Here is a 56,228-nt window from a genome sequence, read left to right on the forward strand (position 1 = left end):
ACCCTGATGAATTATTGTTGCCCATCCGCAGCCGCAAAATGGCGCGCCGCGTCTCCCGATTTACCCATAACATGGTAAACAAGCCGTTATGGCAAGGGGCAGTGGCCTTTTTTCGGCTCGCAAGTCGCTGGATTCCAAGAGATTTGCGGTCTTTCAGGCGAGCGAAATGCCTGAGCACCTCACTGGCGTATACTTGTAGGACCGTCGGCTGGCAGCGTCTCGCCCGCATTTGCAGAGGCGAGGCGCCGTAACCCTTGAAGATCAGGCGTCTGTCAGAATGCGGCTGACTTTTGGCTGCACTTCGGCGACCGGAAGCGTGATGACGGCCCGCCAGGCGTAACCCCGGGCAATCTCCTCGAATTCGAGATTACCGTCAAAACGGCCTGCCATGTTGGCCAGAACGTAACGGAGATTGGCGCGGGGCGTGACGTGGAAGCGGGTGAGCCATGCCTGCAAAAGTGCGCGGAACCACTTGGGCAATTGTTCCTGCTGGCCGAAATCGACGATGTGCAGCGAGCCGCCGGGCTTGAGAGCTGTCAGCGCCTGTTCGATCGCCTTTTCCCAGTCTGGTATCATCGAAAGCGCATAGGGGATCATGACTCGGTCGAAACCGTCCGGCTGACCGAATTCTGCGGCGCGGAAAGCGGTGGCGTCGGCCACGCGCAGAACGGGGCGTTCCGTCTTTCCGGTAAAATTCTCGGATGCGGTCAGCAGCATTTCGGCGGAGATATCGAGACCGAACAGTCTTGCTTCCGGAAACTTGCGGCTGGCCAGCAGCAGGTTGCGGCCGGTACCGCAGCCGACTTCAAGCAGCGTGCCACCCTTGGGCACGTCTAGGCCGGAAATGGTCCTGTCGCGGCCCAGAAGGTAATATTTGCGGGTAATATCGTAGATATGCCGCTGGTGGCGATACATGCGGTCCATCAGGCTCGCATGCGCCTCATCCGCAAGGCCGACATTCTCGCCGATGGTTTTCATGCCAGAGCCCTCTGATAGATATGGAAGCCGCCATAGATGGCCGAACGGTCCATGGCGTTGAGCTCATTGGAGCGTTCCTCTAGATAGTTCCACTGGTTGCGGATATCGGCGGAGAGACGGCCTTCGATCACGCTCTTTTCGGCAGCGGTGCGGAAGATGACGCGGGCGCCGGGAGCGGCGGTGCGGCTGATCTGCGACCACAATTCGTTGAGCTGCACATCCGTCATCCAGTCCTGTGCATCGAGCAGAATGTAGCGATCGACGCCGTTTGCCGGCTTTTTGGAAAGCAGCTCGGTATAGGTGGCGTGGTGCACGGCAACGCGGGCGGTGTTGTTGCGGATCGTCTCGTAATATTCCCGCTTGAGATAAGCGGGCAGGGCACCCTCATGCGGCTCGGGATAACGGCGCGCGAAGGCCTGCCAGGCGAAATAATTGTCGCTGAGCGGAAAGTTGCAGGCAAGCTTTTCAAGTCGCTCCTTGAGGACGGAGGCGACTGTGCCGTCGTTGGAAAGGCTTGCCAGCTCGTCATATTGGCGGGGCGGAATGCCAAGGCCGAACAGCGAACTTTTTCGCTTCGTCAGCCAGCGCACCACCGGCTTGTCGAACAGCGGTGCGACCTTGCTGTCGAAGAACCGACGCTGTTCATCCAGCGTGCGGCTATTGGCCATTTCGGTCAGCTTGACGCCGTGCAGGCGCGCCATAAGGTGGCCGGCGCCGATGAAACGGCCGAGCAGACCGGTGCGGTATATGTTCCTGTCGAATACCGAGATGCGGCGACGGCCGGACAGGGTGCGTTTCGACCAGTAGGCCTTGGTCGTGTCGTCGAGATGGTCGGCGATGAATCGGTCGTAGCCGTGACTATTGCTGCGCGTATTGGCGCGGCCGAACTGGCGAACCACATCCTGATGGGCCGGGAGATGGCGGAAGGCGGCAAGCTTCAGTTTGTTGAGGGCGATGTGATGCGGGTTAAGATCCACCACATCGATGCTGGCAGGGTTGCGGGAGAGGTAGGCCAGCATGTTGCAGCCACCCGAGCCGATGGTGACGATGCGGTGGCCTTCAGCAAGCTCCATCGCTTCCATATCGATTTCCGGGTCTTCCCAGATTTGCGGATAAACCAGACCGGAAAAGAGAACCCCGAAGAACCGTTCGGAAAAACCGCTTTTCGAGAGCGCCTTGTGCTGGAGCAATGCGGACTTCAGTTTCGTATTCTTGCTGAAGCCGGTCTTGGGTGCCGCACTCGTCATATGTTCACCTCTCAATAGATTGAGAGGCGTCTACAGTCACGACGCTACAGTTTGATGACAGGGGTTGTGGGCCGACGTAACGAATCGAAAAGGCGGTGTGAAACCAACTCAGGTCTCAAGCTTAGATTTGGATGTGACGTCATCCTCGGGCTTGTAACGAGGATCTAAGCACATATCGTAAAATCAAAAGCTTGCAGATCCCAGGGACAAGCCCGAGGATGACAAAAGTGACGTGCTCGACGTTTTTAAGAAAAGCCGCTTTGCCGCATTGCAGTCCCGGCTCTGCTCAAAGGCTTACTTGCGCAGAACGTGCAGCATGCCCTTGCGCTTGGCATCGTAATAATAACCGCGTGCATAAAGCCTGACAGCATTGTCCCGGTTGTTGTCGGCAACAAGCCAGGCGCCGCTCAGATATTTGACGGCATATTTGAGGTTGGTTTCGGCATCGAACAGGCCAGAGGCGGGGCCATCAAAGCCCATGGAGCGGGCCGTGGCGTGCTTGATCTGCATCAGGCCGAAGTGGCCGCCATTATAGGCGCCGGGATTGTATCTGCTTTCACGCTGCACCACGCGATGCACCAGATCTTCCGGCACATTATACATGACAGCGTATTTCGAAATAAGCCCGCTCAGCTTTTCACGTCCGGCCGGCGCGGATTTGTACGGCGCCGTCATCGTTTCGTTCTGCCGGATAGCGGCAAGGGCGGCGTTGGTCGGACCGGCCGCATAGGCCAGAACCGTGCTGTCCGGCTTCGGCAGTGGAATGACTTTGCGCTCCGCGGTCAGTTCGGTACCGATCGACGGTGTTCCGGGCGGCGGCGGTGCGGGCGGGAAGCTGCCCTTGACGGCAACCACCTGCGGCAGGTCGGCGGCAGAGTTGTGGGCCGCCGGTTTCGCGGCGGCACTTGCGGTTTCGATCGCTGCGGCTGCCGGCGTTGCGGCGTGCGGTGCAAGAGCCGCAGCCGTCGTCGGCGCGGCTGTCGTCACTGTTGCCTGCGCGACCTCTGTCTGTTGTTGCTGCGGCTGCATCTGGGTTGGGCTTGCCACTGCCGCTGCAATTTCTGCTGCCGGCGGCAGCGCCACGCGGCCACCCTTGACGGCGGCGACGGTTGGAAGCGATTCGGGCTGGGAAGAGGCTGCCACGTCAGTGGCATGTGCTGCCGGTGCGGCGGTACCAGCCGTTTCCGACTGTGCGGAGGCTTGTGCCGGTGTGGTCTGGTTGACTGCGGCTATTTTCGGGCCGTTCGGCCCTTCCTTTGCGGCATATTCGACGCTGGTGCATCCGGCCAAAGCCAGTGCAAGGCCCACCGTGGAAGACAGAAGAAGTGCGCTTCTTCCGCGGAATTTTGCCGAATTTCGCATGTTGCCGCCTTCGTTATGCCTGTCTGTCGATACCCCCGCGTCGAGCGAAGCAGGCAGTGTCCCATCGAGCCTTCATTAACCTATTGTAAGGATAGCGGCAAGCCGGGACGTGGCATCGCGGTTTTTCAGGCGGCGATGCGGCGGTATCCGGCGCTGACGGCACGGCCAGAAATGAAGTGAGTGCGGTATTTCGGCCGGATTTTTTTGTTGCGGGACATGCGGCGCACCAGTGCCAGCGTGGAGCCGGCAAAGAGTGCCTGCGCTGCCAGAATGCCAAGTGCCAGCAACAGGATTGCGGCCTGCGCTACGGCCAGCGTTTCGACCGCATTGCCGGAGGTGGAAACGAATTGCGGCAACAGTGCCAGGAAGAACATGAAATAGCGCGGACGCAACGCTGCAATGGCGTAGCAATCACGGAAAATGCCGCTGGATGATTTGCCGGGCAGATTGTCATTGTCTGCATTGGCTGCCTGGGCGGCGGGGGTGGCAAAGGTCCATAACAGGAAAAGAATCAGCCAGCCGATACCAGTCCACTGAACGATTTCCACAAAGGCATGCGGCAGATAGGCAAGGCCAGCCGCTGGAATCGCAGATATCGTCATAGCTGTAACGATGCCAAGCGCGCCGCCAGTGACAGAGGCAAACACCGTTTTTCTGCCGCGGATAGCGGCATAGGAGGCGACAGAGAATACAAGGGGAGAGGGAAGTGCGAACACAACGGCACATGCTGCACAAAAAACCAGCCACGCCTGTCCAGACATTCTCTTCCTCCTTGCCCTCCCTGTCGCCGCTTTCTCCAGCCTATCGTAAAATTAGGCCGCTGTGAACGGTTGACCGACGTGTTCCATCACTTCGGTAAACCATTTTGCAGACAGGTCGAAATGCTTTCCGCCCTTGATACGCGGAAACTCGATGGTCCGCAATTTACCCTTTTGGTCTTCGTCGTGGCCGGTGACGCCCGAGACCTTGTTCAGCGCGCTTTCGACGGCAAGATCGACCATGCCCTGGATGAGGCGCAGATCATCGCCATTGGCGGGAGCGGAGCGGGCGAAGTAACCGGATTTCTGGACCATGGAGCGTTCGGCGCCGATGAGGCCGGCGAATTGCTTCTGGAACCAGCCGCCGACATTGATGGTGTCGATCTTCACATGGCCGAAGGCATCGCGCTTGACGGCTTCACCGGCGGCTTCGCGTTCGGCAACGATGGAATCGAGCCCCGCTCCTTCGGAAACGAACAACGTGACGTAGCCGTGTTTGTCCATGATCGCCTTCAGCCGTTCGGCTTCCGCTTCGATGTCAAACGCCATTTCCGGCAGGTAGATGCCGTCTATGTTCTTCATCTGCGTGTTCATCATCAGTCCTTCGACATATTCATTGCCGTTGGTCTTCTGGATGTAGGCGCGGGCGGTCGCAGCCGTCAGCCAGCCGCAATGGCGGCCCATGACTTCGTGGATGACAAAGGTCTTCGGCGCAGCACTCTGCTCGTTGCTGACATTGTCGAAGAAGGAAGCGCCCACTTCGGCCGCGGTCCATGCGCCGAGCGACTGCCTGATCGGAACCACGTCGTTATCCACGGTCTTCGGCAGCCCGACGACGGTCAGATCGTAACCGTTGGCGCCGAGATATGCGGCAAGGTCGGCGGCCGTCGTGTTGGTGTCGTCGCCGCCGATGGTGTGGAGAATGGTGATGCCGTCGGCAGCCAGCCGTTCGGCGGCAACGCGCAGCGGATTTTCACCCTCTTTCACCAGCCCGCGCTTGGCGCAATCGGCAGCGTTGGTGAGCTTTACGCGGCTGTTGCCGATCGGCGATCCGCCATAACGGTGCAGCAGATGCGCCTTTTCGCGCATGTCCTTGTTGATCTCGATCCGGTCGCCCAGAAGCACGCCCTGATAGCCGGAACGATAGGCCACAATGTCAATATCAGGCGCGACGTCGCTATAACGCTCGATCAGGCCGCCAACGGCTGAAGAGAGACAGGGAGCAAGGCCACCCGCGGTCAGCATTGCGACTTTCTGTTTGGCCATTGTGGCTCTCCTTTGCTTGGATAGAAAGATATGTCTGGCAAATGGATGCGACAGCCACGTGTAGGTGTAAAGTGAATTTATCACGAAAAATGCCGATTTCTCGCGGTTTTTCAGCAGCTTGGGCAAAGAAGCCGAATATAATCGTTTCAATCGCCTCCAACCTTGCACCAGGCTTCGCCGTCTGTGGAAAACCGTTGCTCTCCCGTTTGCCGCCCCCTTGCTCCTGAAGAAAAACTGTCGCAAAAATGAATAAAAGTTAATGCCGCAGCGGCGCCGCGCATATTGCATTCACGGCGATATGCCGTCATGCTTGGCGTCATGATGTTCGATTTCGCCTGTTTGCATATTTCATCCCTGTGGGAACGGCTGCTCGGCGCGATCGGTGACGCGGCAGGCAGCACGCTCGGTCGCGTGGTAGAGGCGATCCGTACCCTTTTCGAGGGAGATCCGGAGACCCGCCGCAAGGTTTCTTTTTCCGTGGCCATTATCGCGCTGTCGGCAAAGATGGCCAAGGCAGACGGTGTCGTGAACGATGCCGAAGTGCGCGCCTTCCGGCAGATTTTCGATTTTCCTGAAGAAGAAGCCAGAAACGTTGCCCGCCTTTATAATCTCGCACGCCAGGACGTTGCGGGATACGAGGCCTATGCCGAGCGTCTTGCCGGTCTTTGCGGCTCCGGCCATGACAATTGCGAGATGCTGGAAAGCGTCATCGATGGCCTGTTCCACATCGCCAAGGCAGACGGCTTGATCCACGAGCGGGAACTGGCGTTCCTCGGCCGTATCGCGGAAATCTTCCATATTACCGAAGATCATTTCGAAACGATCATGGCACGCCACGTTCATATGGATGGGCGCGATCCCTATCGTGTGCTTGGCGTTTCGCCCTCGGACGACTTTCTGGATATCCGCAAGCGTTACCGTTCGCTGGTTGCCGAGCACCATCCGGACAAGCTCATCGCGCGCGGTGTGCCGATGGAATTGCACGCTGCCGCGAATGAGCGTATGGCGGCCCTCAATGCCGCCTATGAGGCCATCGAGAAAGAACGCCGCGTCGCATGAGTGAATTTCTGCCGGATTTCAACCCGGATTTCGGGGGCGCAACCGTTGCGCCTTCTCCCAACCATGGCGAAAGACAGGGTGTGGCAGGCCCGGATATCATTCTCCTGCACTATACCGGCATGACGACAGCCGATGGCGCCCTTTCGTGGCTCTGCAATCCCGAAAGCCAGGTCTCCAGCCACTATTTCGTTTTTGAAGACGGGCGTGTCATGCAGCTTGTTGCGGAAACTCGCCGCGCCTGGCATGCGGGCAAAAGCAGTTGGGCGGGGGAGGCGGACATCAATTCCCGCTCCATCGGGATTGAAATCGCCAATCAGGGCCATCCGGGCGGCCTGCCGGAATTTCCGGAAAAACAGGTGGCTGCCGTCATCGAATTGTGTCGCGATTGCGGCCAGCGGTGGTCTATCGCCCCTGAAAGGGTGCTTGCGCATTCCGATGTGGCGCCGATCCGCAAGGTTGATCCGGGTGAAAAATTCCCATGGGACATCCTGTCGCGGCACGGTGTCGGTCATTGGGTAGAGCCAGCGCCGATCCGCGGCGGACGTTTTTTTCAGCGCGGCGATCACGGCCAGCCGGTGGAAGCGCTCCAGTCCATGCTATCCATTTACGGATATGGCGTTGAAATAACAGGCGCATATTGCGAAAAAACAGAAGGTGCCGTGGCCGCCTTTCAGCGGCATTTCCGCCCGGCGCTGGTGGATGGTATCGCGGATTTTTCCACGATCGACACGCTGCATCGGCTGATTGCCAGCCTTCCGAAATTTTCGGCCGTTTGAACGCCGTTTCTGGAAAAGCCTTCCCCGTTTCCCGGTCGCGCAAGTCGATTTTTTTGTTGTGCCACAGTTAATCCGCATTGAGGAAGTCTAAGAGCCGCAGTGGACGCGGTGCTGTTCTTCAGGGGAGCTTGCCGTCAATATCAATCAAGGAGACTGGACGGTAGAAGGTCGTAATCGACTTTCCGCGCGCTGGACGTTTTTATCGTTTCATTGTTCCGGTTATCCGATCTGGAGACTATTTCAACAGATGAACAGAGTTTTTGTTGCTGTCGCAGCGGGCGTTGCTATGCTCGTTTCGCAGGCGGGGATTGCTTTTGCCAAAGACGAGGACGTCAAGACCAAAACCGTGACGCTGGGGACCTTCTTCCGTACGCCCGGTTATCCCGTTCCCGAAAAGAGCCTGCCTTCGTCGCTCAAGAACGACTATTCCGATCTGATCGTCAAATATGCCAAGCGTTACGGCGTCCCCACCAATCTGGCCCATGCCGTCGTTTCTGTAGAAAGCAAGTTCAACCCTAGGGCTCGCGGCAGCGCAGGCGAGGTCGGGCTGATGCAGATCAAGCCGGCAACGGCGCGCATGATGGGCTTTCGCGGCACGACCAAGGCTCTCTTCGACCCCGAGACCAATATTCGCTGGGGCATGCAATATCTGGCAACCGCCCACCAGCTTGGCGGCGGTGAGGTTTGCAGCACGATCCTGCGTTACAATGCCGGCCACGGCGCCACCCGCATGAACCCGGTGTCCAAGCGTTATTGCGGCAAGGTCCAGGCGCTTCTGGCCAGCTGAGGTCCTTTGCTCAAGCGTGTCGTGATGTTTCAGATTGGCGATAAGCTTTAAGTCCTTGTTTTAACGCATCTCGTTATTGCAGAACCGCTGCACGCTCTTGCGCGGCATGTTTCGGACGTCACGAAAATCGATTCCGGTTTATGCGTGCATGCTGTAGTCAGGAGCAAACCTGATGCGGAGCATGACATGCCGGATTTCAAATATATCGTTGTCGGTGCCGGAATGATGGGTGCGGCGGCAGCGAGGCACATTTCGGCGCAAACGGATGGCGTGGCTCTGATCGGGCCGGATGAACCCGCCGATCGCAAGACCCATAACGGTGTGTTTTCAAGTCACTATGACGAGGCGCGCATCACCCGTGGTTTCGATGGCGATCCCGTCTGGGCGGAGCTGGCGCAACGCTCCATCCGGCGCTATGCCGAGATCGAAGCAAAAAGCGGCATCCGTTTCTTCATCGAAGCGGGCTGTCTGTTTACCGGAAACGGCAAGGGGCTTGCCGGAGACTACGTTTCGCGAGCCTTGGTCTCGACCGACCGTCTCGGTCTTGGCGTGGAAACGATTGGCAGCGATGCGCTGGCTGGCCGGTTCCCGATGTTTTCCCTGCCGTCGGATCACGACGGTTACTTCGAGGCGCAGAATGCCGGCCACGTCAATCCGCGTGCGCTTGTGAGGGCGCAATCCACGATTGCTGCTGCGCAGGGCGCGCGACTGATCCGCGAGACGGCGGCGCATGTTCGCGATACCTCCCAAGGTGTGGAAGTTTCCACCAGGGAAGGGGCCGTACACACGGCCGAAAAGGTCATAGTGGCGGCTGGCGGTTTCACCAACATGGCTGATCTTCTGCCTTCCCCGGTCGATATGGCGGCAACGGGCCGCACCATCGTGTTTTTCGAACTCGACGAAGCAAGGCAGGCCCTCTTCGGCTCTATGCCCTCGACCATCGTGCTGGCGGAGACCGAGGACGATATCGTCTATATTCTGCCCCCTGTGCGTTACCCCGACGGCAAGGTCTATCTGAAGATCGGCGGTGAGAGCGAAAAGGGCAGGCTGGAAACGCTGGCCGAAGCAGTCGGCTGGTTTCATTCCGACGGCACGCCGGGCGAAGTGGAATTCCTGACGAAACGGGCGCTATCGCTCATGCCGGAACTTGCGGGCTGCCCCGTGACCTCTGGTTCCTGCGTCGCATCCATTACTCGTAGCGGTTATCCATATATCGGCTATACGCAATCTTCCAATATCGCGGTTCTGACCGGTGGCAATTTCGTTTCCGCCAAGTCTTCCGACGAAATCGGGCGGCTAGGCGCGGTGCTGCTTCTGGATGGCCAACTGACCGAGAGTGATTTTGCCGCCGAAATGTCGCCGGTTTTTATCTGACATTCAGCAGCGAAGCGGCTACAAAATCGCAGCTGTACTAGAGCGGGTTGAGGCGAAGACGGCGGCATGTCGGGACATTTCAAATATATCGTTGTCGGTCGTGGCATGATGGGTGCTTCCGCCGCCCGCCATCTGGCGGAAAACACCGAAGGTGTGGCCCTGATCGGCCCCGGTGAACCTGCCGACATCAAGTCACATCCGGGTGTTTTCGCCAGCCATTACGATGAGGCGCGCATTACCCGCACCATTGATGGCGATGCGGACTGGGCGCTACTCGCCAACCGCTCGATCGCGCGCTACACCGACATCGCGGCAAGGAGCGGCGTGGAATTTTACGCTCCCATCGGCTGCCTGATGGTTGGGCCTGAACGCGGTGGCGACAATCCCTTTGTCGACAACGTCTGTGAGGCAGCGGCGCGTCTGCGGGTTTCCACGGAAATGCTTGACGACGCAGGTCTGAAAAGCGCCTTTCCCTATTTCTCCTTCGAGCCGGGCTGCGAGGGCGTGTTCGAAAAGGACAATGCCGGTTACGTCAATCCGCGCGCGCTGGTGAAGGCGCAGAGCGTTCTGGCAGACAAAGCCGGCGTTACGCTCATCGACGATATAGTCGTCTCGACGCGGGAAGAGGCTGGCCGTGCACGCGTCGAGACGGCCTCGGGTGCGGTTTATACAGCAGACCGGGTGCTGGTCGCTGCGGGTGGCTTCTCGATCACGAAGGATTTGTTGCCGCAGCCCGTCGCTCTCAATGTCTATGCGCGCACCGTCGCCTTCTTCGAGGTAGAGGAGGCGGAGCTGGGACAATATGCGGGCATGCCGTCGTTGATTTACGAGCCGCGCGACACGACGAAACATGTCTATCTCCTGCCGCCCGTCCGTTATCCCGATGGCAGGTTCTATCTGAAAATCGGCGGCGATCCCGATGATAAGAAGCTCGATAGCGATCCCGAAATTCGCGCATGGTTCCGTTCCGGCGGGCGCGAAAGCGTTCGCGACCATCTCTCTGCCATCGTCGGGACCTTGGTGCCATCCATCGACCGGTCGCGCATTTCCACGGCCGCCTGCGTGGTGTCCAAAACGCCGGGCGGTTATCCGGCCATCGGCTTTACGACGTCACCGCGCATTGCGGTTCTGACTGGCGGCAACGGTACGGCGGCCAAGAGTTCCGACGAGATCGGGCGGTTAGGCGCCCTGTTGCTGCGGGATGGAAAAATTTGCAACGACGCCTATGCAACGGATTTCAAGCCTGCATTTCTTTGATCTTCCGTTACGCTTTTCGGTGGCTTTCGCCAAAGAACATGGGTATTGACGCCATGCCAGTTGGCTGGGCAGCCGCGCTTTACCAATGTCGAAAGACGGTAAGGTGAGGAAAGTCCGGGCTCCACGGAAATACGGTGCCGGATAACGTCCGGCGGGGGCGACCCCAGGGAAAGTGCCACAGAGAGCAAACCGCCATGCCTGGCATGGTAAGGGTGAAAGGGTGGGGTAAGAGCCCACCGCGCCGCTGGTGACAGTGGTGGCAAGGTAAACCCCACCGGGAGCAAGACCGAATAGGGATGACACGGGGCGCGGGCGAAAGCCTTCGTCTACAGCCGGTTTCCGGGCCCGTCATCCGGGTGGGTTGCGAGAGGCGGCATGCAAATGCCGTCCCAGATGAATGGCTGCCACGTTCCGGGTCAAACCGGGGCCATACAGAACCCGGCTTACAGGCCAACTGGCGATTTTCCTGCCGCTTTTTTCGGTGGCGATCAGCCCTCGATGATATGGGGCACGTAGCGGGAGAGATTTGCGGTGATAGGTGACGCGTCCTCGCGAATCCCGAGCCCGCAGGGCCGATCGGCGACGATCCAGCTTCCTAACACGGCGTATCCGAAATCGCTCTTGAACAATGGTGCGTATGCCTGAAAAACATACCCCTCTTGGCCATAATTGCCGGGGGCCGATAAAATTTCGCGTCGGTTTCGGTAAAGGCTGACATTTTCGCCTTCACGCGAGAGAAGCGGCTTCACCACGTAATCCCGTAATTCATATATTTCAGGATCATCTGGGAAGAAACTTGGGAGCAGATTCGGGTGATTGGGATGCCGCTGCCAGAGCAAAGGCAGCAGGCCTTTGTTCGACAGCACGGCTTTCCAGGCAGGCTCGATGAAAATATCGCCTTGTGCAGGCAGATGCGTGGCAAAGGATTCTCGTAACATGTATTCCCACGGATAAAGCTTGAAGCAGCGTTCGATGACGCGACTTTGAAGGTCAGCATAACGCCCGCACGCATCGATGCCGATGTCTCTGATATCGAGGAATTGGGCACGGTGGCCCGCCTGAATGGCGCAGTCCATGAGATAAATCGTCGTACCGCAATCCTCGGCGTTGTCGCTCACCGCCGCGAAATGGAAAATCCTGTCTCGCGAGAATTGCCCGAAGGCCTCAATCAACGCTTCCTGAACCGAGTTGAACTGGTCGGTTTGCGGCGGGAGCGTTCCAAGGGCGACCTGATCGGTCAGCCAGTTATATTGGAAATATCCCGTTTCGAATACGGAAGTGGGCGTGTCGGCGTTGTATTCCAGCAGCTTTGCAGGGCCATGCCCGTCATAGGCAAGATCGAAGCGGCCATACAGGTGGCGGTCGCACCGCCGCCAAGAATTTCGAATGACATCATGGTGATCGCGGGGGATGGCAAGACGGGTTAAAGCCTCCTCACTGTGTACGATGTCGGCGACGAGATCCATGCACATGTCGTGCAGGATCTGGCTCGGTTCTTCGATGTCGCGCTCGATTTCAGCCAGTCCAAAGCAATAGGCTGCATCGTCCACCCAGTAAGGCTCGCCATGCATTTCATGGAAGGAGAAACCGACAGCATTGGCCTTCTCGCGCCAATCCGGGCGCGGCGGGACTGTGATGCGGCGCATGTCAGCTTCCTGAAAAGGAGTGGCCGCCGAATCCACCACGGCCCTTGACGTTCGTTTTGGCGTTGGACGTCTTCACGTCATTCGCTAGCGCGCCTCCTCCTGACGTGATTCCCCCGCCGCCTTGGTCCTGTTCACTGGCCGTCACATCCGGTATGACGAGGTCGCCGTTGCGTTTTCGATAGGCCGACATCGCACCGTTGGAACCCGACTCGCTGTTTTTCTGCCTGCGGCGATAGTTGCTGTAGTCTGCAAAGTTTTCGATGGACCGAGGCATAACAAAACCGGCGGGTGAGGGTGTGAAGACACCTATGCCGGTGGGGTTAGTGGAATTGAGATTTTGTTTCAGCTCAAAGCAGTTTCCCGCGCCGTATTCCATTTCACATGCGACCATATTGAGAAATTTAGGTGCAGTGGCGAGGTGATGTTGGCCGGCGTCTTCGGATGCCGCTTGGCAAGCCTTGGGATAGACACCGGAGGCAACGCATTTTTCAACTGAGGTATAAAGAACCTCTTCCTCCGATGAAAAAGCCATAAAAAGGCCTATTGCGGCAATCGTACCGAGGGCGAGACGCGGATGTTCTGTCACGTCCAAATACATGTCTGTTCCTCAATAGGCCATGCAGGCTGCGTTTAAAATCCCGATGACCACAGCGATGCCGCCGCTCCAGAGCCCGGCCGCAACGTTATCCTCGGTGATTTTCAGGTGCAGGTCGGTCATGGAGAGTTTGGCGATGTAGAATGCGAGAACCTGTACCAGCAGGCCGATCACTGCCCAGACGATATAGTCGGGGAGGCTGACGGAATTAGCCGCCGCCGAGGCGAGCGGCAGGCTGAAGCCGATCAGTGCCCCCAAAAAAGCGACGACGGCGGCAAAGTTGCCGGCCTTGATCAACTCCCCCTCGCGGTGGGGAGTAAGGCGGGTGTAAATAGCGGAAAAGGTTGCCAGGCAGAGCAGGCCGATCAGAAAATAACTTAAGAAGGCAGGTAAGCCTGCCACGTAATTCGGCATTATTGTCTCACAATGAAAAACACAACTTCAGAAATCAAAATCAATTGAAAGTTTAAAAAGTCAAGCGTCGCGGCGTTGTTGTTTGTTGAGAGTGACGGTTCTGGCTGAGCGCAACATGCGCATTGCTTCTGCGTCAAATCGAACCTCTGCAACTGGTCTATCGCTAAATCACACAGATAGCCGTAACGCCAACCAAGCTGGCATTCCCACGGCAGCATCAGAGCGCCTTTTGCGATTTAAGTGGCGCGTGTTCGGCGAGGGTCGCCAAGTGTCTGTTTCGCAAACAAAAAAATGGCATATCGACCCAAGTTTTATTTGTTCCCGCTGGCACATGAGTTCGCGCAGTAAACCATTCGTTAAACTTAACGGCTTATGAATTTCCGATGCGGAGTCGGTATCGTGCCGGCTTCTCCCATTGACGCCCATAGTGTCCCATGGTATCCCAAATGCACACCACACTGGGTCGTGTTTTTGACCCGCAATCGCTGAAACGAGTGAGGAGCCTGCAACGGGCTGCTGCAGGGCATGTCGCCCTGACGCTTGGCGATGTGTCGTGCGTACCGGTGTTGTCTGTGGGGCGGATGATTCGCTTTGCGGAATGCGGTTTTGGCGAGTTGAGTAATGGACCGCTTTTTATCGAACGTAACGAACAGGATCGACGCCAAGGGGCGCGTTTCGGTTCCGTCTCCGTTTCGTTCGGTGCTGGCACAGCGTGGGATTCAGGAGCTTTATTGTCTTCAGGATTTCGCGTTTCCGGCAATCAGTGTCGGCGGTCCGGATTTGCTGGAGCGCTACGAGCGGCAGATCGCGTCCATGGATGCCTTCTCGCCGGAGGCGAACGCAATGTCGCTGCTGGTACACGGCGGCGGCGTTTTCATGAAGCTCGATCAGGAAGGTCGGTTGACGGTGACGGATTTCGTCCGGGAATTTACCGGCATATCCACGGATGTCACCTTCGTTGGACGAGCGGATCATTTTCAGCTTTGGCAACCGCAGGCGTTTTTGGCGGCGCAGGCGGCAGCAAGAGCGGGGCGCGGTTTTTCGGCTGCACGCCCCGCATAGGACGGGGACACGGAATGGCGGCGAATTCTAGCGGGCGATCTTCTGATGCCGGTGAGGGACCTCAGCGTCACATCCCGGTCCTGCTTCGCGAAGTGATCGCTGCGCTCGAACCCGCATCCGGCAAGGTCATCCTCGACGGCACTTTCGGCGCCGGCGGCTACACCCAGGCAATTCTCGATCAAGGTGCCAATGTCATCGCGCTTGACCGCGATCCGAACGCGATCGCCGGCGGCCAGGCCATGGTTGCTGCAAATGGCGGCAGGCTTACCCTCATTCAATCGCAATTTTCCGATCTGGCAAGGCACGCGCCGGAAGGCGGTCTTGACGGCGTGGTTCTCGATATCGGCGTTTCCTCCATGCAGATAGACGAGGCCGAGCGCGGTTTTTCCTTTCAGAAGAACGGTCCTCTCGACATGCGCATGTCCAGCTCCGGCGTTTCGGCGGCGGATGTCGTCAATCGCGCCAAGGTCGGCGATCTCATCCGCATCTTCGGTTTTCTCGGCGAGGAAAAGCAGCCGGGCCGCATCGCCCGCGCCATCGAGAAGAGGAGAGCGGAAGAGCCATTCCGCACCACGCGTGATCTGGCGGGCCTCATTGAAATCGTTACGCCGCGCAAGGCTAAAGACAAGATCCATCCCGCAACACGGGTGTTTCAGGCGCTGCGCGTTTTCGTCAATGACGAACTCGGCGAATTGGCGCAGGCCCTGTTTGCTGCCGAGCGGGCCTTGAAGCCCGGCGGCCGGCTGGTTGTCGTCACGTTCCATTCGCTCGAAGACCGCATCGTCAAGAAATTCTTCTCCGAACGTTCCGGAAAGGCGGCGGGTTCCCGCCATCTGCCGATGGTGGAGGACAAGCCCGCCATTTTCGAAAATATCGGCAAGCCGATGGTCGCTGCAAGCGACGAGGAGGCGGAGATCAATCCGCGGGCCCGTTCGGCCAAGCTGCGCGCCGGCCTGCGCACGGCGGCACCTGCCCGGGCGGCAGATTTTTCGATTTTCGAACTTCCCGATCTCGCCAGCCTTGAAAAGATGGGAGGCTGATATGCTGCGCACATTCGATGTCGTGTTGATGGGGGTCATGGTCGCTGCGGCGGTGGTGACCTATTCGATCAAGCACAAGACCGATCTCAAGCTGGAACAGGTCCGCAAGCTCGAGACCGAAATCAAGCTCGAAAAAGACACGATCGATCTTTTGCGGGCCGACTGGGCACTGCTGACGCAGCCGAACCGCCTCCATCGTCTCGTGAATGCCTATCAGGACGAGCTTGGCCTTTCGCCGACGCTGCCGACACAATTGGCGCAGCCGCGCGAATTGCCGATGCTGCGCTCGCAATTGCCGCAGCCGCCCGAGCCGGAAGGCATGAGCGTTGCGGATGTCATCGCCGCTGCCGTCAACGGCTCCAAGCCGGGCGCTACGCTTGGCGGAACTGCCAAGAAGAAATCACCGCCCGCCGGCCAGATTGCCGCCAATGGCGCTCCTGTTCCAACACCGCGGGCGCGTGTTTCCCGTCCCACGGCGGCTCCGGCTCCTGCCGTCGCCGCTGTCGCAGGCGATGAAGATGGCGAAATGGATGAAACCATAACTGGATCGGTGGACCGCTGATGTCTTTTCTCTCCCGCGTCATGGTTCTGAAGAGCAAGGCTCACTTTTCCGCCAGCACCACCGGCATTCATACTGACCACGCAGCTTTCGAGGGCGCTCGCAAGAAGAGGGCGGCCCAGGCGAAAAGCCGCGTCGGTCTCATCATTTTCGGCTTCATCGCCTTTTACGGCGTCGTGGGCGGCCGTCTGGTGCAATATGGCCTTGCCGAGCAGGAAACGGTTTCAAGCATTGCCCCTGCCGACCGGCTGATGGCGTCGCGTCCCGATCTTCTTGATCGTAACGGCGAGGTTCTGGCGACCGATATCCGCACTGTCTCGCTGTTTGCAGAGCCGCATCGCATCGTCGATATCGACGAAGCCATCGAGAAGCTGCGCACTGTATTGCCAGATCTCGACCAGCGCGGCACCTATCAGAAGCTTTCCTCCAATTCGCGCTTTCAGTGGCTGCGCCGTCAGTTGACGCCGAAGCAGCAGAGCCAGATCCTGGCGCTCGGCATTCCCGGTGTCGGTTTCCGCCCGGAAAAGCGCCGCTTCTACCCTGGCGGGCCAACAGCTGCCCATGTTGTCGGTCACGTCAATATCGACAATCGCGGTGTTGCCGGAATGGAACGTTACGTCGACAGCCAGGGACTGGCCGATCTGACGGCGCTTGGCATGACCAGCGATCAGCCGCTGGAGCCGGTAAAGCTTTCCATCGATCTTCGCGTCCAGTCCATCGTGCGTGAAGTCGTGACCTCGGCCATTACCAAGTTCCAGGCGATCGGCGCGGGGGCTGTGGTTCTGGATGTGCATACCGGCGAAGTGCTCGCTATGGCCTCCGTGCCGGATTATGATCCGAACAACCCGGCAGAAGGTGCCAAGGAGGGATGGCTCAACCGCATGTCGAACGGCACGTTCGAAATGGGCTCCACCTTTAAATCCTTCACCATTGCCATGGGTCTCGATTCGGGTCGCGTCCGCCTGGGCGATATGTTCGACGCGCGTTATCCGATCCGCATCGGTGGCTTCACTATCAAGGACTTCCACGGCAAGGGCCGCATGCTCTCGGTGCCGGAAATTTTCCAGTATTCGTCGAACATCGGTACGGCAAAAATCGCTGACACCGTGGGTACCGAAGGACACAAGGAATTCCTGACGCGGCTTGGCCTTCTAACGCGCATGCAGACCGAACTGCCTGAAGTGGCGCTGCCTTCGCAGCCCCGCGAATGGAAGAAGATCAACTCGATCACCATTTCATTCGGCCACGGCGTTTCAACAACGCCGTTGCAGACAGCAGTTGCCGGTGCCGCGCTCGTCAATGGTGGGAAGTTGATCGAGCCGACATTCCTGCCACGCACGCGCGAACAGGCGGATCAGGTGGCAAAACAGGTGCTGAAGCCCGGCGCCAGCAAGGATATGCGCTTCCTGTTCGAATGGAACGGTGTCAACGGTTCTGGCCGTAATGCGCGCGTCGACGGTTTCAATGTCGGCGGCAAGACCGGTACGGCTGACAAGGTCGTCAATGGCCGTTATGTGCATGACAAGAACTTCAATGCCTTCCTTTCGGCCTTCCCGATGGACGACCCGCAATATGTGGTGCTCTCCTTCATCGACGAACCGAAGACGGACAAGGGCAATGGCGCGGCACTTGCAGGCACCTCGGCTGCGCCGATGGTGCACGATATCATCAGCCGCACGGCGGCAGTGCTGGGCGTGAAGCCGAAGTTCGGCAAGGATGGCTCGGCCTTGCTCGTGTCTTATTGATTGTTAGAGCTTATGGTGTTCCGGCGAATCGCGCCGGGGGGACAAGACGGACACAGTCGATGAATTTGCGAGATATATCCGGGACGGCGTTTCCGGAATTGAATGAATTGCTCCTGTCTGAGATAGGGGCAATCGAAATCGGGGGAATTACCGCAGACAGCCGCAAGGCTGCGCCCGGTAGCCTGTTCGTGGCGGTTGCGGGAACCAAGGCGGATGGCGCGGCCTATGTGAAGGACGCGGTCGCCAAGGGTGCGGTCGCCGTCGTTTCCGGGCATGCGGTGGATGCCGATGTGCCGGTCCTCGCTGTCACTGACCCGCGCCTCTACCTTTCGCTCGCCGCTTCCCGTTTTTATGGAAAACAGCCGGAAACCATGGTCGCCGTTACCGGCACTGCGGGAAAGACCTCCGTTGCCTCCTTCGTGCGGCAAATCTGGGCTTTCGCTGGCCATGCCGCCGCCCAGATCGGCACGACGGGTGTCATCGCTCCCGGCCGCGAAGATTATGGCGCGCTTACCACACCGGATCCGGTGACGCTGCATGCGCTTCTCGCCGAGCTTGCTGCCGAAGGTGTGACCCATGCAGCCATGGAAGCTTCGAGCCACGGCCTCGACCAGCGTCGCCTTGATGGCGTGAAGCTCGCTGCGGCCGGTTTCACCAATCTCGGCCGTGATCACATGGATTATCACCCGACCATCGAGGACTACATGGCCGCGAAGATGCGGCTGTTCGACACGCTGATGGAAAAGGGCGCGCCAGCCGTCATTTTTGCCGACGACCCTTGGTCGGATAAGGCCATTCGCGCCGCCGCGGATGCAGGCCTCAATGTGCGCACCGTTGGCCGGAAGGGCGATTATCTGACGCTGAAGCGTGTAGAGCATTTCCGTCACAAGCAGCTGATCGAAGTGCACCATGACGGCGTGATCCACGAAGTCGACATTCCGCTGGCCGGCGATTTTCAGGTGGCCAATGCTCTCGTCGCCGCCGGTCTTGCCATGTCCACCGGCGTTTCCGCCGCAACGGCCATGAAGGCGCTTGAAAAGCTGATCGGTGCTGCCGGTCGCCTGGAACTTGTGGGCCAGACGAAGAACGGCGCGCTTGCCTATGTGGATTATGCCCACAAGCCGGATGCGCTTGAAAATGTTCTGACCTCGGTCAGGCCCTTCACCTCCGGCCGCATCATCACCGTCTTCGGCTGCGGCGGCGACCGTGACAAGGGCAAGCGCCCGATCATGGGCGAAGTGGCGACACGTCTTTCCGACATCGTCATCGTTACCGACGACAATCCGCGCTCGGAAGACGCTGCAACGATCCGTTCCGAAGTCATGGCGGCTGCGCCGGGTGCGTTGGAAATTGGCGACAGGGCAGAGGCGATCCGTCATGCGGTGTCGCTGCTTTCGAACGGCGATACGCTGATCGTCGCGGGCAAGGGGCATGAAGAGGGGCAGATCGTCGGTTCCGTGACGCTGCCGTTTTCCGATCATGAACAGGTGCGTACCGCGCTGGAAGGATTGAAGATTTGAATTGGTTATGGACAGTCGCCGACATGATCGCCATCACGGCAGGGCGTCCCGTCGGGAACCTGCCGACCGGTATCACCGGCATTTCCATCGACAGCCGGACTGTGAAGGCTGGTGAAGCATTTTTCGCCATCAAGGGCGATAGGGTCGACGGCCATGACTATACGAGTTTTGCTGTCGCCAATGGTGCGGGCCTGCTGGTCGTCGCCGAAGGCAAGCTGCCGGCCCTCGGCCGCCTGACCGTGCCCATGATCGTCGTGGAGGATGTCCTCGCGGCGCTTGGCAAGCTCGCCATTGCGGCGCGTGAAAGGACCACGGCGCGGATCATCGCGGTGACCGGTTCTGTCGGCAAGACGACGACGAAGGAAATGTTGCGGCAGGCTCTGGCGCCTTCGGGCCGGGTTCATGCGGCGGTGGCGTCCTTCAACAATCACTGGGGTGTGCCGCTGACGTTGGCGCGCATGCCCGCCGATACCGAATTCGGCGTTTTCGAAATCGGTATGAACCACTCCGGCGAAATCCGTCCGCTGGTCAAGATGGTACGTCCGCATGTCGCGATCATTACCACCATCGCGCCAGCTCATTTGGGCAATTTCAAGAACATAGAAGAGATCGCGAGCGCCAAGGCGGAGATATTCGAAGGGTTGGAGGAGGGCGGCTTCGTCATCCTCAACCGTGACAACGCCCAGTTCGAGCAACTTGAAGAAGCGGCGCAGGACCAGGGTATCGAGCATATCCTGACCTTCGGGCAGCATGCCAAGGCCGATTTCCGGCTGGCCGATTTCGAAAGCACGTCCACGGGCTCGACCATCTGGGCGATCCTGAACGGCGAAACGAGCGAATTGCACCTGAACATTCCCGGCAGGCATATTGCCGACAACGCCATGGCGGTGCTTGGCGCTGTTGCCGTCACCGGCGCCAATCTCGACCGCGCCTTCGAGGTGCTCGGAACGCTCGAGGCAGTCAAGGGGCGCGGACAGCGCCATCGCCTGACGATTGAAAGCGGCTCCTTCCTGCTGATCGATGAGAGCTACAACGCCAACCCCGCCTCCATGCGGGCGGCGATTGCCGTGCTTGCGGAAACAGAAACGCAGGGTTATGGCCGTCGCGTTGCCGTTCTCGGCGACATGCTGGAGATGGGCGAATTCTCAGCCCAGCTACACGAGGAACTGGCCGGACCGCTGCTAGCCGGTGGTATCGAACATGTCTGGCTGGCTGGGGAGGCGATGGCCGCCCTTCGCGATGCGCTTCCGGACAGTGTAACTGTCATCTGGTTCCCGACGACAGCTGAACTTGCCGATTTTGCCCTGCAATGGGTGCAACCGGGCGATGCGCTGATGGTAAAATCGTCACTTGGGCTGGGTTTCGGCAAGATTGTCGCGGCGCTGCTTGACAAGTATCCGGCATTCCCCGAGACGGAACGCCAAGTCTGAAATAGCCTTTTGAAAGGGCAATTATGCTGATCTGGCTCGTCGAACTGTCGGATAAAATTCAAGTCTTCAACCTCTTCCGGTACATCACCTTCCGGGCGGGTGCGGCGATGTTCACCTCTGCGTTGATCGTCTTCCTTTTCGGACCGGCGATCATCAATTCGCTGCGCGTGCGCCAGGGCAAGGGCCAGCCGATCCGTGCCGACGGGCCGCAGACGCATTTCAAGAAGGCTGGCACGCCGACCATGGGCGGGCTGATGATCCTTGCCGGTATTCTCGGCGGTTCGCTGCTCTGGGGTGACCTGTCGAACGTCTACGTCGTCGCCGTTCTGATGGTGACGCTCGGCTTCGGGGCTATCGGCTTTTATGACGACTATCTCAAGGTGACGAAGCAGAGCGACAAGGGCTTTTCCGGCAAAGCCCGTCTCGGCATCGAATTCCTGATTGCCGCGATTGCCGTGTTCTTCATGATGAAGGTGGCGCTTGCTTCCGCACCGCATGGCGGCACGCTCGGAAGCTCCATCGCCTTTCCGTTCTTCAAGGAACTCGTGATCAATCTCGGCTATTTCTTCGTGCTGTTCGGTGCTTTCGTGATTGTCGGCGCCGGCAATGCGGTTAACCTGACCGACGGTCTCGATGGTCTCGCCATCGTGCCTGTCATGATTGCAGCCGCCACCTTCGGCGTGATTGCTTATCTCGCCGGTAACGCGGTTTTCGCCAATTACCTGCAGATCAACTTCGTGCCCGGAACGGGTGAGCTCGCTGTAATCGTCGGCGCGGTGGTCGGGGCTGGCCTCGGCTTCCTGTGGTTCAACGCGCCGCCCGCCGCCATCTTCATGGGTGACACGGGTTCGCTGGCGCTAGGCGGCCTCATCGGCTCCATCGCTGTCGCCACCAAGCACGAGATCGTCATGGTCATCGTCGGCGGCCTGTTCGTGATGGAAACGCTCTCGGTCATCATCCAGGTTTTCTGGTTCAAGCGCACCGGCAGGCGCGTTTTCCTGATGGCGCCCATCCACCATCATTTCGAGAAAAAAGGCTGGACGGAAAGCCAGGTGGTCATCCGTTTCTGGATCATTTCCGTCGGTCTGGCGCTGCTCGGCCTCGCTACGCTGAAGCTGAGGTGAGCGATGATCCCGGTCTCGTCGTTCAGAGGTAAGAAGGTCGCGCTTTTCGGGCTTGGCGGTTCGGGCCTCGTCACGGCCCGGGCACTGGTTGCCGGCGGGGCGGATGTCGTTGCTTTCGACGATAATCCCGACAGCGTCGCCAAGGCTGAGGCCGAAGGCATAACGACGGCTGATCTTCGAACGATAGACTGGCATTCCTTTTCGTCTTTCGTGCTCGCACCCGGCGTGCCGCTGACGCATCCGAAGCCGCACTGGTCGGTCGATCTTGCCCGGGCGGCGGGTGTCGAGATTATCGGCGATATCGAGCTTTTCATTCGCGAGCGCCGGGCGCATGCGCCGGATTGCCCCTTGATCGCCATCACCGGCACGAACGGCAAATCCACGACGACCGCACTGATTGCCCATATCCTCAAGGCTTCGGGCCGCGATACACAACTCGGCGGCAATATCGGCACTGCCGTGCTGAGCCTCGATCCGCCGAAAGCGCAACGTTTCTATGTCGTTGAATGCTCGTCCTACCAGATCGATCTGGCGCCGACGATCAATCCGACGGCCGGTATTCTGCTCAATCTGACGCCCGACCATCTCGACCGGCACGGCACCATGCAGCATTATGCCGATGTCAAGGAACGGCTTGTGGCCGGCAGTGGCACGGCAATTGTCGGCGTTGATGACAGCTATTCCACGCTGATCGCCGACCGCATCGAGCGTGCCGGCGTGAAGGTGGAGCGCATTTCCAAGCGCAATGTCGTTTCCGAAGGTCTTTATGCCGAAGGCAGCCGCATCCTGCGGGCGCATGGGGGCAAGTCCTCGCCGCTGGTCGATCTCGACGGCATCCAGACGCTTCGCGGCAGCCACAATGCCCAGAATGCAGCGGCTGCAATTGCCGCATGCCTTGCCGTCGGCGTTTCCGAAGAGGACGTTCGCGCAGGTCTCAAGTCCTTCCCCGGCCTAAAACATCGCATGCAGCCTGTCGGTCGGCGCGGCAATGTCACTTTCGTCAATGACAGCAAGGCCACCAATGCCGATGCAGCAGCACCGGCCTTGTCGAGCTATGAGCGCATCTATTGGATCGCGGGCGGTCTGCCAAAGGCCGGCGGCATTGCCAGCCTTGCGCCCCTGTTTCCGCGCATCGCCAAGGCTTATCTGATCGGCGAGGCGGCGGCGGAATTTGCAGCGACGCTCGGCGAAGCCGTGCCTTATGAAATATCCGGCACGCTGGACAAGGCGGTGCAGCATGCGGCGGCGGATGCGGAAAAAGATGCGACGGCCGGCAATATCGTGATGTTATCCCCGGCTTGCGCAAGCTTCGACCAATATAAGAACTTTGAAATCAGAGGTGATTCGTTCGTCGCGCAGGTTGCGGCGCTCGATGGCGTGACGATGCTCGTTCACTCTGGAAAAGGGGGCTGAGGCCATGGTAAGCCGAGTTGATCGCGGTCCGGTCGCGGAATGGTTCTGGACCATCGACCGTTTCTTTCTGGCGGCGTTCATCGCGCTGATGGGCATCGGCCTGATGCTGTCATTTGCGGCATCGCCGGCGGTTGCCGAACGCATCGGTCTCAACAGCTTCTTCTTCGTGGAACGTCAGGCGATGTTCATGGTGCCTTCGCTGGCGATCATGATCGGTCTTTCCTTCCTGTCGCCGCGTCAGGTCCGGCGCGTGGCGGTGATGATGCTGATCGCGTCGCTGCTGATAATGATTTTCGCGCTGTTCTTCGGTATCGAGGTCAAGGGCGCACGGCGCTGGATTTCCATCGGCAGCTTCTCGATCCAGCCATCGGAATTCATGAAACCCGCCTTCGTCATTGTCTGCGCCTGGCTGTTTGCCGAACGCGCGCGTCACCCCGAAATTCCCGGCAACCTCTTCGCTATCATCACCTTCGGTATCGTGGCGGCACTTCTGATCGCCCAGCCCGACTTTGGCCAGACCATCCTGACATCGGTGGTGTGGGGCGGCATGTTCTTCATGGCCGGTGTTCCGTGGTTCTGGATCATCGTGCTCGGCGGCCTCGGCGTTCTCGGCATCGTCTCCGCCTATCTGCTCCTGCCGCACGTCGCCGGCCGTATCGACCGTTTCTGGACCGGTGAGGGTGATACCTTCCAGGTGGATACGGCGCGCGAGGCGATCATTCGTGGCGACTGGTTCGGTCGCGGCCCGGGTGAGGGCATCGTCAAGCGTATCATTCCCGACAGCCATACCGACTTCATCTTCTCGGTGGCGGCGGAAGAATTCGGCATTGTTTTCTGCATGTTCCTTGTGGCGATCTTCGCCTTCATCGTGTTGCGCGGCCTCTCGCACGCCTTCAGGGAAAAAGACGATTTCTGCCGCTTTGCCGTGGCCGGTCTGGTCCTGCAGATCGGCATGCAGTCAATGATCAATATCGGCGTTAATCTGGAGCTGATGCCCGCCAAGGGCATGACGCTGCCACTGATTTCCTATGGTGGTTCGTCGATGATGGCGATCTGCGTCACGGCAGGCTTCCTTCTGGCGCTGACACGCCACAGGCCGGAAAAGAGGGCGCAGGAGCGCAGCTTCTTCCGCGTCGGTTCCGGCGTTCCTGCGGAGTAAATGATCATGAGCAAGGGTATTGTTCTGCTCGCCGCCGGGGGTACCGGCGGCCATGTCTTTCCAGCCGAGGCCTTGGCGCACACGCTGAAAGCGCGCGGGTATCAGGTGCATCTGGTCACCGACAGCCGTGCCGAGCGTTATGCGGGAAAGTTTCCGGCGGAAGAAATTCACGTCGTTCCATCCGCCACCATTGGTTCGAAAAACCCGATTTCCGTGGCGCGTTCGCTGTGGAAGCTGTGGACAGGGCTGCGTTCAGCGCGCCGGCTGATCTCGAAGCTGAAGCCGGTTGCGGTCGTCGGCTTTGGCGGTTATCCCACCGTGCCGCCGCTGCTTGCCTCGACCGGGCTTGGCGTGCCATCGATCATTCACGAGCAGAATGCGGTGATGGGTCGTGCCAACAAGGCGCTGGCGGCCCGTGTGAAGGCGATTGCCGGCGGTTTTCTGCCGCCCGCCAACGGCCAATATTCCGACAAGACGGTTGCGACCGGCAATCCCGTGCGCCCGGCGGTGCTGGCGGCGTCAGAGATACCCTATACGCCTTCGCAGACCGGCGAGACGTTCCAGCTCGTGGTTTTCGGCGGCAGCCAGGGAGCGCAGTTCTTTTCCAGCGCGGTTCCGGCTGCGATCTGCCTGTTGAAGGACGAGCAGCGCAAGCGCATCGTCGTGACCCAGCAGGCGCGCCCGGAAGACAAGGACAGTGTGATCTCCTCGTATCAGAAGCTGGGCGTGAAGGCGGATGTCTCGCCTTTCTTCGGCGACATGGCCTCCCGCATCGGTGAGGCCGATCTGGTCATCAGCCGTTCGGGTGCATCGACGGTATCGGAGCTTTCGGTCATCGGCCGACCCTCGATCCTCGTGCCTTATCCGCATGCGCTGGATCACGATCAGGCGGCCAATGCGGCAGCGCTTTCGGCAGCCGGCGGTGCAAGCGTTATCAAGCAGGCGGAACTGTCGCCGCAGAAGCTCTCCGGCCTTCTGTCCTCGGCGCTGTCCGAGCCGGATCGGTTGTCCGCAACGGCGGCGGCGGCCAAGGCGACAGGAAAACCGCATGCGGCAGATGTACTGGCCGATCTGGTCGAGGCGATTGCGAGCGGAAAGTCCGTACAGGAATTCAAGAAGAACATTGAAGGAGTTGAGGCATGAAGATGCCGAAAGCCATAGGCCTTGTCCATTTCATCGGCATAGGCGGGATCGGCATGAGCGGCATTGCCGAAGTGCTTCACAATCTCGGTCATCGCGTACAGGGCTCCGACCAGGCCGACAGCGCCAATGTGCAGCGCCTGCGCGACAAGGGCATCGAGGTCTTCGTCGGCCACACGGCGGATAATCTCGGTGATGCCGAGGTCGTGGTCGTTTCCACCGCGATCAAGAAGAACAATCCGGAGTTGATCGCCGCGCGGGAAAAACACCTGCCGATCGTTCGCCGTGCCGAAATGCTGGCTGAACTCATGCGTTTCCGCAACGCCATTGCCATCGGTGGCACGCACGGCAAGACCACGACGACCTCGATGGTCGCGACCCTGCTGGAAGCCGGCAATCTCGACCCGACCGTCATCAACGGCGGTATCATCAACGCCTATGGCACCAACGCCCGCATGGGCGAGGGCGAGTGGATGGTGGTGGAGGCCGATGAATCCGATGGCACATTCCTGAAGCTTCCGGCCGATGTGGCCGTGATCACCAATATCGACCCGGAACATCTTGACCACTACGGCAATTTCGACGCCGTGCGCGCTGCTTTCCGGCAATTCGTGGAGAATGTTCCGTTTTACGGCTTTGGCGTCATGTGTCTCGACCATCCCGAGGTGCAGGCTCTGGTTGGGCGTATCGAAGACCGTAAGGTCATCACCTATGGTGAGAACCCACAGGCCGACGTGCGTTTTTCGAATGTGCGCATCGATGGCACACGGTCTATCTTCGATGTGGAAATTCGCCGGCGCCGCACCGGCAAGATATTCTCCTTCACGGACCTCGTCCTGCCGATGCCCGGTCGCCACAATGTTTCGAACGCAACGGCCGCGATTGCCGTCGCCAATCGTCTCGGTATTTCGGAAGCGGACATCAAGAAGGGCCTTGCCTCCTTTGCCGGCGTCAAGCGTCGTTTCACGCTGACGGGCGAAGCCAATGGCGTGCAAGTCTTCGACGATTACGGCCACCATCCGGTTGAGATCAAGGCTGTGCTCGCGGCTGCGCGCGAAGCCTGCAAGGGCCGCATCATCGCCGTGCACCAGCCGCACCGCTACAGCCGCCTTTCCAGCCTGTTCGATGATTTCGCGCATTGTTTTAACGATGCCGATACGATTATTCTTGCTCCGGTCTATGCAGCGGGCGAAGATCCGATCGAGGGCGCAAGCTCGGAAGCGCTGGTCTCCGCAATCAAGGCTGCCGGCCATCGCGATGCCCGTTTTCTCGAAAAACGGGAAGATCTCGCGTCAGTGGTTGCAGGCATTGCGAATCCGGGCGATTTCGTGGTTCTCTTGGGGGCCGGAAATATCACGCAATGGGCGGCAGTGCTGCCTTCGGAATTGAAGAGCATATCAGGAAAGTCTGAATGAGACAGGTCGATGGGGTTAAATTGCTGGGGAGGCTCGGCGACGGGGTAAAGGAATTGCGGGGACGTCTGACACCGGATGCGCCCATGGACCGCGTGACGTGGTTCAGAGCCGGCGGTCTTGCGGAAGTCATGTTCCAGCCGCACGATACCGACGATCTGGTTACATTCCTGAAAATCCTTCCGGAGGACGTGCCGTTGACCGTGGTCGGTGTCGGCTCGAACCTTCTGGTGCGCGATGGCGGCATTCCAGGTGTCGTCGTCCGTCTTTCCGCCAAAGGTTTCGGCTCGGTGGAGCTTTCGGGTGAAAACCGCATCAAGGCAGGCGCGATCTGCCCGGACAAGCATATTGCCGCGATGGCCATGGATAATGGCATTGGCGGTTTCCATTTCTATTACGGTATTCCCGGCTCCATCGGCGGCGCTCTGCGCATGAATGCGGGCGCCAACGGCGGTGAAACGCGTGAGCGTGTCGTGGAGGTTTATGCGGTGGACCGTCAGGGCAACCAGCATGTGCTCTCCAATGCGGATATGGATTACAGCTATCGCCACTCCGGCGCCGATGCTGGTCTGATCTTCACCGGCGCCCTGTTTGAGGGTTATCCGGAAGACCGCGCGAAGATCCGCGCCGATATGGACGCCGTGCGTCACCACCGCGAAACCGTGCAGCCGATCCGTGAACAGACCGGTGGATCAACCTTCAAGAACCCCGAAGGTCATTCCGCCTGGGAACTGATCGACGAAGCGGGCGGTCGCGGTCTGGTCATCGGCGGTGCGCAGATGTCATCGCTGCATTGCAATTTCATGATCAATACCGGCCATGCGACCGGTTACGATCTGGAATATCTGGGCGAGACCATTCGCAAGCGCGTGTTCGAGAAGTCGGGCATTCGGCTGGAGTGGGAAATCAAACGGCTTGGGCTATTCATGCCGGGTCGTGAAGTGGAGCCCTTCCTCGGCGCCTGAAATTTGCGATGCCTCGCGATTGCCATGAGCAACTGCGTTAGCCGTTTCATATCTCTCCTGGCAGCACCAAGCGGCCAGGAGTTTTTGTTTCATATCACCCTTGGCGACGGGTAACGGTCGATCAATAGTTTTTATCTATAAGCAGTATTTAGATTACGGGAGAGGCAGCGTTGCGCCACTCTACTGCTTGGGTGATATTTATGAGCATTTTCATTGCCGATCGCGTAAGCGGACAGCTGTCACGTTTTTTAAGCGAACTCGTCGCGATAACGACTTTCACCGTGGCGACACCGGATGGATGGCGTCGGCTTGACCCGGTACAGTCATCATTTCGATTGGCTTGCCTGATCGCTTCCATAGCCGCCGTTATCTGTGTCGTTGCGATCCTGACGATGGCGCAGTTGGACCTGGTCTCGGACTTGAGCAATGGGCTCACGATCGGCCTGGTCCTTAGTACGACAATCTCTTTCACCGTCGGTTTTTTAATTTGCTGGCTCAATGCGAGGCAGATGCAGTTACTGATCCAGTCACACGAGCGTTTTGCGCAGCTCAGCCAGACTGATGCTCTGACAGGTCTTCACAACCGGCTAGGTCTTTATTCGAATTGCGTTCACCTGAGTACGCCATATTGCGTCGCATTTATCGACATTGATCATTTTAAGTCCGTGAATGACAGCTACGGCCATTTGGCTGGTGACATGGTTATCTCCAGTGTTGCCAAGACAATTCGGGAAGGTTTCGATGAAGCTGCTCATGTGGCGCGGATGGGCGGTGAAGAGTTTGTCGTCGTCCACACCCTTGCCCCGGACCGGTTCCTGGAACAGTGCGAAGGCGTCCGTGAGAAGATCGCGACGACAACGGTTCATTTTCAGGATTTGCAGATCAGTACCACCATCTCGATAGGTGTGGCCTTGCGCGGGAACAGGGAGATTTTCGAGAAGGTCATGCACAATGCGGATATGGCGCTCTACGAGGCGAAACGTAGCGGGCGTAATCGCATCTGTTCGTCGGGCGCGAAAGGTGGCCGTCAAATTATCGCTTGAGGATCATCACAAACGAAAAAAGGCCGCGAAAGGTGATTTCGCGGCCCCGATCTTTTAGTGGCTTGTCGCTCAGACTTCATCCTTGCGGGACAGAAGAATGCAGGCGAGCGTGATGAGGGCGGATACGCAGAGGTAATATCCGACATATCCCATGCCGTAATTCACCTGCAGCCATGTGGCGATGTAGGGTGCCAGCGATGCGCCGAAGATGCCGGCCATGTTGAAGGTGATGGACGAGCCGGTGTAGCGCACCCTTGTCGGGAAGGGGGCGGCAAGCGCCGTTCCAATCAGGCCGTAGGTCATGCCCATCAGCGTCATCGCAAGAGCCGCGAAGATGAAGATCGAACCTTCGCCGCCTGTCATCAGGGTAGGCAGCAGGAACGAGAACAGGCCGATCAGCACCGTCGTCAGGATCAGGATTTCGCGACGGCCGAAGCGCTCAGCGAGCTTGCCGGCGATCGGGATGAAGATGCCGAAAACGATGGAGCCCATGATCTGCACTTCGAGTGCGTCGAGGAACGGGATTTTCAGAACCTTGACGTTGTAGGACAGCAGATAGGCGGTACCGATATAGAACAGCACGAAGGTAGCCAACGCTACGAAAGTGCCGAGCGCGAGGCTGCGCTTGTGGTTGCGGAACAGTTCCACGACCGGCACGGCAACACGTTCTTCCTTTTCGATCGCCTTCTGGAAGGCTGGCGTTTCGGTGATCGACAGACGAACCCACATGCCAACCGCGATCAGGATGATCGAAGCGACGAAGGGAATGCGCCAGCCCCAGCTCAGAAGCGCTTCCTGCGACATGAAGTGCAGCAGGATCCAGAAGACGCCGGAGGAGAGGAACAGACCGACGGGCGCGCCGAGCTGCGGAAACATCCCGTACCAGCTGCGCTTGCCGGGAGGAGCGTTTTCCGTGGCCAGCAGGACCGCGCCACCCCATTCTCCGCCAAGACCGAAGCCCTGACCGAAGCGGCAAAGCGCCAGCAACAGAGGTGCCAGAACACCGGCTGTCTCATAGGACGGCAGAAGGCCGATCACGACCGTCGATACGCCCATGGTCAGCAGAGCGGCGACAAGCGTAGCTTTACGGCCGACGCGGTCACCATAATGGCCGAAAACGACGGCGCCGAGCGGGCGGGCGAAAAAGGCGATGGAGAAGGTGGCGAAGGATGCCAGAAGTGCCGTCATCGGATCATTGTTCGGGAAGAACAATGTCGGAAACACGAGCACTGCGGCCGTGGCGTAAACGTAAAAATCGAAAAACTCGATGGTCGTGCCGACCAGGCTGGCAGTGAGAACTCGTGCAGGCGAATTTGTCTTTACAACGTTCGAATTGCCAGCTGTCGGCGATACCGGAGATATCGCGTCAGTCATGGTTTTGGTCCCATTTTTGGATGATTGCATGTCATGCCTTGGGAGGCATTGACTGCGTTAACGCAATTTTTGTTCTTTTGGAATGCTAAAAAAGAAATAATGCGCACAATGTGATCGGCTGGTGCGACAGGGACCGCAGCGTGTGCGAGGACGCAGTCTCAAGATTGAGAGACTGATTCAGGCGACGGATTTAAAACGCTGAAACGTCAGATAATTTTCGCTGGGGAAAAGCGTCATCTGTTAACATTTTCGCCTTGTCTTTATCAGGGATAGAAGTGTGCGGCACCCTCGTTCTATTTCCGATCATTGAAAACCTGCATGTTGCAATCCGTCCAACTCTCTGATTCCAAGGAGGTAATTCGGATCGATGCTGATTCTTTAATGGAACTGGCATGTTGGGCGCGGCGGTTAACGAAAGTAAACGATTCATTAACCTTAATGGCGTTTAACTGATCTCAAGGATCATGTGCCAGAATCACCGTTCGTCAAATTCGGTTGGTTCCGGTGCGGATCGTAGCGGAGATTTGGTGTCAGAGGTATCGATGGGCGGCAAGCACGTAGCTGTTCTTTTGGGTGGGTTTTCGTCGGAGCGGCCGGTCAGCCTCTCGTCCGGGAACGCTTGCGCGCTCGCCCTTGAGGGCGAGGGGTACAAGGTCACCCGGGTCGATGTGGGGCGCGATATCACCGCCGTACTCGGCGAGCTGCGCCCGGATGTCGCCTTCAATGCGCTGCATGGCCCCTTCGGTGAAGACGGCACCATTCAAGGCATTCTCGAATATCTCGCCATTCCCTATACCCATTCCGGCGTGCTCGCTTCTGCACTTGCCATGGACAAGGCGCAGGCCAAGAAAGTGGCTGCGGCTGCTGGCATTCCGGTGGCTGACGAACGCGTCATGAACCGGTTCGAATTCACCAGCGAACATCCGCTTGCGCCGCCCTACGTCGTGAAGCCGGTGCGCGAAGGCTCGAGCTTCGGTGTGGTGATCGTCAAGGAAGACCAGTCGCATCCGCCGCAAATCCTTACCTCGTCCGAATGGCGTTACGGCGATCACGTCATGGTCGAGCGTTACATCCATGGTCGCGAACTGACCTGCGGCGTGCTCGACGGCGAGGCGCTAGGAGTGACGGAAGTGGTGCCGCTGGGTCACAATTTCTATGATTATGACGCTAAATACGCAGCCGGTGGCTCAAAGCATGTCATTCCGGCAGAAATTTCACCAAAAATTTACCAAAAAATTCAAACACTGGCGGTTATGGCGCATCGGGCGATCGGGTGCCGTGGCGTAAGCCGTTCAGACTTTCGTTACGACGACCGCTTCTCAGAAGATGGCGAAGTTATCTGGCTTGAAGTGAATACGCAGCCGGGCATGACGCCGACCTCCCTGGTGCCGGAAATGGCGGCCCATGCTGGCCGCTCCTTTGGTAACCTTGTCAGCTGGATGGTGGAGGACGCTTCGTGTTTGCGGTGACCGGCAAAAAGTCGACGGCAAAAAAGCGCGAGCAATTCGTGGCGACGGCAAATGCCGACGATCGCAGGGTGCTGCCGCGTCCGCTGCGTCGTTTCGTGCGTTTCGGCGTCAGCCTTGCGACCGGACGCATCCACATTCCCGCCCATACCGGCACGATTTCGGCTGTTGCCTTTTACGCGGTGATCGGGCTTTACGGCATGTCGCTTGGCGGACATACGAATATCGTCACCCAGACCACGACCTCGGCCGCCGGTTTTGCGGTTGAGGACGTCAAGGTATCCGGCAATTTGCAGACATCGGAAATCGAAGTCTTCCAGCTTCTCGGCCTTGACGGCAGCACCTCCCTGATTGCGCTTGATATCGATGCGGCACGCCGCAAGCTCGTCCAGCTTCCCTGGGTCGAAGATGTTGATATCCGCAAGGTCTACCCGAAGACGGTTGAGGTTCGCCTGAAGGAGCGTGAAGCTTTCGGCATCTGGCAGCATGGCACGGAACTGTCGCTGATCGAAAAAAGCGGCAGCGTGATCGCGCCGCTGCGTGACAATAAATTTGCCGCCCTGCCGCTGTTCGTCGGACGCGACGCGGAAACGGGTGCTGCCGGTTTCGTAGCGCAACTGGCCGATTGGCCGGAAATTCGCAATCGCGTTCGCGCCTATGTTCGCATTGCCGGCCGCCGCTGGGATCTGCATCTCGACAACGGCATCGTCGTCAAGCTGCCGGAAGAGAACCTGCCGCAGGCACTGCAATTGCTGGCACGGCTCGATCTCGAGGAAAAGGTTCTGTCGCGTGATGTCGCTGCCGTCGATCTGCGTCTGACGGACCGCACAACGATCCAGTTGACCGAAGGTGCAGCAGAGCGCCGCCAGACGGCGGTAGATGCACGCACGAAGGCACTCAAGAAAGCGGAGAAGAACACATGAGCTTTTTTGGTTCTTCCCATTTCGGCCTGCCTCGTCTGAAGCCGCTGTCTTCCAAGCGCAGCCACATCGTCTCGGTGCTCGACATCGGCTCGACCAAGGTCGTTTGCATGATCGGACGGCTGACGCCGCGCCAGGAAAGCGAAATCCTGCCGGGTCGCACCCACAAGGTGGAAATCATCGGCATTGGTCACCAGCGCTCGCGCGGTGTGAAATCCGGCGTGATCGCCGATCTTGACGCGCTCGAAGGCGTGATCCGTCTTTCGGTGGATGCGGCCGAGCGCATGGCAGGCCTGACCGTCGACAGCCTGATCGTCAATGTTTCCGCCGGCCGGCTGGCAAGCGACATCTATACCGCGAGCATCGATCTCGGCGGACAGGAAGTCGAAGCAAGCGACCTGCGCAAGGTTCTGGTGGCGGCGAGCCAGCAGTCCATGCGTCAGGACCGGGCGATCCTGCATTCGCTGCCAACAGGCTATTCGCTGGATGGCGAGCGAGGCATTCGTGATCCGCTGTCGATGTATGGCGATCTTCTCGGTGTCGACATGCATGTGGTGACTGTCGAACGCACGGCGCTGAAGAACCTCGAGCTTTGCGTCAATCGCGCGCATCTCTCGGTCGAGGGCATGGTGGCGACGCCCTATGCCAGCGGTCTTGCGGCATTGGTCGATGACGAGGTCGAGCTTGGCTGTGCGGCCATCGACATGGGCGGCGGCACCACGACGATCTCGGTTTTCGCCGAAGGCCGTCTCATTCATACCGACGCGATCGGCCTTGGCGGTCATCACGTTACGACAGATCTTGCACGAGGCCTCTCGACACGAATCGAAGATGCGGAGAGACTGAAGGTGGTGCATGGTTCGGCTTTGCTGAATGGCGCGGATGAGCGCGACATGATTTCGATCCCGCCGATTGGCGAAGATGATCGCGATCAACCATCGCAAGTTTCAAGGGCACTTGTTACCCGCATCGTGCGGGCGCGTATCGAAGAGACGCTGGAATTGATCCGTGATCGTATCCAGAAGTCCGGCTTCAGCCCCATCGTCGGCAAACGTGTTGTCCTGACGGGCGGCGCGAGCCAGCTGACGGGGCTGCCGGAAACGGCACGGCGCATTCTTGCCCGCAACGTTCGTATCGGCCGCCCCATGGGGGTTGCGGGTCTTCCGGTTGCGGCAAAGGGACCGGCATTTTCAACCGCATGCGGACTGATGATCTATCCGCAGGTAGCGGACATCGAAATTCATGCGGCGCAAGGCGGAATGTTCTCGCCGTTTGGTACGGGTAGCGGCCGGATAGCCCGGGTAGGGCAATGGCTGAAAGAGAGTTTCTGAGTAGCCTCGTGGCGTGAGCCTGAGGTTTCCAAGTTGAGTTTTCAAGAATCGGCCAGCGGGGCGATGCGGCCAGAGAAAGAAGGAATGGTAAAATGACGATACAGCTGCAAAAGCCTGATATCACCGAGCTGAAGCCACGCATCACTGTTTTCGGTGTCGGCGGCGGTGGCGGTAACGCTGTCAACAACATGATCACGGCTGGCCTCCAGGGTGTCGATTTCGTCGTCGCCAACACGGATGCACAGGCTCTGACCATGACGAAGGCAGACCGGGTCATCCAGCTCGGCGTCAACGTCACCGAGGGTCTCGGTGCCGGTTCCCAGCCGGAAGTCGGACGCGCCGCCGCTGAAGAATGCATCGATGAGATCATCGATCACCTGAACGGCACCCACATGTGCTTCGTCACGGCCGGCATGGGTGGTGGTACCGGAACGGGTGCTGCACCTGTCGTCGCACAGGCTGCCCGCAACAAGGGCATCCTGACGGTCGGCGTCGTTACCAAGCCTTTCCATTTCGAAGGCGGTCGCCGCATGCGTCTTGCCGAACAGGGCATCGAGGAACTGCAGAAGTCCGTCGATACGCTGATCGTCATTCCGAACCAGAACCTCTTCCGCATTGCCAACGACAAGACGACCTTTGCCGATGCCTTCGCCATGGCTGACCAGGTTCTCTATTCCGGCGTTGCCTGCATTACCGATCTGATGGTGAAGGAAGGTCTCATCAACCTCGACTTCGCCGACGTTCGCTCGGTCATGCGTGAAATGGGCCGCGCAATGATGGGTACTGGCGAAGCTTCCGGTCCGGGCCGTGCGATGCAGGCTGCGGAAGCGGCAATCGCCAACCCGCTGCTCGACGAAACCTCGATGAAGGGCGCACAGGGCCTCCTGATCTCCATCACCGGCGGTCGCGATCTTACCCTGTTCGAAGTCGACGAAGCGGCTACCCGTATTCGCGAAGAAGTTGATCCGGATGCCAACATCATCCTCGGCGCAACCTTCGACGAGGCACTTGAAGGTCTCATCCGCGTCTCCGTCGTCGCGACCGGCATCGACCGCGTTGCAGGCGTTGGCGAACAGAACATTGCCGATATGCGCGCCGCAGCCGCCAAGCCGCTTATCCGTCCTTCCGCGGCCGTTGCTCCCGCTCCGGCCGCAGTTCAGCCTGCACAACCAGTATCGCAGGCACCAAAGACCGTAGACCAGATCGCCCAGACCATCCGTTCGGCGGAAGCCGAAATGGAACGTGAACTTGGTTTCGCAGCACACCAGCAGCCCTCTCAGGATTTCCGTCCGCAGAGCAAGCTGTTTGCATCCGCTCCGGCTGAAGCACCGGCAGCTCTCCGTCCGGCCCAGCCGGTTCAGCAGGCTGCTCCGGCACCTGTTGCCCCGGCACCGGTTTATCATGCGCCGGAACAGGTTGCCGCTCCGCGTCTGCAGCAGCCGCAGGCTCCGGTCTATCAGGAGCAGGCTCCTGTTGCCCGCCAGCCCGAGCCTGTCCGCATGCCGAAGGTTGAAGACTTTCCGCCGGTCGTGAAGGCCGAGATGGATCACCGTGCCCACGCAGCTCCTGCAGCCCAGGAAGAGCGTGGTCCGATGGGTCTTCTGAAGCGCATCACCAACTCGCTTGGCCGACGCGAAGAGGAAGAAGTTCCTTCCGAAATGATGGATGCGCCGAGCATGGCGCCGCAGCAGCGCCGCGCACTTTCGCCGGAAGCCAGCCTCTACGCTCCGCGTCGTGGCCAGCTTGACGATCACGGTCGTGCGACGCCTTCTTCGGCAAGCCACCATGACGACGACCAGCTGGAAATTCCGGCGTTCCTGCGTCGCCAGTCCAACTAACAGCGATTCCGTTCGCCTCTCCAAATGCCCGGGTCACACGACCCGGGCGTTTTGTTTTATTGTGCGTTATTAACAGTAAATTAATTCATCTTTTCAATGGCTTGTGCGTGTAACAATCCGAAACGAACAGTGATTTGTCCTGGCACTTTCATGTGCGTATGTATGAGGCTGGGTAAGGGAAAACATTGACCTCGCCGGTTGTTGAAACCGGCTTGAAAAACTTGAACGGCGCTGAACATACGGCGCGGTTTTCAAAACAAGGCATATACGCATGACTATCGGACTGCTCGGATTTCAGACGACTATCGCAAATGCTGTTCAGCTCAAGGGCATTGGCGTGCATTCCGGCAATCCGGCTTCGATGACGTTCCAGCCCGCAGAAGCAGGAACGGGCATCGTGTTTCAGCGCCTTCATGAAAATGGCAGCGTAACCGAGTTGAAGGCGGTGTCTTCCAATGTCGGCAATACCGATCTGTGCACCGTGCTCGGCCGCTCGCTATCCCAGTCAGTGGCAACGGTCGAGCACGTCATGGCCGCCATCTACGCCATGGGCCTCGATAACCTCGTCGTTGAGGTCGACGGTCCGGAAGTGCCGATCATGGACGGCAGCTCTGCGCCATTTATCGATGCGATCGAATCGGCTGGCATCAAGAACCTTGGTGTGAAGCGCCGCTATATCCGCGTCATCAAGCCGGTGCGCATCGATTCGGGTGCGTCCTGGGCGGAGTTCCGCCCTTACGACGGCACGCGGTTCGAGGTCGATATCGATTTCGACACGCCGCTAATCGGCAAGCAGTCCTGGAAGGGCGACCTGACGGCGGATACGTTCAAGAACGAGCTTTCGCGCGCCCGCACCTTCGGCTTCATGCGTGACGTGGAGCGCCTGTGGGCTGCCGGTTACGCACTCGGCTCCTCGCTTGAAAACTCTGTTGTCATCTCCGATGACAACAGCGTCATCAACATGGAAGGCCTGCGTTATGCCAAGGACGAATTCGTTCGCCATAAGACGCTGGACGCCGTGGGCGACCTGGCACTTGCCGGTGCACAGTTCATCGGTTGCTATCGCTCCTATCGCGGCGGCCATAAGGTCAATGCCAACGCGCTGAAGGCTTTGCTGAGCGACCGCTCGGCCTATGAGATCGTGGAGGCTCCGGCCGCCCGCAACCAGGTACGTGCCCGCGAATTCGTTCCGGTCAACATGCCGGAATTTGCACCCTGGTCCGCTTGAGTTTGTTTGCAGGCTATTGATTGACAGGAAAAGCCGCTCCGTTTCGGGGCGGCTTTTTCACGATGAGGGGCGGGATGTTTTGTCATACCGCCTGATATTCATGCGATTGCATGGGCCGATGCCATAAAAATGCGTTAATGCATCATCATTGCGTTGCCCTGCAGATGCTTTTATGGCTAGAAACGCCAGTGCAAAGCCGATGCTTATGTATTTGCGCGGGAAGTGGGAACTGTCGAATGAAGCATGTAGGGTCTGGTGCAATGAAGGGTACGATGCGGGGGATCGCCGTTTCGTTGATGTTGGTCGGTGCGAGTGTTGCCGTCACGGCCTGCCAGTCCGATCCGGATATCGACATTACCAAGCTCGGCGTCGAGACCGATCCGCCAGACGTTCTGTACAAGCAGGGGCTTGCAAACATGAACGCCGGCAACATGACGGAAGCCTCGCGCAAGTTCGAGGCGATCGACAAGCAATATCCCTTCACCGAATGGGGCCAGAAGGCGCTTGTGATGCAGACCTTCATCGCCACGCGCACCAACAAGAACGACGTGGCCATCGCGTCCGGCAGCCGATTCCTGCGCCAGTATCCGCGCTCCAAGGATGCCGCTTACGTTCAGTACATGATCGGTCTTGCCTATTCTAAGCAGATTTCCGACGTGACGCAGGACCAGCGCGCCGCGCAGCGCACGGTCGAGGCGATGAGCAAGGTGGTCAACGACTACCCTGATTCGGAATATGTCGCCGACGCGCAGGCCAAGATCCGTTTCGCCCGCGACCAGCTCGCTGGCCGCGAAATGCAGGTCGGCCGTTATTACCTTGAGCGCAAGGAATATCTCGCCGCCGTTTCGCGTTTCCGTATCGTCGTCGAGCAATACCAGAACACCAACCAGATCGAGGAAGCGCTGGCCCGTCTGACGGAATCCTATTATGCGATGGGTCTTTCCGACGAGGCGCAGACTGCTGCCGCCGTTCTCGGCAACAACTATCCCGACAGCCAATGGTATGCGGATTCCTACAAGCTGCTGAAGGGCGGTGGGTTGGAGCCGCGTGAAAACAAGGGGTCCTGGATTTCGCGCGCCGGCAAGAAGCTTATCGGCGCCTGAGACAGGGCATAGGCCATGCTGGTCCAGCTCTCGATTCGTGACATCGTTCTGATTGAAAGGCTCGACCTCGGCTTTGAGGCGGGCCTTTCCGTGTTGACGGGTGAGACGGGCGCGGGCAAATCCATTCTGCTTGACAGCCTGTCGCTGGCCCTCGGCGGCCGCGGCGATGGCGGTCTGGTGCGCCACGGGGAAGAGAAGGGGCAGGTCACTGCCACTTTCGAAGTTCCGAACAGCCACCCCACACGGCATCTCCTGCGCGAAAACGGCCTCGATGACGATGGCGACCTGATTTTCCGCCGCGTGCAATCCGCAGACGGACGCACCAAGGCCTATATCAACGATCAGGCCATCAGCGTGCAGATGATGCGTCAGCTGGGGCAGCTATTGGTCGAAATTCACGGCCAGCACGACGACCGCGCCCTTGTCGATACCGATGCCCACCGCACGCTGCTGGATGCTTTTGCCGGGCTGAGCGAAGATGCCCGTGCCGTTCAGGGTTTCTACCGCACATGGAAGGACGCCGAGCGGGCATTGAAAACCCATCGTGCCAAGGTTGAGGCTGCTGCCCGAGAGGCGGACTATCTGCGTTCCTCCGTCGAGGAGCTTGAGGTGCTCTCGCCGCGCGACGGCGAGGAGGAGGAGCTTGCCGAACGTCGGGCGGTGATGCAGAAATCCGAACGTATTGCCGGTGATATCGCCGAAGCGAGCGAGTTCCTGAACGGCAACTCCTCGCCAGTGCCCATGATCGCATCCATGATGCGGCGCCTGGAACGCAAGAGCCACGAGGCGCCGGGATTGCTGGAAGACACCGTGCAATTGCTGGATGCCGCGCTCGACAGCCTTTCCAACGCGCAGATGGAAGTGGAGGCCGCACTTCGCCGCACCGAGTTCGATCCACGCGAGCTGGAGCGGGTGGAGGAACGGCTGTTTGCGCTACGCGCCGCCGGACGCAAATATAATGTCGCGGTGCCTGATCTGCCGGCGCTTGCGGAAAAAATGGTCGCGGATCTTGCCGACCTCGATGCGGGCGAAGAAAAGCTCGGCAAACTTGAAGCCAACCTCGGCGTTGTGAAAGCCGAGTTCGACCACGCGGCCAAATCGCTTTCCGAAAAACGCCACAATGCGGCGAACGCGCTTTCCGAAGCTGTCATGGCGGAGCTTCCGGCGCTCAAGCTGGAGCGGGCACGTTTTACCGTCGAAGTCAGCTCCGACCCGGAGCAAGCGACGGCTGACGGTATCGACATCGTGGAATTCCACGTTCAGACCAATCCTGGAACGCGGCCCGGCCCGATCATGAAAGTCGCTTCTGGCGGCGAATTGTCCCGTTTCCTGCTGGCGCTTAAAGTCGCGCTGGCTGATCGTGGTTCGGCACCGACACTGGTGTTCGACGAAATCGACACGGGCGTTGGCGGCGCTGTGGCAGATGCCATTGGCCAGAGGCTGCGTCGTCTGTCGAAAACCGTGCAGGTTCTGTCCGTCACCCACGCGCCCCAGGTGGCCGCGCGGGCGGCCACACATCTTCTCATTTCCAAAGGCCCCTCCGGCGACGGCACCGAGCGCATCGCCACGCGTGTCGCTACCATGGAGCCGAAACATCGCACCGAAGAAATCGCCCGCATGCTTGCCGGTGCCTCGGTGACAGATGAGGCGAGGGCTGCTGCCGCCCGCCTGCTTGCCGCCAAGGATTAACGGCTGACGGCCACCGCCACGCCGGAGCCGATCATGACGCCGCCCGCCGCCCGGTTCACCCTGCGGACGATTCTTGGCTCACGCAGCAGCTTTCTTGCCCGCACAGCCAGAACCACATGAGCGCCGATCACAACCCCCTCCACCACGACGATGACGGATGCCAGCGCCAGAAGGTGATCGACCGTCAGCGAGGCGCCGACAACGTTCGGTAGCAACGCCACGTAAAAGAGCGGCATTTTCGGATTTCCGAGATTGAGCGCGGTTCCCGTGGCGAATATCGAAAGAAGGCTATGGCGGCCATTCATGGGTTGCAGATCGGGAACCACAGGTTCCGCTGTCCAGAGTTTGAAGCCCATCCAGATGAGATAGGCCGCGCCGCCATAGCGCAGCACCGCCATCACCGTTCCCATTTCGGCGGCGAGGATCGACAGGCCGAAGGCTGCAAGCGTGAGGAATATCAATATTCCTGCAACGGTTCCGGCCCCATAGGCGAGGCCGGAGGCGGCACCATGGGTGATGGTGCGGGCGACGATCGTCATATTGTCCGGGCCGGGGCTGGCCGCGAACACGAAGAAGGCTGCTGCAAAGGCAATGAGGGTGGTGAGTTCCATGGGGGCTCCGGCTTCCGTTTCATCCGGATGCTCAGAATAGCGGATTCCCGCCTGTTGAAAAGCGAGGATGGTTTTGCGTTTGCCAATAATTCGCTAAAAGCATTGCAGATTCATCCGTGAGGCTTCTTCCATGTCGAAAGACCAGATTCCCGTCGAAAACCTGACCGAGCTTGAGGCCTCTTCCGAGCTGGCATTTCTGGCAGCCGAGCTTTCCCGCCACGATGCGCTTTATCATGGCAAGGACGCGCCGGAAATTTCGGACGCGGACTACGATGCGCTGAAGCGGCGCAACGATGCCATAGAGGCGGCTTTCCCGGCGCTGGTGCGGGCCGACAGCCCTTCGAAGAAAGTCGGCTTCACGCCGCTTCCCACCTTCGCGCCCATCGTGCATGCGCGGCCGATGCTGTCACTCGACAATACGTTTTCCGAAGGTGATCTGCGCGATTTCGTCAGTTCGGTTTACCGCTTCCTCGGGCACCTGCCGGATGATTCTATTGCCTTTACCGCCGAACCGAAGATCGACGGACTTTCCATGTCCATCCGCTACGAGAACGGCAAGCTGAAGACGGCGGCAACACGTGGCGACGGCACGACGGGCGAGAACGTCACCGCCAATATCAAGACCATCAAGGAAATTCCGAACGAGCTGCCTGCCGATGTACCCGATGTGGTGGAGGTGCGCGGCGAGGTCTATATGGCCAAGAGCGACTTCATGGCGCTCAATGCCCAGATGGAGGCCGATGGCAAGCAGACCTATGTGAACCCGCGCAACACGGCCTCCGGTTCGCTGCGCCAGCTTGACGCCAAGGTGACGGCGAAACGCAAGCTGCGGTTCTTTGCCTATGCTCTTGGCGAGGTCTCCAATGGCGGCCAGCCGACGCGGATTGCCGACACGCAATATGGTATCGTCGAGAAATTCCGGGAATGGGGTTTCCCGGTCAATCCGCTGATGAAGCGATTCACCTCTGCCGAACAATTGCTTGAACATTATAATGAAATCGGCGTCGCGCGACCCGATCTCGATTATGATATCGACGGCGTGGTCTACAAGGTCGACCGGCTTGACCTTCAGGAACGGCTGGGTTTCCGTTCGCGCAGCCCGCGCTGGGCCACCGCACACAAGTTTCCGGCCGAACAGGCCTTCACCACGGTCGAGAACATTGAAATCCAGGTAGGGCGCACCGGCGCGCTGACACCGGTTGCGCGTCTCACCCCGATTACGGTCGGCGGCGTCGTCGTCACCAATGCGACGCTACACAATGCCGATTACATCGAGGGTATCGGCAATAGCGGCGAGCGCATTCGGCCCGAGGATCATGATATCCGCATTGGCGATACCGTCGTCGTGCAGCGTGCAGGCGATGTCATTCCGCAGGTGCTGGATGTGCTTCTGGAGAAGCGCCCGGCTGAGGCGGTGAAATATGCGTTTCCGGAGAAATGTCCTGTGTGCGGCAGCCATGCGGTGCGGGAGCGCAATGAAAAGACCGGTAAGCTCGATTCGGTCACGCGCTGCACCGGCGGTTTCGTCTGCCGGGCGCAGGCGGTCGAGCATCTGAAACATTTCGTCTCACGCAATGCTTTCGATATCGAGGGGTTGGGTACCAAGCAGATCGATTTCTTTTTCGAAAGCGAGGATCCGGCCCTCTCCATCAAGACCGCGCCTGATATTTTCACGCTGAAGGCGCGGCAGGAGGCATCGCATCTTACGAAACTCGAAAACATAGATGGTTTCGGCAAGGTCAGCGTCAAGAAACTGTTCGATGCCATCGATGCCCGCCGCGAGATCGATCTGCATCGGCTTATCTTCGCTCTCGGCATTCGTCATGTCGGTGAAACCACGGCGAAGCTTCTGGCGCGTTCCTATGGCACCTATGAGCATTTCGAGGAAGCCATGAAGGCGGCAGCCGACCCGGCGAGCGATGCCTGGGCCGAACTCAACAGTATCGATGGCATCGGCGAGGTCGTGGCGCGCGCCATCATCGAATTCTACAAGGAACCGCGCAATCTCGATGTCATCGACCGGCTGATACGGGAGCTGCGGCCGAAGGAGGCCGAGAAGCCCTCGACCGAAGGCAGCCCGGTAGCGGGCAAGACGGTGGTCTTTACAGGGTCTCTGGAAAAATTCACGCGCGACGAGGCCAAGGCCCGTGCGGAAAGTCTGGGCGCCAAGGTGGCCGGTTCCGTATCGAAGAAGACGGATATTCTGGTGGCCGGGCCGGGGGCAGGTTCCAAGCTTGCCAAGGCGGCGGAGCTGGGCGTTCAGACCATGGACGAGGACGAGTGGCTGGCGCTGATCGGTGGCTGAAGCACCGTCATCGCCTCGTTGTTTTGCGCCGCTATGGGTCTCATCCTGAAACGGGGGACGGGACATGGATGACCGCATCGTCATCTCTAGGCAGCAGGTTCGAGCGCTGATCGCAAGCCAGTTTCCGCAATGGGCAGGGCTTGATGTCAGGCCGGTGGAACTGAGCGGCTGGGATAATCGCAGCTTCCGCCTTGGTGATGATATGCTCGTTCGCCTGCCGAGCGCTGGCCGCTATGTGGCACAGGTGGAGAAGGAGCATCGCTGGCTGCCGAAGCTTGCGCCTCTTTTGCCTCTTCCGATCCCAAAGCCATTGGCGATTGGTGAGCCGGGACAAGATTATCCGTTTCCATGGTCCGTTTATGGCTGGCTTGATGGCGAGCCTCTCGCCCGGCATCTTGGGCATACAAATCTCGCAACAATAGCCGTCGACGTAGCAGCGTTTTTGAAATCCCTGCAGGGCATCGATGCGACGGATGGTCCGCTTGCGGGCGAGCACAATTTCCACCGCGGTGGGTCGCTTGCAGTCTATGACGGCGAGGCGAGGGCGGCGGCGTTGCGCCTTGCCGATGAGGTCGATCAGAGGCTGGCCACGGAAATATGGCAGCTTGCTCTTTCGAGCAACTGGCAGGGCCAGGGCGTTTGGGTGCATGGCGATATTGCCGAAGGCAATCTGCTTGTAAGAGATGGCCGCGTCTCAGCCGTCATAGACTTCGGCAGTTCCGGCGTCGGAGACCCGTCTTCCGATCTCATTCTGGCATGGAACGTGCTCGACGCCGAAAGCCGGAACGTCTTTCGCCTGGCGATGGATCTCGACAATGCCACATGGCAGCGCGGGCGCGGCTGGGCGCTGTGGAAGGCGTTGATCATGCTTAAGGCTCAACGTGGACGTGATGAGAAACTGGCCGAATGGTCACGTCGGACCATTCGGGAAGTGATTGCCGATCATTTGTCCGCCTGAAACATCAGCGCAGACGTGCCATGACGTAGGCGTCGACATATTTGCCGTCGCGAAAGGCGTCGTTGCGCAAGGTGCCCTCGCGTTCGAAACCGAGTTTCTCATAGAGCCGGAGGGCGGCGAGATTGTCGGTGAAGACATTCAGTTCGATGCGACGGATATCATGCCAGTTATCGGCCGCGTCGATGAGTGCCGTCAGAAGCCTTGAACCGACGCCCTTTCCGGCGAAATCGTCGTGAACGGACATCGCAAGATCGGCGACATGGTACTGTCTGCCCGCTCTGCGATATAATCCGGCGTTACCAACGAGTTTTCCGTGCCACTCCGCGACGATGACGATGTCGGTAGGGGCTCGGTTTTCTATCGATTTTCTCGTCTTTTCGATCGTCTGGAAAGGTTGCCGAAGGGTGCCGTGCCGGACGCCGGGAAGGTTGAGCATTTCGGTCAAGGCTTCGACGTCTTCAAGCCGGGTCGCGCGCAGGACAACGTCCTTCAGATCAAATGGCTTGTTTGTAATATCCGCTGGTTTCATGTTCATGCCTGTCTCCTTGTGGCGCGTTCGGAGCAGGCGTGACACCCCTGCTCTTATCGGCAGGGGTGGATGTTGATCGCTCAGTGCGCGGACATGCCTTTCCCTGCCGGTTGACCGGTCATCGTCATATGGCGGGTGGTCGTCGTTTTGATAGCGATCATGATGGCGAGAATGCTTTTACGAACTGTCACTGTCAAGCGGGTGCCTTGCGCAGGAAATCTCTTAGTTTTGCCGGCAGCCTGCCGTCAATCGCGGCAAGGCCGGCGGCAATCATCGCCATTCCAGCGAAGTGCTTGATTTCCAGCTGTTCTCCGAGAATGAGCGAACCGAGAAGGATGGCGCTGACGGGAATGAGGAAGGTGACGAGCGCGAGATTGGTGGCGCCGGCAGTTGCAAGGATGCGAAAGAAGATGAGATAGGCCAGGGCCGTGGACAAGAGCGCGATACCGATGAGTGCGCCCCAGGTGCCGAGGCTCGGCATGGCAAGCGTCCAAGGCTTGTCAATGAGGAGCGCGGCGGGGATCAGCATCAGTGTCGAAGACGATATCTGGCCGGTGGCGGTCATCAGTGGCGGCACGCCCATGGCCTTGAAGCGGCGGCCGAATATGCCCGCGAAAGAATAGGAGATAGCTGCGCCGAGAATGGCAATCTGGCCCCAGAGGCCGGAGATCGCACCGCCAAAGGCTGCCGGGCCGATCATCGTCGCCACGCCGGCAAAACCGATGAGAACACCCGCCAGCTTGTTGCCGGTCATCTTCTCGTCGGCTGTGAGGAAATGGGCGACGATGACGGTAAAGAGCGGCGTCGTCGCATTGAGGATCGAGGCCAACCCGCTGGCAATATGGGTCTGGCCCCAGACGATCAGGCAGAAGGGAATGATGTTGTTGAGCAGGCCCATGCCGAAAAAGGCGCGCCATACGGCCCATTGCCGTGGCAGATGAAGGCCCATGATGCGGCAGACGATCAGCAGTGCCGTGGCAGCGAGGCTGACGCGCAGCGTGACGATGGTGACGGGCGGCAGTTCCTTGACGGCAATGCCGATGAAAAAGAACGATCCGCCCCACAGCAGCGAGAGCGCCACAAGCATCCCCCATTCGCTGGCATCCATCTGTTTTTGTATTGCCACCTTCGTATCTCCCACCGCTGGAAAATTGAAATAGTCACAGAGAACGCCACGTTCAGCCACCCGATATCGGTTGAGTTTATCTCAATCAGTCGTCTGGCAATCTTGGTTCCGTCCGCGCCCGTTGCATCTATTTACTCCTCATATTATGCTGTTTTCAAACGATAGTTTCTCGTCGGATAATTGAGCTCAGCTAAACCATGGTTGCAGAACTCCCTTCCTTGAAAGGATTGCAGGCCTTTGAGGCTGCGGCGCGCTACCGCAGTGTCACGCTTGCCTCCAACGAGTTGAACGTCACCCCCGGCGCGGTCAGTCTGCAAATCCGGGAGCTGGAAGCCCGCCTTGGCGTGCAGCTGTTTGTCCGCAAGCCGCGCAGCATCCAGCTGACGCGTGAGGGCGAGCGGTATTACGGTTCCCTTCGCACCGCATTCCGGATGATGCGCGAGGCGACGGCGGAACTGACGGCGCGATCAGAGATTACGGTCTTGACGTTAAGCTGCACGCCAACTTTTGCGGTGCAATGGCTGATGCCGAGATTGCCCGGCTTTCAGCAACAACATCCGCAAGTGGATGTTCGTATCAGTGTGACGAACCGGCTGGTGGATTTCTCAAGGGACGATGTCGATCTGGCCGTGCGTCACGGTTTTGGTCGCTATGAAGGGCTGGAAAGCATCCGATTCATAGACGACAGCACCTTGCCGGTCTGCTCGCCACAACTTTTTGAAAAATATGGCCCGCTTCGGGTGGCCGGTGATCTGAAATGCGTGCCGCTTCTGCACGATGAAAACCGCAACGAGTGGCGGCGCTGGCTGGAAACGGCGGGCGCTACAGAGGTCGATGCTTCCGGGGGCACCGTGTTCATCGACAGCAACGGCGCGCTGGACGCGGCCAAGGCCGGGCATGGTGTTGCGCTGACGCGGCGATCGCTTGTTTCCCGCGAACTTGCCGAGGGAGCGCTGATAGCTCCCTTCGGCACGGACATTGCCAGCACGCTTGCCTATTTCCTGGTTTATCCACGGCGCATGCTTGATAATCCCGATCTTGTGAGGCTGCTTGACTGGATGCTTGCGGAAGCGGGGTCTACCGAAGCCGGTTCTCTTTGACGCCAATCCGGTCTATGCCGGAATGAAACAACGGGAATCACTCTTGAAAACCATCGCCATTGATTTCGAGACCGCCAATGAGGAACGGGGTAGCGCCTGCTCCATCGGGCTTGCGTGGATAGAAGACGGTGAGATCGTTCGCGTCGAGGAACGGCTCATCCGGCCGAAGGACATGCGGTTCTCGCCCTTCAATATTGCCGTGCACGGTATTCGCCCTGCCGATGTAGAGGATGCGCCGGAATTCCCTGATGTGATGGAGGAATTCATCGACGATTTCCACGGCGCCACGATGATTGCCCACAATGCCGCCTTTGATTTCAGCGTCATGCGGGCTTCCTTCGATAAATACCGGCAGTCCTATCCTGATCTTTCCTATCTGTGCAGCGTCAAGATTGCCCGCCATGTCTGGCCGCAGCTGGCGTCGCACAAGCTGAATGTGATTGCCAATCACCTTCAGTTGCGTTTCGTGCACCATAACGCCGCCGAAGATGCTGTCGTCTGCGCTGCGGCATCGATTGCGGCGGCCAGGGCGTTGCGCGTTGACCATATCCGCGACCTGCCGGAAAAGATCGGCATGGTTGCCGGCCGTCTCACTTCCACGGGCTATCAGCCTTGCAGCATGAAAAAACGTGTTGTCTCGCGGGTTGCGTAACCGTTCCCGGCACTTATGTTTGAAGTAGCATAACGGAGAACATGCGATGACGATGAAAACGCTCTCGGGTTTATTTGCAGGCTTTCTGGTGTTGTTTCCGGTGACGGTTGCGCATTCGGAGGTCGTCGGTAAGGTCGGTGTCGATTGGATCGGCAACGATATCGTCATCGAGGCTATTGCCGATCCCAAGATCAAGGGCGTGACCTGCCATGTCACTTATTTCGATCGTGGCGTCATCGACCGGCTGAAGAATGGCAATTGGTTTGAGGACCCTTCCAACAACGCCATTTCGTGCAGCCAGACGGGTCCGGTCGAAATCGGTGATATCGATCTGTCGAAGGGCGGCGAAGAGGTGTTCCGGCAGGGCATGTCGCTGGTGTGGAAGAAGCTGGTCGTCAGTCGCGTTTACGACAAGGCGAATGACACGCTGATCTATCTGGTCCATGCGCGCGAGCTGAAGGATGGCTCGGCCAAGATGGCGATTTCGACGGTGCCTCTCTATAACCAGCAGGTGACGTGGGAAAAGGGCAAGCCTTGAGGCTTTGCCCTTGGTGCTGCTGACACCATAATTCACCCGCGACGTCATCCTCGGGCCTGTCCCGAGGATACAATCACGTATCGTAAAATCGATAGGTTTTAGATGCTCGGAACAGGCCCGAGCATGACTGAGGAGAGGTTTCCGACCCTGCCGTGCCCCTCAGGGCAAGCTGTGGAACCTGCGCGTTATATTATCAAAACCTCACCGGCTCTATTAAGCCGCTTCGCGCGCCAGCTCGTCGGCAATCACGGTGTCGAGGTTGAGGAAGCACACCATGCTCTTTTCCAGCGCCACGATGCCGCGGCAGAAGTTGCGCTGTTCTTCGGGAATGATGTCGGGCGCGGGCTGCAGGTCTTCCGAGCGGATGGTCATCATGTCGGAGACCTGTTCCACGAGAAGTCCGACCAGCTTGCCGCCGATATCGGTGACGATGATGGCGGAGCGCTCGGAGGGTTCGGTCATTTTCATGCCAAGGCGGCCTGCCATGTCGATGACGGGGATGACGGCGCCGCGCAGGTTGATGAGGCCGAGAACATAAGGCGGCGTGTGCGGCATCGGGGTAACCGGTGCCCAGCCGCGGATTTCGCGGATCGCCATGATGTCGATGCAGAATTCCTGACCGCCGAGATGGAAGGAAACGATTTCGAGATATGCGCCGGATTGCTTGATGGCGTTGGACATGACGGCAGGTTTCCTCTGGCGGCTCTTAGGCAGGCCCATGCATGATTGAGCTTTATGCGGTGGCCGGAATAGACCGGGAGACATCATGTCGGAACTTAAAAACCGCTATGGCCATATTGCACAGCAAGATTTTAAACTTTCCCTAACAATTGGCGGTGCCGCGCTCGCAAAACCCAGTATTTTGGCGGTTTTCGTGCCGGTGCAAACAGGTTATAACAGACGCATGAACGCAATCGTTGCCAATCCGCTGAAGTTTATTCTTGCAAGCCTTGCGGTAGCGGCCTCGCTTGCCGTCGTGCTTCTTGCCTTCGATGGCTGGGTGCGACACGGCACGGATATTTTCCTCTCCGCCGTGCAAAGCGGCATCGCCTGGTGTCTGTAATCTGCCGTCCCGTCCCGGCTTTGTGACAAATCAGCGCGGTTTACGCAAATACGCCCAGTTGATTTGCCGTCGCCACCGCTGTTCGTTATCAGACGATGGAGGCCCACGTCATGCGGCCGGCCTTCGGGGGTAGGATTAGGACAATGAGAAATATTCGCATCGTATTGTGGGCCGTGGTGGTCGTTCTTGTCGGTGTCGTCAGCTGGTTGACGCTCGAAATGACGAAGACCCGTGAGGAAATGGTGAAAACGGCCTATGGCGTGCCGTTCGAACTCACGGCGCAGAACGGTCAGCCGATCACCGAAAAGGCGTTTCAGGGCAAGCCCACAGCGCTCTTTTTCGGTTTCACCCATTGCCCGGAAGTCTGCCCAACGACGTTGTTCGAGCTGAACGGCTGGATGGAGAAGGTAGACCCGGCCGGCGACAAGCTGCAGGCCTATTTCGTATCCGTAGACCCCGAGCGCGATACGCCTGAGCTCATGCAGCAATATGTCTCCAACGTCTCGAAACGGATCACCGGCATCACCGGTCCGGCCGACAAGATTGCCGAAACGCTGAAAGGCTATCGCATCTATGCCAAGAAGGTGCCGGTCGATGACAAGGATCCGAATGGTGACTACACCATGGATCATACGGCTTCCGTCATCCTGCTTGACGCCAATGGTCGTTTTTCCGGCACCATCGCCTATGGCGAGAACCCCGATGTTGCCGAGCAGAAGCTCCAGAATCTGCTGAAGGGGTGAACGAGACGGCATAATTGTGCCTGGCTTATTGGACTGGCGGAGGTTTTGTGGCAAATGCAAGCCTTAAGAACCTTAGCTAGAGAAAGCAGCCTGCCGTGAGCGAAATCCGACTTTACGTCACCACGACCGAAATCAAGGCCGGTGAAATCCTCGATCTCATGTCGGACTATTTCGGCGAGGAGGATGTCGCGATCGCCACCACCGAGGTGGATGAGAAACGCGACATCTGGGAAGCTTCGGTTTACCTGATGGCCGAGCAGGAAGACGAATTCCGCGAGCGCATCGGCACCTTGCTGGCTCCCGCCTTTCCCGGCCTCGCCATCGAAAAGGAGATCGTTCCCGACATCGACTGGATCGCCAAGTCGCTCGAGGGGCTGAAACCGGTACGGGCAGGGCGCTTCATCGTTCACGGCGCGCATGATCGCGATAAGATCAAGCCCAACGATCTGGCCATCGAGATCGAGGCCGGTCAGGCTTTCGGCACCGGCCATCATGGCACGACAGCGGGCTGCCTTGAGATGATCGAGGATGTTCTGCGGGCGCGGACCGTGCGCAATGCGCTCGATCTCGGCACCGGCAGCGGTGTATTGGCAATTGCCGTGCGCAAGATGCGCCATATTCCGGTACTCGCAACGGACATTGATCCCATCGCGGTGCGCGTGGCCAGAGAGAATGTGCGGCTGAACGGCATCGTCTCCGGGCTGGCGCTTGAAACCGCTCCGGGTTTCCACTCCGACGCTTTCCGCAAATACGGCCCGTTCGATCTCATCATCGCCAATATTCTGGCGCGGCCGCTCATCAAGATGGCGCCGCAGCTTGTCACGCATCTGGCGCCCGGCGGCACCGTCATCCTGTCGGGAATTCTCGCATCGCAGCGCTGGAAGGTGCTTGCGGCCTACAATGGCGCGCGGCTCTCCCACGTCCGCACCATCTGGCGCAATGGCTGGGTCACGCTGCATCTGCGCAAGGACTGACGCTTTAGCAGCATCCGTTTCCGGACAAAGAAAAGGCGGCGCTTTCGCGCCGCCTGAAAACCCGCGAGCATATTGGAGGAGAATCGCTCAAGCGGGTCGACGTATTCCTGTTCCTGCGCGGTGGAGGGAGGATCGCCGCGCCCGAAGTGATCAGAATACGTAGCTGGACTTTGCGGTGCGGCGAAGTTCGGCGCGGTTCATGCCGAGCGCTTCGAGCGACTTGTCGTCGAGGTTAAGCAGGGCCGCGTTGACATGACGGCTGACCTGACGCTCGCGTGCTTCAATGACGCGATCGAAAGCGGTGCGTAGGAAAGATTTTGCCATTGCTTCAAATCCTTGTTTGCCAGGAGAGTGTGTCTCTCGCTGTGTTGGCTTGAAGATAAGCGATGTGTTTTTGTTTGGTTAGGGGTCTTGCTTCAATGTAGGTATGCGTTTTTCACATGTCGTCGGCTTTTCAATATTACTTATTTAGGGAAAATTGCTCAATTTAGCGGCGTCTTTTCTCGGCCTTTGGGGTAAATGGCAGCGCGCGCGCCTGTCGTAATGGTTGATGGCACATATGGCTTGAAACCGGGTTTGTCGGCATGGCATTGTCGTTGCGCGCCAATGATTTGACGGCGTTACCGACCGCTTTCCTCATGACAGTTCCCGAAAGATGCCCATGTTCCAGACCTTCGAAAACAAATCCGCGCCGCAATTCGGCAAGGCCCGCGTCGAGGCGCTGCGTGCCAGTTTCGACGCCCTTGGTATCGATGGTTTCCTGGTGCCGCGTGCCGATGAATATCAGGGCGAATATGTACCTGAATCATCTGAGCGTCTGTCATGGCTGACCGGATTTACCGGCTCTGCGGGCATTGCGCTGGTAACGCGCGCAGAGGCGGTGGTGTTTGTCGATGGTCGCTATACCACGCAGTTGAAGTCGCAGGTCGATCAATCGGTGTTCAGCGGTGGTGATTTGGTCGGTGCCCCGCCTTCCGTCTGGTTGTCGGAGCACGGGGCTGCGGGCTTTCGGCTCGGGATCGATCCGTGGCTGCATACCGGCGCTGAATTGAAGCGGTTGGAAAAGGCGCTTGCGGGGAAGGGCGGTTCCGTCGTCCTGCTCGAAAACAACCCACTCGATGCGCTGTGGCACGACCGCCCGTCAGAACCGCTGGAGCCTGTCGTCATTCAGCCGGAAGCCTTCACCGGCAAGCTGGCGAAGGAAAAGATCGCCTCGCTGGCAGAGACGGTGTCGGCAAAGGGAGCCGATGCACTGCTGGTGACAGATCCGTCTTCCATTGCCTGGATTTTCAATATTCGCGGCAACGATGTGCCGCACACGCCGCATCCGCTTGCCCGCGCCATCATCTATGCGGATGGCAAGGCTGATATTTTTCTCGACAAACGCAAGACCGGTATCGAGGCCGAGGCCTATCTGGCACAGCTGGCGACGCAATTGCCGCCATCGAATATCGCCGATCGTCTGCACGCCATTGCCAGCGCCAAGGGCCGCGTCATGGTGGACGCCGATCTGACGCCTGTGGCGCTGACAGGGGCGATTACGGCGGCGGGTGGCACCTTGATCGAGGAGGCCGATCCCGTCCGCTTGCCGCGCGCGTGCAAGAACGCGGCGGAGCTTGCCGGCTCGGCAGCGGCACATGTGCAGGACGGCGCGGCTATGGTTGAATATCTGTGCTGGTTGGATCGTCAGCAACCGGGCAGCGTTACCGAAATTGCGGCCGTGAAGGCGCTGGAGGCTGCGCGCGCCAAGGTGGGGCAGTCTCTCCAGAATCCTCTGAAGGACGTGTCTTTCGATACGATTTCGGGCGCGGGCGAACATGCCGCCATCATCCATTATCGCGTCACCACCGATACGGACCGGACACTTGGCGATGGTGAGATGTTCCTCGTAGATTCCGGCGCGCAATATGTCAACGGCACCACTGACATCACCCGCACCGTGGCAATCGGCAATGTCCCGGAAGATCAGCGGCGTTTCTTCACGCTGGTGCTGAAGGGCGTGATCGCCATCAGCGACGCACGGTTTCCCAAGGGAACGCGCGGTTGCGATCTCGATCCCCTGGCACGTATCGCGCTGTGGAAGGCCGGTGCGGATTATGCTCATGGCACCGGCCACGGCGTCGGCTCCTATCTTTCGGTGCATGAGGGGCCGCAGCGTATTTCTCGGCTTTCGACGCAGGAACTTCTGCCGGGCATGATTCTGTCGAATGAGCCCGGTTATTACCGCCCCGGCGCTTTTGGCATCCGCATCGAAAACCTGATCTATGTGCGCGAGGCGGCGGAAGTCGCGGGCGGCGATCAGCCGATGTTGTCCTTCGAGACCCTGACCTGGTGCCCTATCGATCGCAGGCTGGTCGTCACGGCACTTTTGACCGACGACGAACTGGACTGGCTGAATGCCTATCACGCCGGCGTTCTGGAAAAGCTCTCGCCTTTGATCGCGGATGAAGAGGTGAAGGTGTGGCTTGTTGCGGCCACGCAGCCTCTGGAGCGGAGCGCTTAAAGGAGAGAAAAGTGCCTGATGGCGACGACGATGGCCCAGCCAATGGCCAGCATCGTCAGGCCGGGGAAACGCAGGCAGACCAGAAGAGCGGCCACCATGGCGATCTTCACCTCGTATCCGCCTTCAAAAAAGGCGGGTGCGACAAGGGTCGTCAAAACCGCTACGGGAACGGCGTTCAATCCCGCCTCCATGCGCGGCGGGATGGATTTCATCCGCGTCATCAGAACATAACCGCCGATGCGGGTAAGATAGGTGGCGACGGTGGCGAGCGCGATCAGGATCAGCGTGTCGGCGTGCAGCAGATCGCTCATGGCGTTTCCACCTTGCTTTCAGAATTGGCCTCGCCGGTTGGTTTCGGCGGATAGACGACTGCAACGAGAATGCCGGCAAGCGCGCCGAGGCTGACATGCCAGGGCGAGCCGACGATGTGATAGGCAACGGTTGCGCCAAGAGCGCTTGCCAGCATCACCGGGTAAAAATTCTCCCGCTGGCGGAAGCTCAAAACCATGCCCATGAAATAGATCGGCAACAGCACATCAAGGCCGATGGCTTTCGGGTCGCCGACGAGATTGCCGAGCGATGCGCCGACAATGGTCATCACCAGCCACAGAATATAGATCGGCGTGGCGAAGCCCATGTACCAGGCAAAACCGACCACGCCGGTGTTTTCGTATTTCCTGACCGACTCGGCGAATTGTGGATCCACCAGCACGAAGAACCCCATGGCCTTTTGCAGGAAAGTCCAGTTGGTGATCATTCTGGCAATGGCGGCCGAATAGAGAATATGGCGAAAATTGACGGCAAAGACCGATAGAACGATCAGCCAGGGGGCTACTTTCTGGCCGAATAATTCGATGCCGACCAGCTGGCTGGCACCGGCATAGACGGTGCCGCTCATGATCGTCGCTTCGGCGACGCTCAGCCCGTTATCGACCGCGACCGCGCCGAACAGCGCGCCGAAGGGAGCGGCGGAAAGGGCGATCGGAAAGCCGCTTTTGAGGCCTTCGCGGAAATCTGCATTGGACATTGTTCAGGAACTCCTTGCCCGCCGCTCTATCGCCGTCCCGGCCGGCTGGCAAACAAATTGCATGAATGGATCGATTGATTCCCTTGAAGCTTCCGTTACGGTAACGCCGATACGCGACGTCGGACGGAAGGCCTCACCCGGTTTTTGCTCCCGCCCAAACGATTGAATAATGGAGGATCAATGCTGGAGAAGCAGGACAGGGCAGTGCTGGCCGCGCGTGTTCGGGAGTATCTGGCCCGGGAGACCGAAACCGAGATCGGCTTGCTTCAGGCGGAAATCTTCGTCGACTTTCTGGCCGAAGAAGTCGGATATGTCTTTTACAATCAGGGGCTCAAGGATGCGCATGCCGCGATCCTGCGGCGCCTGGAGGATGCGGCAGGCGATATCGACGTGCTGGAGAAGCCGAGGCTGCGATGACCGGCCCTCAGTCGCGCAAAATGTCGCGGCTTTTGAGGATGGTGGCGCCTTTTTCCCGCATGGCCGCAATCGACGCCTGTATACCTTGGGGATCGATGCCGCGGCTGGCATCCTCGATGAAACGGACCTTGACGCCAGGCAGCATGTCGAGGGCATCGAGCACCGAGAAACTGACGCAATAATCGGTGGCGAGCCCGCATATGTCGAGCTGGGTTACGCCTTGGCGCGTCAGATAATCGGCAAGACCTGTCGTTGCCCCCTGATCGTTGTCGCGAAAGGCGGAATAGCTGTCGACGGCGGGATTTTCGCCTTTCTGCTGGATATAGTCGAAAGCCTCCGTCTTGAGGTCGGGATGGAATTCCGCATCCGGCGTGCCCTGCACGCAATGGTCCGGCCACATCATCTGCGGTTTGCCGGAGAGTTCACCCATATCGAACGGCTTCTTGCCGACATGCTGCGAGGCAAAGCTGCCGTGATTTTCCGGGTGCCAATCCTGCGAGGCGACGATCAGATCGTAACCGCCATTGTCGATCAGGGCATTGGCGACGGGCACGATCCGGTCGCCATCGGCGACAGCCAGATTGCCGCCCGGACAAAAGCCGTTCTGGATATCGATGAGCAGCAGCGCCTTCATGATTTGCCTCCCTTATTTCCGGCAGGATGCCAAGCCGGCAGCAGCGGATCAAGTGCCCTTACCAGCTTTGTATGTGCTTGACGGCTGATGGCATAGATTTGCTCCGTCGCAGTCCTGCCGCATTTACAGCAAATTTCCGGCAAAGTCGGAATTTACCTGACGATGCGGCGACATAAACTTTAAAGGCCGATGACGCCCTGCGGGGCATTTTCCGGGAAAAGGCGATGCAGATGCATGCCCAGCCCGCGCAAGTCATTGTTTTGCCTTCGCCCGATAATGCGCAGACCTTAACGAATTATTTTTGCAGGGACTCGTAAACACTTTGGTTACCATAATTCGTCATGCTTCGAACCAGTCAGTTCCGAAATCGGCCGGGTGTCCACCCGCTGTTCGGATGCCCCAAAATCCCTCCGGCTTTGCCCGGGTGTGCGTGAACGGTTCGAGTAACGAGTATCATGGCGTATTCTGCTGCGGCTTATAATGGCGCCGGTCTTGCCGGTTCGTCTTGCCTCAAGAGAGGCAAATCCTTTTCTCTTGGCCGAATGTCCGCTCTGCTTGGCGGTGGTGCCTTCGCCGGTCTGTTCGCCTTCGCTGCCTTCGCCTCGCTTCACACGATGGCGGCCGCATCGCATGGTGTCGGGCAATTTGAGAAGACGCTGGTGGCGAGGCTGGAGTCTGGCGAGGCTGCGATTTCCGGCGCAGCCGCACGCGATATTCACGTCCGCAAATTTTCCCGTCTGAGCGACCACAGCCATGGCCCGCAGAAGGCGGTTCGCCTTGCCGGCATCATGCCCGAAATCGGCGAGAAGGAGTTCCGCGAGCGTTTTGGCGCGGCTGCGAACGCGAAGGGGCAGGCGACAGTCAAGGAACTTGCAGCGCTGCGGCCCTCCGCCATCGTCGATTCGGCGCTTGGACGCACCACAGAGGTCGCCTATCAGAGCGCCGCATCGCAACATCCGGCATTTGAA

Annotated in this window: 53 protein-coding genes and 1 other RNA gene (1 of these 54 only partly in view); 37 read left to right on the forward strand and 17 right to left on the reverse strand. The window is 58.9% G+C overall.

Annotated features, from left to right (window positions below):
* Positions 1–261 precede the first annotated feature (261 nt).
* From F617_RS0110530 to F617_RS0110550, 5 genes are all read right to left on the reverse strand, one after another.
* Positions 262–978, reverse strand: coding sequence for a class I SAM-dependent methyltransferase (locus F617_RS0110530; RefSeq protein ID WP_019565269.1), 717 nt, complete (start codon positions 976–978; stop codon positions 262–264).
* Positions 975–2,225, reverse strand: a complete 1,251-nt coding sequence (locus F617_RS0110535) for a DUF3419 family protein (protein ID WP_019565270.1) — start codon at positions 2,223–2,225, stop codon at positions 975–977. The genes F617_RS0110530 and F617_RS0110535 overlap by 4 nt, the downstream gene beginning before the upstream one ends.
* A gap of 294 nt (positions 2,226–2,519) precedes the next feature.
* Entirely contained in the window at positions 2,520–3,587 is a 1,068-nt protein-coding gene (locus F617_RS0110540) for a lytic transglycosylase domain-containing protein (RefSeq protein WP_019565271.1), read from the reverse strand.
* A gap of 125 nt (positions 3,588–3,712) precedes the next feature.
* The gene (locus F617_RS0110545) at positions 3,713–4,348 is read right to left on the reverse strand and encodes a LysE family translocator (RefSeq protein WP_019565272.1); all 636 of its coding nucleotides are present in this window, start codon (positions 4,346–4,348) and stop codon (positions 3,713–3,715) included.
* A 51-nt stretch (positions 4,349–4,399) separates the two neighbouring features.
* Positions 4,400–5,611 carry a pyrophosphate--fructose-6-phosphate 1-phosphotransferase gene (locus F617_RS0110550; protein ID WP_003513264.1) on the reverse strand — a complete coding sequence of 404 codons (1,212 nt, stop codon included), beginning with the start codon at positions 5,609–5,611 and terminating at the stop codon, positions 4,400–4,402.
* A gap of 318 nt (positions 5,612–5,929) precedes the next feature.
* Between F617_RS0110550 and F617_RS0110555 the strand changes: the two genes are divergently transcribed.
* The 6 genes from F617_RS0110555 (at position 5,930) to rnpB (ending at position 11,326) form a co-directional block, all read left to right on the forward strand.
* A complete protein-coding gene (locus F617_RS0110555; protein ID WP_013636520.1) occupies positions 5,930–6,670 on the forward strand; it encodes a DnaJ family molecular chaperone in 741 nt (246 codons plus the stop codon).
* Positions 6,667–7,446: an N-acetylmuramoyl-L-alanine amidase gene (locus F617_RS0110560; RefSeq protein WP_019565273.1), complete on the forward strand. Its 780-nt coding sequence runs from the start codon at positions 6,667–6,669 to the stop codon at positions 7,444–7,446. Before F617_RS0110555 ends, F617_RS0110560 begins: the two co-directional genes overlap by 4 nt.
* 247 nt (positions 7,447–7,693) lie before the next feature.
* Positions 7,694–8,233, forward strand: a complete 540-nt coding sequence (locus F617_RS0110565; protein ID WP_003513258.1) for a lytic transglycosylase domain-containing protein — start codon at positions 7,694–7,696, stop codon at positions 8,231–8,233.
* A 186-nt stretch (positions 8,234–8,419) separates the two neighbouring features.
* On the forward strand, positions 8,420–9,607 hold the full coding sequence (locus F617_RS0110570) for an FAD-binding oxidoreductase (RefSeq protein ID WP_019565274.1): 1,188 nt from the start codon (positions 8,420–8,422) through the stop codon (positions 9,605–9,607).
* A gap of 66 nt (positions 9,608–9,673) precedes the next feature.
* Positions 9,674–10,864 (forward strand): FAD-binding oxidoreductase, encoded by a 1,191-nt coding sequence (locus tag F617_RS0110575; RefSeq protein WP_019565275.1) that lies wholly within the window; start codon positions 9,674–9,676, stop codon positions 10,862–10,864.
* A gap of 56 nt (positions 10,865–10,920) precedes the next feature.
* An RNA gene (rnpB, locus tag F617_RS27530) (RNase P RNA component class A) lies at positions 10,921–11,326 on the forward strand.
* Between the two features lie 26 nt (positions 11,327–11,352).
* Here the strand turns inward: rnpB and F617_RS0110580 are convergent.
* The 3 genes from F617_RS0110580 to F617_RS0110590 are packed head-to-tail and all read right to left on the reverse strand — an operon-like array spanning position 11,353 to position 13,519.
* The gene (locus F617_RS0110580; RefSeq protein ID WP_003513255.1) at positions 11,353–12,510 is read right to left on the reverse strand and encodes a glutathionylspermidine synthase family protein; all 1,158 of its coding nucleotides are present in this window, start codon (positions 12,508–12,510) and stop codon (positions 11,353–11,355) included.
* A gap of 1 nt (position 12,511) precedes the next feature.
* Entirely contained in the window at positions 12,512–13,108 is a 597-nt protein-coding gene (locus F617_RS0110585; RefSeq protein ID WP_003513247.1) for a DUF1190 domain-containing protein, read from the reverse strand.
* Between the two features lie 9 nt (positions 13,109–13,117).
* The gene (locus F617_RS0110590) at positions 13,118–13,519 is read right to left on the reverse strand and encodes a DUF350 domain-containing protein (RefSeq protein ID WP_003513245.1); all 402 of its coding nucleotides are present in this window, start codon (positions 13,517–13,519) and stop codon (positions 13,118–13,120) included.
* 621 nt (positions 13,520–14,140) lie between these two features.
* On the opposite strand from F617_RS0110590, the gene mraZ reads away from it, so the two are divergent.
* The 13 genes from mraZ (at position 14,141) to F617_RS0110660 (ending at position 29,131) form a co-directional block, all read left to right on the forward strand.
* Positions 14,141–14,581, forward strand: a complete 441-nt coding sequence (mraZ, locus tag F617_RS0110600; RefSeq protein ID WP_013636515.1) for a division/cell wall cluster transcriptional repressor MraZ — start codon at positions 14,141–14,143, stop codon at positions 14,579–14,581.
* 14 nt (positions 14,582–14,595) lie between these two features.
* Positions 14,596–15,621: a 16S rRNA (cytosine(1402)-N(4))-methyltransferase RsmH gene (gene rsmH / locus F617_RS0110605; RefSeq protein ID WP_026330778.1), complete on the forward strand. Its 1,026-nt coding sequence runs from the start codon at positions 14,596–14,598 to the stop codon at positions 15,619–15,621.
* A gap of 1 nt (position 15,622) precedes the next feature.
* Positions 15,623–16,183, forward strand: coding sequence for a hypothetical protein (locus F617_RS0110610; protein WP_019565277.1), 561 nt, complete (start codon positions 15,623–15,625; stop codon positions 16,181–16,183).
* Positions 16,183–17,925, forward strand: a complete 1,743-nt coding sequence (locus F617_RS0110615) for a penicillin-binding protein 2 (protein ID WP_003513230.1) — start codon at positions 16,183–16,185, stop codon at positions 17,923–17,925. Before F617_RS0110610 ends, F617_RS0110615 begins: the two co-directional genes overlap by 1 nt.
* Before the next feature lie 59 nt (positions 17,926–17,984).
* Entirely contained in the window at positions 17,985–19,445 is a 1,461-nt protein-coding gene (locus F617_RS0110620) for a UDP-N-acetylmuramoyl-L-alanyl-D-glutamate--2,6-diaminopimelate ligase (RefSeq protein ID WP_013636513.1), read from the forward strand.
* Positions 19,442–20,875, forward strand: a complete 1,434-nt coding sequence (locus tag F617_RS0110625; protein ID WP_026330779.1) for a UDP-N-acetylmuramoylalanyl-D-glutamyl-2,6-diaminopimelate--D-alanyl-D-alanine ligase — start codon at positions 19,442–19,444, stop codon at positions 20,873–20,875. The genes F617_RS0110620 and F617_RS0110625 overlap by 4 nt, the downstream gene beginning before the upstream one ends.
* Positions 20,876–20,898: 23 nt before the next feature.
* Positions 20,899–21,999, forward strand: a complete 1,101-nt coding sequence (mraY, locus tag F617_RS0110630; protein ID WP_003513226.1) for a phospho-N-acetylmuramoyl-pentapeptide-transferase — start codon at positions 20,899–20,901, stop codon at positions 21,997–21,999.
* A gap of 3 nt (positions 22,000–22,002) precedes the next feature.
* Positions 22,003–23,412 (forward strand): UDP-N-acetylmuramoyl-L-alanine--D-glutamate ligase, encoded by a 1,410-nt coding sequence (gene murD / locus F617_RS0110635; protein ID WP_019565279.1) that lies wholly within the window; start codon positions 22,003–22,005, stop codon positions 23,410–23,412.
* A 4-nt stretch (positions 23,413–23,416) separates the two neighbouring features.
* Entirely contained in the window at positions 23,417–24,571 is a 1,155-nt protein-coding gene (ftsW, locus tag F617_RS0110640; RefSeq protein WP_019565280.1) for a putative lipid II flippase FtsW, read from the forward strand.
* Positions 24,572–24,577: 6 nt separating this feature from the next.
* Entirely contained in the window at positions 24,578–25,714 is a 1,137-nt protein-coding gene (gene murG / locus F617_RS0110645) for an undecaprenyldiphospho-muramoylpentapeptide beta-N-acetylglucosaminyltransferase (RefSeq protein ID WP_026330780.1), read from the forward strand.
* The gene (murC, locus tag F617_RS0110650; RefSeq protein ID WP_019565282.1) at positions 25,711–27,126 is read left to right on the forward strand and encodes a UDP-N-acetylmuramate--L-alanine ligase; all 1,416 of its coding nucleotides are present in this window, start codon (positions 25,711–25,713) and stop codon (positions 27,124–27,126) included. Before murG ends, murC begins: the two co-directional genes overlap by 4 nt.
* A complete protein-coding gene (gene murB / locus F617_RS0110655) occupies positions 27,123–28,088 on the forward strand; it encodes a UDP-N-acetylmuramate dehydrogenase (RefSeq protein ID WP_003513214.1) in 966 nt (321 codons plus the stop codon). Before murC ends, murB begins: the two co-directional genes overlap by 4 nt.
* Positions 28,089–28,288: 200 nt before the next feature.
* Positions 28,289–29,131, forward strand: coding sequence for a GGDEF domain-containing protein (locus tag F617_RS0110660; protein ID WP_245260779.1), 843 nt, complete (start codon positions 28,289–28,291; stop codon positions 29,129–29,131).
* 69 nt (positions 29,132–29,200) lie between these two features.
* Here F617_RS0110660 and F617_RS0110665 read toward each other — a convergent pair whose 3' ends face one another.
* Positions 29,201–30,505, reverse strand: a complete 1,305-nt coding sequence (locus tag F617_RS0110665; protein ID WP_003513212.1) for an MFS transporter — start codon at positions 30,503–30,505, stop codon at positions 29,201–29,203.
* A 542-nt stretch (positions 30,506–31,047) separates the two neighbouring features.
* Here F617_RS0110665 and F617_RS0110670 point away from each other — a divergent pair.
* The 7 genes from F617_RS0110670 (at position 31,048) to recN (ending at position 40,080) form a co-directional block, all read left to right on the forward strand.
* Positions 31,048–31,974: a D-alanine--D-alanine ligase gene (locus F617_RS0110670; protein ID WP_019565285.1), complete on the forward strand. Its 927-nt coding sequence runs from the start codon at positions 31,048–31,050 to the stop codon at positions 31,972–31,974.
* The gene (locus tag F617_RS0110675) at positions 31,962–32,894 is read left to right on the forward strand and encodes a cell division protein FtsQ/DivIB (RefSeq protein ID WP_003513210.1); all 933 of its coding nucleotides are present in this window, start codon (positions 31,962–31,964) and stop codon (positions 32,892–32,894) included. Before F617_RS0110670 ends, F617_RS0110675 begins: the two co-directional genes overlap by 13 nt.
* Positions 32,891–34,222 (forward strand): cell division protein FtsA, encoded by a 1,332-nt coding sequence (gene ftsA / locus F617_RS0110680; RefSeq protein WP_003513208.1) that lies wholly within the window; start codon positions 32,891–32,893, stop codon positions 34,220–34,222. Before F617_RS0110675 ends, ftsA begins: the two co-directional genes overlap by 4 nt.
* Positions 34,223–34,314: 92 nt before the next feature.
* Positions 34,315–36,060 carry a cell division protein FtsZ gene (gene ftsZ / locus F617_RS0110685; RefSeq protein ID WP_019565286.1) on the forward strand — a complete coding sequence of 582 codons (1,746 nt, stop codon included), beginning with the start codon at positions 34,315–34,317 and terminating at the stop codon, positions 36,058–36,060.
* A 271-nt stretch (positions 36,061–36,331) separates the two neighbouring features.
* A complete protein-coding gene (lpxC, locus tag F617_RS0110690; RefSeq protein WP_003513204.1) occupies positions 36,332–37,288 on the forward strand; it encodes a UDP-3-O-acyl-N-acetylglucosamine deacetylase in 957 nt (318 codons plus the stop codon).
* 236 nt (positions 37,289–37,524) lie between these two features.
* A complete protein-coding gene (locus F617_RS0110695; RefSeq protein ID WP_003513201.1) occupies positions 37,525–38,391 on the forward strand; it encodes an outer membrane protein assembly factor BamD in 867 nt (288 codons plus the stop codon).
* A 15-nt stretch (positions 38,392–38,406) separates the two neighbouring features.
* A complete protein-coding gene (gene recN, locus F617_RS0110700) occupies positions 38,407–40,080 on the forward strand; it encodes a DNA repair protein RecN (RefSeq protein ID WP_019565288.1) in 1,674 nt (557 codons plus the stop codon).
* Here the strand turns inward: recN and F617_RS0110705 are convergent.
* Positions 40,077–40,691, reverse strand: a complete 615-nt coding sequence (locus tag F617_RS0110705; protein WP_003513197.1) for a LysE family translocator — start codon at positions 40,689–40,691, stop codon at positions 40,077–40,079. The genes recN and F617_RS0110705 overlap by 4 nt on opposite strands.
* 130 nt (positions 40,692–40,821) lie before the next feature.
* Between F617_RS0110705 and ligA the strand changes: the two genes are divergently transcribed.
* The gene (ligA, locus tag F617_RS0110710; protein ID WP_019565289.1) at positions 40,822–42,996 is read left to right on the forward strand and encodes an NAD-dependent DNA ligase LigA; all 2,175 of its coding nucleotides are present in this window, start codon (positions 40,822–40,824) and stop codon (positions 42,994–42,996) included.
* A 64-nt stretch (positions 42,997–43,060) separates the two neighbouring features.
* On the forward strand, positions 43,061–43,954 hold the full coding sequence (locus tag F617_RS0110715; RefSeq protein WP_019565290.1) for an aminoglycoside phosphotransferase family protein: 894 nt from the start codon (positions 43,061–43,063) through the stop codon (positions 43,952–43,954).
* Positions 43,955–43,958: 4 nt separating this feature from the next.
* On the opposite strand, the gene F617_RS0110720 is transcribed toward F617_RS0110715, so the two are convergent.
* Positions 43,959–44,489, reverse strand: a complete 531-nt coding sequence (locus F617_RS0110720) for a GNAT family N-acetyltransferase (protein ID WP_019565291.1) — start codon at positions 44,487–44,489, stop codon at positions 43,959–43,961.
* A gap of 187 nt (positions 44,490–44,676) precedes the next feature.
* The gene (locus F617_RS0110725; RefSeq protein WP_025594031.1) at positions 44,677–45,609 is read right to left on the reverse strand and encodes a DMT family transporter; all 933 of its coding nucleotides are present in this window, start codon (positions 45,607–45,609) and stop codon (positions 44,677–44,679) included.
* Positions 45,610–45,806: 197 nt separating this feature from the next.
* Between F617_RS0110725 and gcvA the strand changes: the two genes are divergently transcribed.
* From gcvA to F617_RS0110740, 3 genes are read left to right on the forward strand one after another with little or no spacing between them, the layout of a single operon-like run.
* Positions 45,807–46,709, forward strand: coding sequence for a transcriptional regulator GcvA (gcvA, locus tag F617_RS0110730; protein WP_003513188.1), 903 nt, complete (start codon positions 45,807–45,809; stop codon positions 46,707–46,709).
* 43 nt (positions 46,710–46,752) lie between these two features.
* Positions 46,753–47,361, forward strand: coding sequence for a 3'-5' exonuclease (locus F617_RS0110735; protein WP_019565293.1), 609 nt, complete (start codon positions 46,753–46,755; stop codon positions 47,359–47,361).
* 46 nt (positions 47,362–47,407) lie between these two features.
* Positions 47,408–47,899, forward strand: coding sequence for a CreA family protein (locus tag F617_RS0110740; RefSeq protein ID WP_003513184.1), 492 nt, complete (start codon positions 47,408–47,410; stop codon positions 47,897–47,899).
* Between the two features lie 213 nt (positions 47,900–48,112).
* Here the strand turns inward: F617_RS0110740 and F617_RS0110745 are convergent, their stop codons facing one another.
* Entirely contained in the window at positions 48,113–48,580 is a 468-nt protein-coding gene (locus F617_RS0110745) for a chemotaxis protein CheW (protein WP_003513183.1), read from the reverse strand.
* Positions 48,581–48,665: 85 nt separating this feature from the next.
* Between F617_RS0110745 and F617_RS26965 the strand changes: the two genes are divergently transcribed.
* From F617_RS26965 to F617_RS0110760, 3 genes are all read left to right on the forward strand, one after another.
* Positions 48,666–48,962, forward strand: a complete 297-nt coding sequence (locus F617_RS26965; RefSeq protein WP_019565294.1) for a hypothetical protein — start codon at positions 48,666–48,668, stop codon at positions 48,960–48,962.
* 143 nt (positions 48,963–49,105) lie between these two features.
* Complete coding sequence (gene sco, locus F617_RS0110755) at positions 49,106–49,705, forward strand: cytochrome oxidase assembly protein Sco (protein WP_026330781.1); 600 nt, start codon at positions 49,106–49,108, stop codon at positions 49,703–49,705.
* Between the two features lie 95 nt (positions 49,706–49,800).
* Positions 49,801–50,679 (forward strand): 50S ribosomal protein L11 methyltransferase, encoded by an 879-nt coding sequence (locus tag F617_RS0110760; RefSeq protein ID WP_019565296.1) that lies wholly within the window; start codon positions 49,801–49,803, stop codon positions 50,677–50,679.
* 150 nt (positions 50,680–50,829) lie between these two features.
* Here F617_RS0110760 and F617_RS28685 read toward each other — a convergent pair whose 3' ends face one another.
* Positions 50,830–51,003: a hypothetical protein gene (locus F617_RS28685; RefSeq protein WP_003513176.1), complete on the reverse strand. Its 174-nt coding sequence runs from the start codon at positions 51,001–51,003 to the stop codon at positions 50,830–50,832.
* Positions 51,004–51,340: 337 nt separating this feature from the next.
* On the opposite strand from F617_RS28685, the gene F617_RS0110770 reads away from it, so the two are divergent.
* Positions 51,341–53,182: an aminopeptidase P family protein gene (locus F617_RS0110770; protein WP_019565297.1), complete on the forward strand. Its 1,842-nt coding sequence runs from the start codon at positions 51,341–51,343 to the stop codon at positions 53,180–53,182.
* Here the strand turns inward: F617_RS0110770 and F617_RS0110775 are convergent.
* Positions 53,179–53,493, reverse strand: a complete 315-nt coding sequence (locus F617_RS0110775) for an AzlD family protein (protein WP_019565298.1) — start codon at positions 53,491–53,493, stop codon at positions 53,179–53,181. The two genes, F617_RS0110770 and F617_RS0110775, sit on opposite strands and share 4 nt — an antisense overlap.
* The gene (locus tag F617_RS0110780) at positions 53,490–54,209 is read right to left on the reverse strand and encodes an AzlC family ABC transporter permease (protein ID WP_019565299.1); all 720 of its coding nucleotides are present in this window, start codon (positions 54,207–54,209) and stop codon (positions 53,490–53,492) included. Before F617_RS0110780 ends, F617_RS0110775 begins: the two co-directional genes overlap by 4 nt.
* Positions 54,210–54,389: 180 nt before the next feature.
* On the opposite strand from F617_RS0110780, the gene F617_RS0110785 reads away from it, so the two are divergent.
* Entirely contained in the window at positions 54,390–54,626 is a 237-nt protein-coding gene (locus F617_RS0110785; RefSeq protein WP_003513169.1) for a DUF2164 domain-containing protein, read from the forward strand.
* A gap of 7 nt (positions 54,627–54,633) precedes the next feature.
* Here the strand turns inward: F617_RS0110785 and pncA are convergent, their stop codons facing one another.
* Entirely contained in the window at positions 54,634–55,260 is a 627-nt protein-coding gene (pncA, locus tag F617_RS0110790; protein WP_013636493.1) for a bifunctional nicotinamidase/pyrazinamidase, read from the reverse strand.
* Between the two features lie 455 nt (positions 55,261–55,715).
* Here pncA and F617_RS0110795 point away from each other — a divergent pair, with 455 nt between their 5' ends.
* Positions 55,716–56,228: the beginning of a DUF2778 domain-containing protein gene (locus F617_RS0110795; protein WP_026330782.1), read on the forward strand. It continues 774 nt past the right edge of the window; the window shows 513 of its 1,287 coding nt (coding positions 1–513); it begins with the start codon at positions 55,716–55,718; its stop codon lies off the right edge, out of view.

The sequence above is a fragment of the Agrobacterium sp. 10MFCol1.1 genome (genome assembly GCF_000381165.1).
Classification (GTDB): Bacteria; Pseudomonadota; Alphaproteobacteria; order Rhizobiales; family Rhizobiaceae; genus Agrobacterium; species Agrobacterium tumefaciens.

What these genes read in the sequence shown, in the direction of transcription:
- F617_RS0110530 (WP_019565269.1), bottom strand. Translation starts at nt 978, where the DNA reads ATGAAAACCATCGGCGAGAATGTCGGCCTTGCGGATGAGGCGCATGCG.
- F617_RS0110535 (WP_019565270.1), bottom strand. Translation starts at nt 2,225, where the DNA reads ATGACGAGTGCGGCACCCAAGACCGGCTTCAGCAAGAATACGAAACTG.
- F617_RS0110540 (WP_019565271.1), bottom strand. Translation starts at nt 3,587, where the DNA reads ATGCGAAATTCGGCAAAATTCCGCGGAAGAAGCGCACTTCTTCTGTCT.
- F617_RS0110545 (WP_019565272.1), bottom strand. Translation starts at nt 4,348, where the DNA reads ATGTCTGGACAGGCGTGGCTGGTTTTTTGTGCAGCATGTGCCGTTGTG.
- F617_RS0110550 (WP_003513264.1), bottom strand. Translation starts at nt 5,611, where the DNA reads ATGGCCAAACAGAAAGTCGCAATGCTGACCGCGGGTGGCCTTGCTCCC.
- F617_RS0110555 (WP_013636520.1), top strand. Translation starts at nt 5,930, where the DNA reads ATGATGTTCGATTTCGCCTGTTTGCATATTTCATCCCTGTGGGAACGG.
- F617_RS0110560 (WP_019565273.1), top strand. Translation starts at nt 6,667, where the DNA reads ATGAGTGAATTTCTGCCGGATTTCAACCCGGATTTCGGGGGCGCAACC.
- F617_RS0110565 (WP_003513258.1), top strand. Translation starts at nt 7,694, where the DNA reads ATGAACAGAGTTTTTGTTGCTGTCGCAGCGGGCGTTGCTATGCTCGTT.
- F617_RS0110570 (WP_019565274.1), top strand. Translation starts at nt 8,420, where the DNA reads ATGCCGGATTTCAAATATATCGTTGTCGGTGCCGGAATGATGGGTGCG.
- F617_RS0110575 (WP_019565275.1), top strand. Translation starts at nt 9,674, where the DNA reads ATGTCGGGACATTTCAAATATATCGTTGTCGGTCGTGGCATGATGGGT.
- F617_RS0110580 (WP_003513255.1), bottom strand. Translation starts at nt 12,510, where the DNA reads ATGCGCCGCATCACAGTCCCGCCGCGCCCGGATTGGCGCGAGAAGGCC.
- F617_RS0110585 (WP_003513247.1), bottom strand. Translation starts at nt 13,108, where the DNA reads ATGTATTTGGACGTGACAGAACATCCGCGTCTCGCCCTCGGTACGATT.
- F617_RS0110590 (WP_003513245.1), bottom strand. Translation starts at nt 13,519, where the DNA reads ATGCCGAATTACGTGGCAGGCTTACCTGCCTTCTTAAGTTATTTTCTG.
- mraZ (WP_013636515.1), top strand. Translation starts at nt 14,141, where the DNA reads ATGGACCGCTTTTTATCGAACGTAACGAACAGGATCGACGCCAAGGGG.
- rsmH (WP_026330778.1), top strand. Translation starts at nt 14,596, where the DNA reads ATGGCGGCGAATTCTAGCGGGCGATCTTCTGATGCCGGTGAGGGACCT.
- F617_RS0110610 (WP_019565277.1), top strand. Translation starts at nt 15,623, where the DNA reads ATGCTGCGCACATTCGATGTCGTGTTGATGGGGGTCATGGTCGCTGCG.
- F617_RS0110615 (WP_003513230.1), top strand. Translation starts at nt 16,183, where the DNA reads ATGTCTTTTCTCTCCCGCGTCATGGTTCTGAAGAGCAAGGCTCACTTT.
- F617_RS0110620 (WP_013636513.1), top strand. Translation starts at nt 17,985, where the DNA reads ATGAATTTGCGAGATATATCCGGGACGGCGTTTCCGGAATTGAATGAA.
- mraY (WP_003513226.1), top strand. Translation starts at nt 20,899, where the DNA reads ATGCTGATCTGGCTCGTCGAACTGTCGGATAAAATTCAAGTCTTCAAC.
- murD (WP_019565279.1), top strand. Translation starts at nt 22,003, where the DNA reads ATGATCCCGGTCTCGTCGTTCAGAGGTAAGAAGGTCGCGCTTTTCGGG.
- ftsW (WP_019565280.1), top strand. Translation starts at nt 23,417, where the DNA reads ATGGTAAGCCGAGTTGATCGCGGTCCGGTCGCGGAATGGTTCTGGACC.
- murG (WP_026330780.1), top strand. Translation starts at nt 24,578, where the DNA reads ATGAGCAAGGGTATTGTTCTGCTCGCCGCCGGGGGTACCGGCGGCCAT.
- murC (WP_019565282.1), top strand. Translation starts at nt 25,711, where the DNA reads ATGAAGATGCCGAAAGCCATAGGCCTTGTCCATTTCATCGGCATAGGC.
- murB (WP_003513214.1), top strand. Translation starts at nt 27,123, where the DNA reads ATGAGACAGGTCGATGGGGTTAAATTGCTGGGGAGGCTCGGCGACGGG.
- F617_RS0110660 (WP_245260779.1), top strand. Translation starts at nt 28,289, where the DNA reads ATGAGCATTTTCATTGCCGATCGCGTAAGCGGACAGCTGTCACGTTTT.
- F617_RS0110665 (WP_003513212.1), bottom strand. Translation starts at nt 30,505, where the DNA reads ATGACTGACGCGATATCTCCGGTATCGCCGACAGCTGGCAATTCGAAC.
- F617_RS0110670 (WP_019565285.1), top strand. Translation starts at nt 31,048, where the DNA reads ATGGGCGGCAAGCACGTAGCTGTTCTTTTGGGTGGGTTTTCGTCGGAG.
- ftsA (WP_003513208.1), top strand. Translation starts at nt 32,891, where the DNA reads ATGAGCTTTTTTGGTTCTTCCCATTTCGGCCTGCCTCGTCTGAAGCCG.
- ftsZ (WP_019565286.1), top strand. Translation starts at nt 34,315, where the DNA reads ATGACGATACAGCTGCAAAAGCCTGATATCACCGAGCTGAAGCCACGC.
- lpxC (WP_003513204.1), top strand. Translation starts at nt 36,332, where the DNA reads ATGACTATCGGACTGCTCGGATTTCAGACGACTATCGCAAATGCTGTT.
- F617_RS0110695 (WP_003513201.1), top strand. Translation starts at nt 37,525, where the DNA reads ATGAAGCATGTAGGGTCTGGTGCAATGAAGGGTACGATGCGGGGGATC.
- recN (WP_019565288.1), top strand. Translation starts at nt 38,407, where the DNA reads ATGCTGGTCCAGCTCTCGATTCGTGACATCGTTCTGATTGAAAGGCTC.
- F617_RS0110705 (WP_003513197.1), bottom strand. Translation starts at nt 40,691, where the DNA reads ATGGAACTCACCACCCTCATTGCCTTTGCAGCAGCCTTCTTCGTGTTC.
- ligA (WP_019565289.1), top strand. Translation starts at nt 40,822, where the DNA reads ATGTCGAAAGACCAGATTCCCGTCGAAAACCTGACCGAGCTTGAGGCC.
- F617_RS0110715 (WP_019565290.1), top strand. Translation starts at nt 43,061, where the DNA reads ATGGATGACCGCATCGTCATCTCTAGGCAGCAGGTTCGAGCGCTGATC.
- F617_RS0110720 (WP_019565291.1), bottom strand. Translation starts at nt 44,489, where the DNA reads ATGAACATGAAACCAGCGGATATTACAAACAAGCCATTTGATCTGAAG.
- gcvA (WP_003513188.1), top strand. Translation starts at nt 45,807, where the DNA reads ATGGTTGCAGAACTCCCTTCCTTGAAAGGATTGCAGGCCTTTGAGGCT.
- F617_RS0110740 (WP_003513184.1), top strand. Translation starts at nt 47,408, where the DNA reads ATGACGATGAAAACGCTCTCGGGTTTATTTGCAGGCTTTCTGGTGTTG.
- F617_RS0110745 (WP_003513183.1), bottom strand. Translation starts at nt 48,580, where the DNA reads ATGTCCAACGCCATCAAGCAATCCGGCGCATATCTCGAAATCGTTTCC.
- F617_RS26965 (WP_019565294.1), top strand. Translation starts at nt 48,666, where the DNA reads ATGTCGGAACTTAAAAACCGCTATGGCCATATTGCACAGCAAGATTTT.
- sco (WP_026330781.1), top strand. Translation starts at nt 49,106, where the DNA reads ATGAGAAATATTCGCATCGTATTGTGGGCCGTGGTGGTCGTTCTTGTC.
- F617_RS28685 (WP_003513176.1), bottom strand. Translation starts at nt 51,003, where the DNA reads ATGGCAAAATCTTTCCTACGCACCGCTTTCGATCGCGTCATTGAAGCA.
- F617_RS0110770 (WP_019565297.1), top strand. Translation starts at nt 51,341, where the DNA reads ATGTTCCAGACCTTCGAAAACAAATCCGCGCCGCAATTCGGCAAGGCC.
- F617_RS0110775 (WP_019565298.1), bottom strand. Translation starts at nt 53,493, where the DNA reads ATGAGCGATCTGCTGCACGCCGACACGCTGATCCTGATCGCGCTCGCC.
- F617_RS0110780 (WP_019565299.1), bottom strand. Translation starts at nt 54,209, where the DNA reads ATGTCCAATGCAGATTTCCGCGAAGGCCTCAAAAGCGGCTTTCCGATC.
- F617_RS0110785 (WP_003513169.1), top strand. Translation starts at nt 54,390, where the DNA reads ATGCTGGAGAAGCAGGACAGGGCAGTGCTGGCCGCGCGTGTTCGGGAG.
- pncA (WP_013636493.1), bottom strand. Translation starts at nt 55,260, where the DNA reads ATGAAGGCGCTGCTGCTCATCGATATCCAGAACGGCTTTTGTCCGGGC.